This window comes from Halomonas sp. BLK-85 (assembly GCF_044792155.1).
Lineage (GTDB): Bacteria > Pseudomonadota > Gammaproteobacteria > Pseudomonadales > Halomonadaceae > Vreelandella.
Genome location: NZ_CP087731.1, coordinates 1384118 through 1441788 on the forward strand (window position 1 = coordinate 1384118; position 57671 = coordinate 1441788).

The following is a 57671-nucleotide window of genomic DNA, read 5'->3' on the forward strand; positions in this document are numbered from 1 at the left end:
GGCTGGCCTTGTAGCGCACAATATGCAGGATGGGGCCAAACTGCTCCCGCTCCAGGCGGTCAATGCTGTCAATATTGAAGGCAACCGGGGCAATATAGGTGCCATTCTCAGTGTGCTCAGCAGCCATGGGCGTTTCGGCCACCAGACGACCTTCACTCTTGAGGGTATCAATATGTGCCTGCAGGGCCTTGCGGGCATCTTCATCAATGACCGGGCCAACATCTGTCCCCAGCTGGCGTGGATCACCGACGTGCAGCTCCTGCATGGCCCCTTCGAGGATTCCGCTCACTCGATCAGCCACGTCCTCCTGCACATAGAGCACGCGCAGAGCCGAGCAGCGCTGCCCGGCACTCTGGAAAGCGGACTGGATGACATCGACCACCACCTGCTCGGGCAGGGCAGTAGAGTCGACAATCATGGCATTCATACCCCCGGTTTCGGCGATCAAGGCAGGCAAGGGTGCATTTTCACGCGCCGCCAGGGCACGGTTGATGATCTGCGCGGTATCGGTCCCTCCGGTAAAGACGACGCCTGTCACACGCGGATCGGATGTCAACACACTCCCCACGGTCGGGCCATCACCCGGAAGCAGCTGAACAACATCACGGGGCATGCCCGCCTCGTAGAGCAACTCGATGACACGATGAGCCACGATGGATGTCTGTTCGGCGGGTTTGGCCAGCACGGTATTACCTGCCACGGCCGCTGCCGCGACCTGACCGCAGAAAATGGCGACCGGGAAATTCCAGGGGCTGATAGCGGCGAAGACCCCACGTCCGCCCATGACCAGGTGATTGGATTCACCCGTAGGCCCTGGTAGCTCCGTCGGCTGGGTAAAACCTTCTTCAGCGCGCATGGCGTAGTAATAGCAGAAGTCGACGGCTTCACGAATTTCATCCACACCGTCAGTCAGCAGCTTGCCCCCTTCACGTGAACACAGTGTCATCAATTCGGCCATGTTGTCTTCCATCAGTTCGCCCAGGCGAATCAGGATGGCCGCGCGTTCTGCCACTGGCGTTGCATCCCAGCGCGGGAAAGCCGACCAGGCGGCATCCAGTGCCTGGGTCGCCTGTTGGCTGGTTGTCCACTGTACGCTGCCAACCACTTTGCGGCGATCATAGGGGCTGGTCACGCTATGGGTGCTGGCACTGTCGTCGGTGACCTCAAACGCCAATAGTGGTCTGGCCTGGTAGGTCTTGTCCATGAACGTCTCCATCTTCTCCATCAGCGGGTAGAAGTGGCTACGGATATTCAGGTTGACACCCCGCGAGTTGCGGCGCTTATTACCGAAGATGTCCTTAGGTAGGGGAATCCGTGTGTTAGCCAGGGAGTCATATTGACGCAAGGTTTCTACCGGATGCTGGCACAGCGATTCCACCGGTACGTCCGGGTCGACCAGTTGATGGACGAAGGAAGAGTTGGCACCGTTTTCCAGCAATCGACGCACCAGGTAAGGAAGCAGATCCTTATGCGCGCCGACAGGTGCGTAGATGCGACAGTAAGTGCCTTCAGGGGCTCTGGTCAGGGCTGCATCATACAGAGCTTCCCCCATGCCATGCAGACGCTGGAATTCAAAGGCGCGGGCGTCAGCATTGGCGAGTTCAAGAATGGTGGTGACCGTGTGGGCATTATGAGTGGCAAATTGTGGGAAGATGCGCCCCTGGGTGTCGTTGGACAACAAGAACTGCGCACACGCCAGATAGGCCACATCAGTGGCGGCTTTACGGGTGAATACCGGATAGCCCTCGACGCCGAGCTGCTGGGATTCCTTGATTTCAGTATCCCAATAGGCGCCTTTTACCAGTCGCAGCGGGATCTCGTCGCCCTGTTGCTCGGCTAGTCGATTAATGTAATGCAGTACCGGTAGAGCACGTTTGGCATAGGCCTGCACGACCAGGCCGAAATGTCCCCAGCCCTTGGCAGCATCGCTGGTATAGACAGCGCGGAAGACTTCCAGTGACAGTTCCAGGCGATCGACCTCCTCGGCATCAATGGTCAAAGCGACGTTCAGACTGCGGGCCTTGGTCACCAGCTTGATGACGGTGTCGACCAGCTCGGTCAGTACCTGGTCACGACGGCCAAATTCATAGCGAGGATGCAGGGCAGAAAGCTTGATGGACACAGATGGCGCCGGCGTCCCGTTACCCAGTGTCTTGCAGGTTTTACCGACTTGCTCAATGGCCTTGGCGTAGTCGTCAAAATAGCGCCTGGCATCGTCACGGGTGCGCGCCGCTTCGCCCAGCATGTCGTATGAGTAGGTGTATCCCTTGTTGAACAGCGGCCTGGAGCGCTTGAGTGCTTCGTCGATATCGCGGCCAAGCACAAACTGCTTACCCATCACCTTCATGGCTTCCACCATGGCACGACGAATGACTGGCTCACCAAGACGGTTAACCATGCGGTTGATAAAGTGAGCAGGGCGGCCTTCCTTGGGATGATCCAGATTGAGTACCCGGCCGGTCATCAATAATCCCCAGGTTGACGCGTTTACCATCCAGGATTCACTTTTGCCCAGATGTGCCTGCCAGTCGGCCGGGCCAAGGCGGTCTTCAATCAGGGCGTCGGCAGTCTCTTTGTCAGGAATTCGTAGCATGGCTTCTGCCAGGCACATCAGCATCAGGCCTTCATGCGTATCCAGGCTGTACTGCTGGAGCAACTCATCAATGGTATCCACCGCCGTGTCCATCTTGCGCACGTCGCGCACCAGCGCTGCAGTGTTTGCTTCAATGCGAGCAAAGTCATCACGGTCCGCATTGAGCAGTTTGATCAGTTCATTGACGAAATTTTCTTCATCAACAGCATAATGATCGCTTATACGGGTCATCAGCGTATCAAGATCTGTTTGCCAAATGGCAGGGTCGCGCAGTTTCTTAGCATTGAGCATTGAAGCCCCCAGAAGTCAGAGCAGGAACGAAAGGGACGAAAGGGCATTGAGCGCCCAAAGTTAACAATCGAATGTAGAGGGCAATGCCTTTGCCTGTGTGTCTAATCCATGGCAAAACATGTCAGTTTCAAGGTAAAAAGGTCTGTTTTGCTACTTTAGTAGGGGGTGCTGTGACCGGCAAGAGTTCTGCGTGGATGGGAGGAAACAGCTGGCGAGGGTACCGAAAAGTCCCGGCGCAACTGACGGGGTGACATACCAAAACTGCGCTTGAACGCATGGGAGAGTGTGCTTTGATTGGCAAAACCGGTTTGTACAGCAATATCGGCCAAGGGGAGTCGGCTTTGCATGATCAGTTGTCGCGCAGCGCTGAGGCGTTGTCTACGCACGTATTGCCAGGGAGAGAGGCCGGTTTGCAGACGAAAACGCTCTGAGAAGTGTGTCTCACTCAGGCAGGCCAGTCTTGCCAGGTCGGCAACGCGCAATTCATCAGCAAGGTGATGCTGGATATAACGATTGATCTGGCGCATGTCCAAGCGTTCGTGATGGGTCTGGCTGTTCTCCCCCAGACGCGCCTTCAAGGAGCCCAGTAAAGTGCTTGCCAGGCGATCATGCTGAAAGACGTTGGCATCATTGACGGTGTGGTTAATCTCGCTTTCAACAAAAGCAAGATAGTGGCGTAGCGGGTCATCAAGCGAGAAAAAACGCGGTGCGTCAAACAGGGCAACCAGTTCGCGCTGCTCGCCAGAAAGGGCTGGGGCATCTTCTGGCAAGTCCAGAATCAACTGGCGATTTCTGGCATTTCCCGAGTAATAATGTTCATGGTTGGCAGGCACAATACATCCCGAAAAGGGGTTGATCAGCCCGCCCAGGCCCTCAATTTCAAATTCGGCGGTCCCACACATGGTAATCACGATCTGATGAAAATCGTGAGAATGATGATGTGTCACGGCGTCCAGGGGTAACTGGCGAATCTTGCTAGGCATGATGAGGTCCTCATGCAGGCGAATTATCGACGATGCAGCGAGGTGTGAGCGGCAAGGTGGTCACGTAAGGCCTGGAGTTCAGCTTTGCCTTCCTTGTCCAGCAAGGATTTACCCTGAGCAAGCTGCCAGCGTCTGCCATGTTGATCCATCAAACGTCCAGCACGGCGACGTACACCGTCCAAATATTCATTGTGGCGAATAGGGTAGCCAATAATGGCATTCCATTCTGTCTCGTTGATCTCACTTTCCAGTGCCTTATCAAACAGATTCAGCAGGTCTTCAGGCTCGGTTCTGTAACGTGGTGTACCAGATGTCAGCAAGATGGCCAGAACGCCACCGATAACCAGTACGCAAACACCTAAAATAAGCAAATAGAGCGCCATATTGATGCTCCTGAATGAAAAGCATAAATCCTGTCTGATACTTCAGTATACCCTCGTGACGGCAAAGGAGAAAAATTGCAACAAGTGCGAACTTTCCTGCCACACAGTGTCAGAGATTATGCAAGCCAACACGGCGACGGCAGTTGCCAGCAGTGTTGACGGGTAACCTTAATTGGTTTCATGTTTTCGATCCCTTGCTTATGCTGCTCTTTGAGCAGCTTTTTTTTGTTTAAAAAATAATGGGTTAGTGACTATGGAGGGGGGTTGTTCAATGCTGCAAGACCACCCTTCAGGCTGTGCCGCTGGCTCTTTATTGCTTATCATGGTTGTTTTATCCAGGCGTTTGGCAAGCGTTGAACAGCGTTGGATACTGTTGAATAGCCTGTCCGCAGCAAGGCCTGTCGACATCAGCCAGTTTCCCGCCAGGATGCCCATTTTACGAGAGCTCTCATGCTGGATAATGATGCCAACAGACTACCTGTTGACGAGCACCTTGACGATATAACAAGAGCCTTGTCTTCTGCCTCACGTCTTATTTTGATGGCCCAGCCCGGGGCGGGGAAAACCACTCGGGTGCCATTGGCACTGCTTCAACAGCCCTGGGTCAACGGCCAGAAAATACTGTTGTTGGAACCACGTCGAGTCGCTGCCCGCCTGGCAGCCACCTTCATGGCGGAGCAGCTGGAAGAAAGCGTGGGAGCTAGCGTTGGCTACCGCATGCGGGGCGAAACCCGCTGTGGCCCGTCTACGCGTCTTGAAGTGGTCACGCAGGGAGTGCTGACGCGAATGCTTCAGGAAGACCCTTTTCTGGAAGGGGTGGCGTGTATTATTTTCGATGAGTTTCACGAACGTAGCCTGGAAGCTGATCTGGGGCTGACGCTGGCGCTGGATATCCAGCAGAGCGTTCGGGAGGATCTGCGTCTTCTGGTGATGTCGGCGACCCTGGATACTATCGCGCTGCGCCAGCTACTGGGCCAAAATACCCCACTGATCGAGTGTCCAGGACGGCAATATCCGGTCACGACCGCTTACCGTCCCTGCATTGATAAGGCCGCTATTGATGTTCACTGCGGGAAGGTCGTGGACGAAGCGCTGGCCGATAACACGCTCGGCGATATTCTGGTTATCCTGCCGGGGGTAAAAGAGATTGAGCAAACGGCCAGGAGGCTGAGGGCTCAGAACCTTGATGTCCGCGTTACCTGTTTGCACGGTCGTATGCCACTCAGCGACCAGCGTGAGGCGTTAACCAGGGAACATGGACATCGCAAAGTGATTCTGGCTACAGCCATTGTTGAATCGAGCGTGACAATACAAGGTGTGAATTGTGTAATTGATGCGGGACTTGAGCGCGTGCCTGTTTGCCAGCAGCGCAGCGGTGCAGGGCGACTTGAAACCCGGCGTGTCAACCGTGCCAGCGCCGATCAACGGCGTGGCCGGGCGGGGCGGCAAGGGCCAGGAACCTGCTATCGGCTATGGGCCAAGGAGCAGCCTTTGCCTGCCCATCGCGAGCCAGAAATACAGCAGGCTGATCTGGCAGGCCTGGTGTTTGAGCTGGCTCGTTGGGGGGTGAGTGACCCTTGGCTGCTGACCTGGATGACACCGCCACCGCAGGGCGCCTGGCGAAGCGGCCAGCAGCTATTGCTTAAGTTAGGAGTGCTGGATCATCGCTACCGATTGACGACGCTTGGCCAGCGATGTGGTCGCTGGCCGTTGCCGCCTCGCCTGGCCGTCATGCTTGAAGGCGCTTCACGCTTTAATGCCACGCCGCTGGCGTGTCTGTTGGCAGCGTTATTGCAAAGTGGCGAGCGATTGGGGCCACACCCTGAGCACATGCTGGCGCAAGCGCTGACAGCGCCAATCAAACAACGGACTGCCTGGCATCTCGAGGCACAACGTTTGGCACGTATCGCCGGCGTCGAACTTACCATTCAACATGCAGAGTCACTGGCGCCTCTGGGGGCTTTATTGACATTGGCCTATCCGGAGCGCATCGCGCACCAACTCGCCCCTGGGCGGTTCCAGCTTGCCAACGGCATCATTGCTGACATGCCTCTGGATAGCCCCGAGGCCCATCAAGACTGGCTGTTGGTCATCGAGTGGTATGCGCACCAGGGTCGCCAGCTTATCGGCTCTGCAGTGAGGGTAGAGAAGGCTGTGATGACGTCCCTGTTCCCTGAGATGACGCAATGGCAGCCACAGGTTTACTGGTCTGAACAGGAGGGTAAGCTGATCGCTCGTGAGGTTCAGGCCCTGGGAGCCATTGAGTTGGTCAGTCGTTCCTCACGCAACCGCTTGTCAAAAGCGCTGGTAGATGAAGCTCTGGTTGCAGCAATTCAGCGGCGTGGCTACCTCTCAAGATGTGAGACGTTTCGGCAGTTGCAGGGGCGTATGCATTTGCTCAGGGAGTATGATCCTGAGTTCGATTGGCCAGACTGGTCAGATGATAGCCTGCTGGAGACACTGGAAGATTGGCTGGTGCCATACTTCAATGATCTGCAGCGTCTGAGCGCAGTGGATCAACTGCCGATTGGGAATATATTGCTTGAAACCCTGAGCTTCCAGGCGCGCAAGCGGCTGGATGGCCAAGCGCCGGTGGATTTGAAGGTGCCGGCAGGCCGATGTCTGACGTTGGACTATCGGCCCTGTCGGGATGGGCAGCCACCCGTGATGGCGGCCAAGCTGCAGGCGCTGTTTGGTTGGCAGACAACGCCCCGGCTGGTAAACAACAGAGTCAAGGTGCTGGTGCATCTGCTTTCACCCGCAGGTCGTCCGCTACAGGTCACACAGGATCTTGCGCACTTTTGGCAAAACGGCTATGCCGAGGTGCGCAAGGAGATGAGAGGGCGCTACCCCAAGCATCCCTGGCCCGAAAATCCGCTGACGGCTGCCCCCACTTCATTCACCAAGCGCCGTCAGGATTAAGGCCTGTTGGCGTTTCATCACGGCCGCGACAGAGGCCCTAGCCTTTACGATGGCGCCAGATGCGTTTCTCCATTTCCACGGCCAGGTAAATCAGTCCGCTGACGGCCACAATGGCCAGCCAATGGCTTAACGCCAGACTATCGCTGCCAAAAATAAGCTGCATGAAGGGCAGGTAGGTAAACGCCATCTGCAAAATCATGATCAAGGCGATAGCAATCCATACCGGGCGGCTACCGAAAATACCGTTTATGGACAGAGTGCTGTTGAGCAGGAAGCGGCTGTTAATCAGATAGGCGGCACTGCCGGTCACCAGCATATTGACGGCCCCGGCACGGGCAAGCTCATCACTGCCTCCTTGTTGCTGGATCCAGGCAAAGATACCAAAGACGCCAATCAACAATAGCAGTGAGACAAAGACCACCCGCCACAGCAGGAAGAAATCCAGCAAGGGCGCCTTAGGATCACGTGGTTTGCGCAACATGAGGTCCTGTTCACCTTTTTCAAAGGCCAGCGCCAGGCCGAGGGTAACGGCAACCACCATATTCACCCAGAGTGCCTGTAATGGGGTTACCGGCAACATTGAGCCGAACAGCACCGCCAACATGATGGCCAGGCCCTGAGCACCATTGGTAGGTAGAATAAACGTAATGGTTTTACGGATGTTGTCGTAAACTTTTCGGCCTTCTTCAACAGCGCTGACAATGGTGGCGAAGTTGTCGTCCGCCAATACCATTTCTGCCGCGTCCTTGGCGGCTTCCGTGCCTTGAATACCCATGGCAACCCCGACATCCGCACGCTTCAGGGCGGGGCCGTCGTTAACGCCGTCACCGGTCATTGAGCACACGCCCCCACGCGACTGCATGGCTTGGACCAGGCGCAGTTTGTGTTCCGGTGAAGCCCGGGCATAGACGTCAATATCCAGAATAGTGTTTTCGAGTTGACTGTCTGACATGGTCTCAATGTCACGTCCGCTCAGTGCTCGCCGGGTGTTGTTGAAACCCAGCTGTTTGGCAATAGCCAGGGCCGTTGTTGCATGGTCGCCGGTAATCATGACCGGCCGGATGCCAGCTTTCTGGCAACGCTTGACAGCCTCAATCGCTTCCTGACGCGGCGGGTCGAGCAGGCCGATAATCCCCAGTAAGCGTAAATCGCCCTGAACGTGGTGATGGTCCAGACCCTCAACCGAAGAGGTCCGCTTATCCGCGATAGCCAATACCCGCAGGCCGCGTGAGGAAAGCTCGTGGATGCGATCCTCCCAATGCTGTTGGTCAATGTCGACATCTCCTTCCTTTGAACACGCACAGGTACACATTTCAAGCAAGCGATCAGGCGCACCTTTGACAAAAATCCGCTGTTTTCCTTCATCGTAATGATGCAGGGTGGCCATGTACTTGTGTTCCGATTCGAACGGAATGGCGTCCACGCGTTTGACGCTCTCTCGCTGGGTGCGCGCCTGAATGCCCGCCTTGGCGGCAGCCACTACCAGCGCACCTTCAGTCGGATCACCATAAACCTGATGACGACCGTCCTTGTCGGCAAGCTCGCTGTCATTGCAGAGTACTGCTGCATTCAGGAAATCAGTCAGCATACGATCATTGTCGATCCTGACAGCTTCTTCTGATGTTTGCCCATCTGTCTGCACATAATGGAATTCGCCTTCTGGGGCAAAACCAATACCATCAATGGCATATTGCTGGTCATGCATCCAGATAGCCTGAGCGGTCATTTCATTACGTGTCAGAGTGCCCGTTTTGTCCGAAAAAATGGTGGAGATGGAGCCAAGTGTTTCTACGGCAGGTAAGCGACGAACGATGGCATTGCGTTTTGCCATGCTCTGGACCCCCAGAGCAAGACCGATGGTAACAATCGCAGGAAGCCCTTCAGGTATGGCGGCCACAGCAAGGCCGACGGCCGCCATAAACATCTCGCTGGCTGGCTGCTGGTGGATCACAACCCCCAGCACCGCTGTGATGGCGGCGGCTGTCAGGATAAATATGGCCAGTACTCGCCCGGCCCGATCAAGCTGTTGCAGAAGAGGGGTCTTGAGTTTTTCAACACCTCGTAATAGCTCGGATATCTTGCCAATTTCTGTATGGCTACCGGTTTCCACTACCAGTCCGCGGGCGCTACCCTGAACAACGATAGTGCTTGCATAAGCCATGCCACGGCGTTCTGCGAGATCAGCATCCTCAGCGACTGTTTCGGTGTGTTTCTCAACGGGAACAGACTCACCGGTCAGCGCTGCCTCTTCAGTTCTCAAGCGGCGTGCTTCCAGCAAGCGTAAATCGGCAGGTACACGGTCGCCGCTTTCAATCAGTACAATATCACCCGGGACCAGGTCTTCAGCTGGCACGGTAGTGCGATGGCCGTCTCTTAGTACATTGGCCTGTGGAGAAAGCATGTTGCGAATGCTGTCCAGCGCCTGCTCTGCCTTGCCCTCCTGGATGAAGCCGATAAGCGCGATGATGACGACGACCCCGACAATAGCGGCGGCATCGATGCTATGCCCGAGCAGAAAGCTGGCCACGGCCGCTACCAGCAAAATCAGCATAAGCACATTATTAAACTGCTCCAGCAAACGCCTGGTCCAGTGTCGACCCTGCTGTTGCTGAAGCTGATTAGGGCCTATATCAGTAAGACGCTGCTGTGCTTCCTCTTTGGTCAAGCCATTGGACGACACTTTCAGTCTGGAGAGAGCATCTTCGCTGTTGATACTGTGCCAGGCGGTTCTGGCCGATATGTCCTTAACCTCAGCGGAAGCGCCCTTGGATTGAGTGGCCATCTGAACTCCCCGCGATCATGAATGTAGGTTAAGTATAACCCTCATCATGTTGCACTGCAGTGATCCAGCGCAAGGAGTCAGCGGGTTTCAAGGCTGACCCGGGTGCCGCATGCCAGCATCTCTTCAGCGGAGGGAACACTTGCGCTGACGCCGACCATTTCGTCGGCCACAGATGACCAGGTGAGGGTCGCGTGAGTAAATCCTAGAGGGCGCAGAGCACGGCTAACCCATTGGGTACCAGTAAAGCGGCGTGTGTCTCCCGTGTCGTCTATCAAAGTGAAAACGTTCTGATGGCTGTCATGCAGTCTGACAAAATACCAGCCCAGATCCAGCGCCTGGATTTCGATCTGGTAGTGGTCAGTGCGGTCTTTGTGACGAGCGAGTTGATCAAGCGTTATCGTATCAGGCATGGCAATCTTTCTACTCCCTAACGTCTTGTACAGGCGGAATTTCTCCCGGAAGTCTATATTGAGTACCGAGTGGGTTCTCTTCTTCATAGCGGCTATTGTCTTCCTCGGCAGGTACCCCGAAGACCGTTTCTTTTGACCCATCCTGCCAGGTGTAAGTAGTACATCCTGTCAGAAGAATACCAAGGCTGATGATACCGCAAAAACAGGCAGGACCTGTTAATCCTCTCGGAGTGCAGGAAGATAGGAAGTGGCTGGCTTTGCGGCAGCTGGGTTGAAACCCAAGGTTGTCAAATGGCAAAAACGCCTCCCTTTAATAAAAAAATCGTCTGGCCAATGAATGATCAGACGACCCGTACTGTGATGAGATTAATTCAGAACACAGAACCTGGCGTGCCGTTAGTCATCGTGCCAGGCGTCTGAATGTCAATCAAACCTTTAAAAGCCTATAGTTCTTCCCATAGTGAGCGGCGAAACTCATGGCTGAGCTCTGATGCCTTATGCAATCTGGTCATTTGAGCATCTGCAAGCGTTTGTACCACCTCCTGATAGCAGTCAGCCATATCACGATTGCTTTCCGGTGATCCTGAGGCATTCATCATACACTTCGCCATCTTTTCATGGCTTTCCGTAATGGCCTGGAAAAACTGCATTTCAGCTTGCATTGCCTGAGACATGCTTTCCATCCACGCCTGTTGGACTTTGGCAAAAGGTTGTATGGCCTGGGTACCTTGCTCAGCCCACCAGTTCAATAAAGGCTGGCTTGCATCAAACCAGGGGTTCATGGCGGTTAGTGGTGCCCAAGGGTTGTTGGGGGTATTGGAAGTCGACATGATAGCCTCCTGAATTTCGATCGGTTTGGAGAAATGTTTACTGTCTTCCTTATGAGTATAGACAATCAGAGCTTTTCTGGTGACATTGATTCGGTGTGTAAACAGGGTCTGCCAGGGGATCTTCATGTTCAACAAGGCTAGTGTGCCGTTTCGATCAGAGGGGCAAACCGGGTTTGGGGTTGCAGGATAAAAGCAGTACAATTCTGGTAGAGGATTTTTCAACTCACCGCTGAGGAGCTTATGAGCACTACTTTAGCAGTAGTATTATTGATAATAGGGTTAATAGTGGTGATCGGGTTAGGAGCCTACGCCCTGAAGCTGCGCAAGGAGATCAAACGTCGCGAAGCGCTTGTTGAAGAAGAACAACGTCGCGCAATCAGCAACAGTCTCGAAAATCTGGATTATGTTGTTGGTGCTATGGTGCAAGAGCAAGTGGACATCACTGAAGGTTGTTGGCGTTGCAAGGTGCTGCTTGAAATTATTGACACCGATCTGACAGAGCGCCCAGAGTTCCAGGCGTTCGCAGAGGTCTATCAGCGCACCCGTCATCTAAAAACCCATTCAGCTCGCGGCCAACTGACACCTAAGGCGCGCTTTCAGGAAGATAAGGAACGTCTTGCCGTCGAGGACGAAATGCGCGACGAGGTTCTTGCAGCAGCCAAGGCAGTGATTGCATGGCGCCAAAAGAGTAAGCAGGCACTACAGTAGGCCATGTTACTTCAGTTCATATTTGTTGATTTTTATTTTTATATGCAATGATCGCATAATGCGGTTGGCAAGGTTTTGGGATCACCAATCGTATTTTATTTATGAAGACAGACGCACCGCTGTGTCTTAAGCTGCTATATTGACTAATGCGACTTATCAAATTCGCGCGAGTTTTTGCAGCATTGAGCTGCGGGTGTTGGGTTAAGGTGTAAGTTGCCGAGCTGAAATCTGGAGTGGTAGCCTCATCATTGGCCAAGCTGCCTGTTTTATTATTTTAAGGAGTGTTTAGATGAAAAAATCAACAACTGGCTTGCTCATTGGATCGGCACTGGTAGTAGGTCTTTCCGGCTGTGCAAGCTCCGCTTCACAACAGTCCGGTACACAGTCTGCAAGTTCAGATCGCGGTTGGTATCAGCACCCCTTTGTCTGTGGTCTTGCGGGAAGTGTTATCGGTGGTTCCATTGGTTATGCAACCAGTGGTAATTCTAATGAAGAAGAAAGCGGTCTGGTCGGCGCCACAGCCGGTGCGGCTATTGGTGGTCTTCTTTGTGCAGATCGCACTGTTGAAGCTGAACCGCAGTGTCCAAGCTACGGTGAAGTACCTGCGGGTGCAGCCGTTGATGCAGAAGGCTGTCCGCTGGATTCCGATGGCGATGGCGTTCCTGATTACCGTGATCAGTGCCCAGGAACGCCAGCGGGTGTTTCGGTCAACGCGGAAGGTTGCCCGGTAGATTCTGATAATGACGGCGTGCCCGATTATCGTGATCAGTGCCCGGATACGCCTGCCGGTGTAGAAGTCAACTCACTAGGTTGCCCGGAAGCGCTGGTGCTGGAAGGTGTCAATTTCGAGTTTGATTCTGCACAACTGACCCCTGAAGCTCAGCAGGAACTTCAAGTGGTTGCTGAGCGCCTGGCAAACAACACCAACGTCCGTATCGAAATTTCTGGACACACTGACTCACGTGGCAGCGCTGAATACAATAAGCGTCTTTCCCAGAGTCGCGCTGAATCTGTTGCTGATTATCTTAATCAGCTGGGTATCAGCTCCGATCGTATGATGGCTACCGGCTATGGTGAAGAGCGCCCTGTCGCTTCTAATGATACCGCCGAAGGCCGCGCGGCAAATCGTCGTGTTGAACTTGATGAGTGGAACTGATCCACTGCGGGTTGTTCTTATCTGTCCTGTTTAGGCGATAGCTGATCTAAACGCGGAAGGCTTGTAGCCTTCCGCGTTTTTATTGCTGGTCAATAGACTACTTTGCTTTATCGGGATGGGGGCCTTTGCTAACATGCCGCTCTTGAACAAGTGACTGCTCCATCTATTATTCTGACGACTTTTTTACTGATACCCATTGATAGCGATATGTGACCCTTGGTGTGGGTCACCACTGCGCTCAAGGAATGACCTGAATGCCTATTGTGACTCTGCCTGATGGCAGCCAACGTGAATTTTCCGAGCCGCTTTCGGTCATGCAGCTGGCAGCCTCCATTGGCTCTGGTTTGGCCAAGGCCTGCATCGCTGGCAAGATTGATGGCGAGCTCGTGGATGCTGCAGACCTGATTGAGCATGATGCCGAGGTGGCTATTATCACGGCGCGTGACCAGGAAGGGGTAGAAATCATTCGCCATTCTTGCGCTCACCTGGTGGGGCATGCAGTGAAGCAACTATACCCTGATGCAAAAATGGCGATTGGCCCGGTCATTGATGACGGCTTCTATTATGATATTGAGTTTACCGACGCCATTTCACCTGATGATCTGACGACGATTGAAGCGCGAATGAAAGCGCTGATTGATCACGAATACGACGTTGTTCGTGAATATGTCGATCGTGACAAGGCCATGTTGACCTTTTTGCATCGCGATGAACCCTATAAACAGGAAATAGTGCGCGACATCCCCGAAGGGGCCGCTATTCGCCTCTATCATCACGAAGAATATACGGACATGTGTCGTGGTCCTCATGTGCCCAATACGCGTCATCTGAAAGCGTTCAAACTGACCAAGTTGGCGGGTGCCTACTGGCGGGGTGATGCTGAAAATACAATGTTGACTCGTATCTATGGCACAGCCTGGCCTGATAAAAAGCAGCTTAAAGCCTATTTGTTACGCCTTGAAGAAGCAGAAAAGCGTGATCATCGCAAGCTGGCGCGCAAAATGGACCTCTTCCACTTGCAGGAAGAAGCGCCGGGTATGGTGTTCTGGCATCCCAATGGATGGACCATGTACCAGGCACTGGAAGAGTACATGCGGCGTATCCAGCGCGAACATGGCTATCAGGAGATCAAGACACCGCAGGTCGTTGACCTGTCTCTGTGGAAGAAGTCGGGTCATTGGGGACATTACAGTGAACTGATGTTCACCACAGAATCTGAAAAGCGTGAATATGCCGTCAAACCCATGAACTGCCCGTGCCACGTTCAGGTATTCAATCAGGGCCTCAAGAGCTACCGGGATCTGCCCCTGCGCCTGGCCGAGTTTGGTAGTTGCCACCGTAATGAACCCTCGGGTTCTTTGCATGGCCTGATGCGCGTACGCGGCTTCACACAGGATGACGCGCATATCTTCTGTACCGAAAGCCAGATCCAGAAAGAGGCAGAAGCCTTCATTGCTTTGACGCTGGAAGTCTACAGGACACTGGGCTTTGAAGACGTTGAGCTTAAACTATCAACCCGGCCAGACGACTTCCTGGGCGAGGCTGCACTGTGGGATCGGGCAGAGCAGGGGTTGGAAGCAGCTTTGCAAGCCACCGGCCTTGACTGGGAGCTGCAACCCGGTGAAGGCGCGTTTTACGGACCAAAAATCGAGTTCGCATTAAGAGATTGCCTGAATCGTGTCTGGCAGTGTGGTACCTTACAGCTGGATTTTAATTTGCCAGGACGTCTGGGCGCACAGTTTGTCGATGAAGATGGCGTACGTAAGACGCCAGTTATGCTTCATCGCGCCATTCTGGGGTCCTTTGAGCGTTTTCTGGGTATACTGATTGAGCATTATGCGGGCGCCATGCCCCTATGGCTTGCGCCACAGCAAGCTGTCATCATGACAATTACTGATGCTCAACGTGAATATGCGTTAAACTTGGAAAAACGTTTGCAAAAAAGTGGTCTTCGAGCCATTGCGGACTTGAGGAACGAGAAAATCGGCTTTAAAATCCGTGAGCATACGTTACAGAAAGTTCCCTATCTCCTTGTGGTAGGAGATAAGGAAGTTGAAGCTGACTCAGTTGCCGTTCGTACACGTAGCGGTGAAAACCTCGGCACCATGACGATTGATGAACTTATCAAACGCCTTGAGGTTGAAAGAGCAGCCCTGGCGACATCGTCAATTGCCTAAGGAGACGGAACGATCAAGCGAAGCAACCAGCGTGGGCGTCCACAAGAAAAACGCCCCCCAATGAACGAGAGAATTACCGAAACTGAAGTGCGTCTTATCGCCAGCGATGGCGAACAGTTGGGGGTTGTTCCCACAACTGAAGCCTTAGAGCGCGCCGAAGCTGAAGGTATGGATCTTGTGCAAATTTCAAATGCCGATCCGATTGTTTGTAAGATTATGGATTACGGCAAATTTGTTTTTGAGCAGAAGAAGCAGAAAGCTGCTCAGAAAAAGAAGCAGAAACAGATTCAGGTCAAGGAAGTCAAATTCCGGCCTGGTACTGACGAGGGCGACTATCAGGTGAAGTTAAAAAATCTGATACGTTTCCTTGAAGGTGGTGACAAGGGTAAGGTCACTCTGCGCTTTCGTGGTCGTGAGATGGCACACCAGGACATTGGCCGCAAGCTGATGGAAAGGATTGCCTCTGACCTCGAAGAGATCGGAACGGTCGAAGCCTTCCCGAAAATGGAAGGTCGCCAGATGATCATGATCCTGGCCCCAAAGAAGAAGTGATCCGACGGCTCTTTAAACGCGCCACGATCAGGTTTGTGGCTGGCCCCGGGTTTTCTAAAAAATATCGAGCGGAGTTTTCTCATGCCGAAAATCAAAAGCAACAGTGGCGCTGCCAAGCGCTTCAAAAAGACAGCGAATGGCTTCAAGCACAAGCAGTCATTCCGTAGCCACATCCTGACCAAGAAATCGACCAAGCGTAAGCGTCAACTGCGTGGTATGAAGCAGATCCATGACGCAGACAAGGCGCTGATTCAGCGTATGCTGCCGAATCTTTAATTTATTCGGGATTTCTTTTTTGAGCAGCTTTACAAGTGTGCTCACCGTTAATGTCAGGAGTGTGTTATGACCCGTGTCAAACGTGGCGTTGTTGCCCGTCGTCGTCACAAGAAAGTACTTAAGCAGGCTAAAGGTTATTATGGAGCACGTTCACGTGTTTTTCGTGTAGCCAAGCAGGCGGTCATCAAGGCCGGCCAATATGCCTACCGTGACCGTCGTAATCGTAAACGTCAGTTCCGTGCGCTGTGGATTCAGCGTATTAATGCTGGTGCACGTCAACACGGCATGTCTTACAGCCGTTTTGTGGGTGCCCTTAAGAAAGCCGGTATCGAAATTGATCGTAAAGTGCTTGCCGATCTGGCCGTTCATGAAAAAGCTGCTTTTGCGGCTATCGTGGAAAAAGCCAAGGCTGCCCAGTAAGGTTTTCATGCATGGCATCTACGTACGCAATTCCTGCGTAACGTAGGTCTGCCACAGCATCTAGACCCGGTCATTATTGTGGCCCATCCAGGGGAAGAGCAGCCGCTCTTCCCCTGTTTTTTTGCTGCTGACAATGCATTACAAGCAACTTGCTGCCCTATCCGCCTAGGAGGTAGCTTACTTCGGAGTCAATTGGATGGATCACCTTCCCACTCTGGTATCTCAAGCGCATGAAGCGATTAAATCGGCGCAAAGTGTCGCTGCATTAGAGGAAATTCGTGTACGTTACCTGGGCAAAAAAGGTGAGCTGACCGCCTTGCTGAAAGGTCTGGGTAAGCTGACACCGGAAGAGCGCCCCAAGGCAGGCGAGCAAATCAACCAGGCCAAACAGCGTTTGGCTGACGACATTGATCAAAGACGCCATACCCTGGAGCAAGAAGCGTTAAATGCGCGTCTTGCCGCGGAACGTATAGATGTCACCCTGCCAGGTAGAGGGCAGCCAAGCGGTGGCCTGCATCCGGTAACGCGCACGCTGGAGCGTATTGAAGGGCTGTTTACGCGTATTGGTTATGATGTGGCGGTCGGTCCAGAAATTGAAGATGATTACCATAATTTCGAGGCACTGAATATTCCGGCTCATCACCCGGCCCGCGGTATGGCCGATACCTTCTATTTCGACGCCACACGTCTTTTACGGACGCACACGTCACCGGTGCAGGTTCGCACCATGAAAAACAGTGAACCACCGATTCGGATTGTCTGCCCAGGGCGAGTCTATCGTAGCGATTCGGACCTGACTCACACGCCCATGTTTCATCAGGTAGAGGGTCTGTTGGTTGATGAAGGCGTTAGTTTTGCCGATCTGAAAGGCACGATAGAAGACTTTCTGCACGCGTTTTTCGAACGTGATGATCTCTCCGTGCGCTTTCGTCCATCCTACTTTCCGTTTACTGAGCCATCGGCAGAAGTGGATATCCAGTGCGTGATGTGCAGTGGTCAAGGCTGCCGCGTGTGCTCTCACAGCGGATGGCTCGAAGTGATGGGATGTGGAATGGTGCATCCTGAAGTCTTCCGCCATTCAGGTATTGATGCCGAGCGCTTTACCGGTTTTGCGTTTGGTATGGGGGCGGAGCGACTTGCCATGTTGCGCTACGGCGTGAATGATCTGCGTCTGTTTTTTGAAAATGATCTGCGTTTTTTACGTCAGTTTGCTTAATTCCGCTGCCGATAACAGGAAGCTCTATGAAATTTTCTGAACAATGGCTGCGTGAGTGGGTGTCACCGCAGCTTGATACACAAGCTATTGCTGACCAGATTACCATGGCGGGTCTGGAAGTTGACGCTGTTGAGCCTGTGGCTGCTGCCTTTACTGGCGTTGTGGTAGCGGAGGTTGTTGCCAAGGACGCGCATCCCGATGCGGATAAACTGAATGTCTGCCTGGTCAACGATGGCAGTGGTGAGCCCGTTCAGGTTGTGTGTGGCGCGCCGAACGTTGCGGTCGGCCAGAAGGTCCCTTTTGCCCGGGTAGGGGGCGTCCTGCCGGGCAACTTCAAGATCAAGAAAGCCAAGTTACGGGGGGTCGAATCACGCGGCATGATCTGCTCGGAGTCTGAGCTTGAGCTGGTTGAAGATACCTCATCGGGTATTTTCGTGCTGTCTGAGGATGCTCCGATAGGTGAAGCGTTACGCACTTATATGGCGCTTGATGACCATACCATCGAGGTTGATCTGACGCCTAACCGTGGTGACTGCCTGAGCCTCAAAGGGCTCGCCCGTGAGGTGGGTGTCCTGAATCAGCTGGATATTACTGGCCCGGAAATATTGCCGATAGCGCCAGGTTTCGATGAGACCTTTCCGGTCAGGGTTGAGGCGCCTGAACTATGTCCGCGCTACATTGGGCGCCTTATTCGTGGCGTTGATGTCAGTGCCCAGACACCCTTATGGATGGTTGAACGGCTGCGTCGCAGTGGTATTCGTTCGATAGATCCAATCGTCGACATTACCAACTATGTGATGCTGGAACTTGGCCAACCAATGCATGCCTTCGACCGTGACAATCTCAATGGTGAAATCATTGTGCGTCAGGCCCGGGAGGGTGAGCGTCTGGTATTGCTCGATGGCCAGGAAGTTAACCTGCGCCCCGAAACCCTGTTGATTGCCGATCGTAACGGCCCGCTGGCGCTGGCTGGCGTGATGGGTGGCGAGAATTCGGGAATTAACCCGAATACCCAGACGATTTTTCTTGAGTCAGCGTTTTTTACACCATTGGCGGTGGCTGGCCAGGCGCGCTCCTATGGGCTGCATACTGATGCGTCGCATCGATTTGAACGAGGGGTTGATCCGGCATTGACGGAGTTGGCGGTTGAACGTGCGACCCAGCTACTACTGGATATCTGTGGTGGTGAAGCAGGGCCAGTCAAGGGCGTCAGTGATGTTTCTGCGCTACCAGCCAAGCGAGAAATTACCTTCCGTGAGGCGCGATTGCATGAAGCCTTGAGCAAGCCCTTACCCCGTGAAGAAGTGAGCGGTATTCTGACGCGCCTGGGCATGCAGATCAGCGATCTTGCTGAGGGCTGGCAAGTAAGTGTGCCCAGTTGGCGGTTTGATATTGCCATTGAGGAAGATCTGATTGAAGAAGTGGCGCGTATCCATGGTTATAACAATCTTCCGGTACGACGTCCGGCGGCGCGGTTGGCATTAAAGCCCCAGGGAGAAGCGCGTATTACCCAGGCCCGCCTGCGTCATCAGATGGTTGCTCGCGGCTATCAGGAAGCGGTTACCTATAGTTTTGTCGCGCCTGATTTACAGGCGACCCTTTTGCCAGAAGCGGTTTCTCCTCAGCTTGCCAATCCGATTTCCACGGATTTGTCAGTGATGCGTGCCAGCCTTTTCCCCGGCCTGGTGCGCGCCCTAATGCATAACCTTAACCGCCAGCAGACCCGTGTGCGGTTATTTGAAACCGGGCTGGTATTCAATGGCCCATTGGATGACCTTAATCAGACCCCCATGCTCGGCGCTATCGTTTGCGGCTCACGTTACCCTGAGGGATGGAGCGGCGATAAACAGAACGCTGACTTTTACGATCTGAAAGGTGATCTGGAAAGTCTGATTGCCCTGGGTGGACACCCGGACACCTGGCGCTTTGAAGCAGCTGAACATCCCTCGCTGCATCCCGGCCAATGTGCACGAGTGATGCATAATGAACAAACGGTGGGCTGGATGGGAAGGCTTCACCCGGAAGTGCGTGGGAAACTGGGGCTGAAAGTGGACGCACTCCTGTTTGAAGTGCGCCTGGATGCCTTGAGCGAAGGGGCTATACCGGCCTTTGAGCCGCTTTCCCGGCAGCCGGAAGTGCGTCGCGACCTCGCGTTTACGGTAGCAGAAGACGTGCCGGTTCAGGCCTTGTTGGATATGGCGCGTGCCTACGCCGGTGAGCATCTCAGGCAGGTCAGGCTTTTTGATGTTTATGCAGGAAAAGGAGTGGCTGACGGGCATAAGAGTATCGCCTTGGGCTTGACCTGGCAGCATCCTTCGCGCACCCTTAATGATGATGAAATCAATCAGTTGGTCGATGTCATCGTCACGCAGGCGCGTGAGCAGCACAGCGCAGAGTTGCGCAGCTGATCAGAGTGCGCCATCCTGCTGAACCGAGATCAGACACTGGGCCGAGCGCTGGTGATAAGGAGATACCCATGGGGGCGTTGACAAAAGCAGAACTTGCAGAACATCTACACTCCGAGTTGTCGCTTTCCAAACGTGAAGCAAAGGCAATGGTGGAAGCGTTCTTCGAAGAAATCCGTGCCTGTTTGCGTGAGAATGAGCAGGTAAAGCTTTCCGGCTTTGGCAACTTCGATCTGCGCGACAAGCGTGAACGTCCCGGTAGAAATCCTAAAACTGGCGAAGAAATACCGATCTCGGCCCGCCGGGTGGTAACATTCCGCCCCGGACAGAAACTGAAACAGCAGGTCGAGACATTCGACGGCGGATGAACTAGGGCCTGTTGACGTTTCATCGCGTTCTTTGGCGCGCAACCCGAAGGGACAGGGCCTTTTTGGCACAGCCCTGCGTTGTTCGTCACTGATTGGGAGCCACCCAACCACGCTCCTCACGACTTGTTCTGCATCAAAAGGATCTATGTCGCGGCCGTGATAAAACATCAACAGGCCCAAGTCATGATCATTTCCACGCCAGGCTATACACCTGTTGCCAACTGACTAAAGGGCGCCAATTTATGGCGCCCTTTTTGGGTCTCGTCGGCAACCCTGCGATGTTTTGAAGATCAAAAAACACCTTAAGAATCACCTGAGGGAATCAACCCTGGGCCTTTGCAGGTACTGTCAACGGGGCAGAGTTAATCATTTATGAACGCTTTCAGGAGATAACGCATGCAGAAAACGGGTACAGTCATCGTAGGAGCTGGCCTGGCAGGTCTATACGCAGCTTACTTACTCGAAAAAAGAGGTATAAAGGATATTGTCCTCCTGGAAGCGCGCGAAACATTGGGTGGTCGAATTGCTTCAACATCACCTGATCGTCCTGCTTTCCCCGAGGCGGAAATGGCCGGTGTAGATTTGGGGCCTTCCTGGTTCTGGCCTGGTTTTCAACATCAGATGGCGGAACTTGTGCACGTCTTGGGGTTGCAAGCATTTGCCCAGTTTGAGCAGGGCGACATGCTGATTGAGCGGTCACCAGCAATGGCTGCCCAGCGCGCGCAGGGCTTTGTGAATACGCCACCCTCAATGCGTCTGAAAGGCGGTATGCAGGCGTTGACGCAAACCCTCTCGCAGTCACTAGAAACTACACGTGTGCTGTTAAGCCATCCAGTCGACGCGTTGCATCTGGAAGCATCTCATGTGGACGTTTATAGCCAGGATGCTCAGGGTGAACGACTGATCCTTCAGGCTGAGCAGGTACTGTTGGCTCTTCCGCCACGATTGGCGGCCAAACTGTCATTTTCACCGGCCTTGCCGGCTGTGCTTTCCAGCCAATGGAAAAACACGCCGACCTGGATGGCGCCGCATGCCAAATACGTCGCCTTATTTGATACGCCTTTCTGGCGAGATCAAGGCCTTTCGGGAGAAGCCCGCAGCCTGAGTGGCCCCCTGGGCGAGATACATGATGCCTCCATGCCGGATGGAAAAGCGGCCCTGTTCGGTTTTTTCAATACGCCGGCAGCCACTCGTGAACGCATGGGGAACGATGCGCTCATCCAGGCGTGCCGTGACCAGCTAGTCCGGCTGTTTGGTTCACAGGCCGCTGATCCTGATCATGACATTATCAAGGATTGGGCATATGAGCCTTACACCACTACGCAAGATGATAGGCAGGCATCGGCTGGGCAACATCCAACGGCACCGGCTAACAAGGTAGATAATGGTGACTGGAGCGGGTACCTGATAGGTATCGGTAGCGAGTGGGGCCAGCAGTTTCCGGGCTACCTGGCAGGGGCCGTCGAGGCAGCGGAGGCAGGCGTGTCAGCGCTTTTCGAAAAAATGTCGTGATGATATTCGTTCATAAAACATGTCAGACTGATATATCCAGAGGCTAAAACAAGAACCGTCTACTGCCGGTCTCTATAGCTATATTGTCAGTTTGCCTATAGGGTGATGATCAGAGCGTTAAACTTAAACAGTCAAATTCCTGATGATGACCACCCAAGCGGATAAGATCATGCATTTATTCCACAAGAATCTGAACGCAATAATTCTCACGGCATTGGTTGCTGTAGCCCCTCAGGCCTCAGCGATGGCTTCAGAAGATCAGACCAGGATTGCACAAGACATTATAAGAACGCTGGACGCTTATGCGGTTTACAAGATGGGCCAATATGATCGGGCTTTTGAACAGTATCTTGACCTCGCTGAGGATGGGAATGTTCAGGGTATGCTAAACGTCGCCAACATGTATTCAACCGGTAAGGGAATAGAGCAGAGTGATGGTAAGGCATTGAACTGGTATCAAAAAGCTGCGGAAGCCGGGAATCGACTCGCCATGCAGCAGGTTGCTAATGCGTATCGCCAGGGCAATGGCGTTAAAAAAGACATGAAGCGCGCAGAAGATTGGGAGAGGCGTGCACAAGCGGTTGACTGAAGGTCAGGCTGGAACTCGATTGCCGTTCAGAATAACAGCGTGGATACTGCTATACACCACTGGGGAAATGTCGACCGGGGAAAACCAGCAACAAAATAGAAACTAGGGTATAAGCCTAGTCTAGATGGTGCGGATGGGGAGACTCGAACTCCCACACCTTACGGCACCAGAACCTAAATCTGGCGTGTCTACCAATTCCACCACATCCGCACAACTGGCGCGTATACTAGCAACTACGTCCTTAATGTCAAGAATCAATGTGGCGGTTGAATGAAGAAAGGAGAGAAGGGCAGACTGGTCAAGGCCCAAGCAGGGAAGTGCAGCGTATGACACCGGTTTGGTATGCCTCCTTATTCAGGCTTGAAAAGCGCCTGCGCAGCGCCTTGCCAGGGCATTGTGCCTTCTGCCTCGGACAAACCCTGAAGGAAAAAGCCTGGTGCCAGGAGTGTTTTGACCGCTTGCCCTGGAACAAGCGGTGTTGTACCCGCTGTGCAGAACCGCTGACATCAGTTCGGCAAGTGCTTTGCACGCATTGTCGAAGTGAACTACCGGCGTTCTCGGGTGCGCACGTGCCATTTATCTTCGAGGGGCCGATTCGCCAACTGGTACATAACTTCAAGTTTGAGGCGTCGCCCCGCGCCGGTCATTTGATGGTTGATCTGTATCTGGAAACGCTCACTGGTGATAGAGAGTCGCGTTCGGAGAATGAAGTATTGCTGCCAGTGCCACTGTTTGCGGGCCGATCGCAAGAACGCGGCTTTAATCAGGCCGACTGGTTTGCTCGACAGCTAGGCCGTCATCTTGACTTGCCTGTGATAAACGCTACCCGGCTTGTTGATACGCCCAGCCAGCGTATGTTGGGGCGGCAGGGGCGGCGGGACAACCTCAATGATGTTTTCCAGCTACACCTGCCGTCAGCGTCCAGGGTAGTGATTGTCGATGATGTTGTGACAACGGGAGCCACTGCGCAGTCCCTGGCCAGAACGGCGCTCGCGGCAGGCGCCATGAATGTTGCCGTGCTGGCATTTGCTCGCACACCTTTGGGGGCTTGAGTGATACCCTAGAGGATTTTCATGGAGAGAATGATGAGCCATCCCTATAGTGCTCTTTCACCGGATGTCATCATGACGGCCATTGAGCGTCTGGGTATTCAGCCAGGCAACGAGCCCTTTGCGTTAAACAGCTACGAAAATCGCGTATTGATGTTTCGCGATGAAGAGGGGCACCGCAGGATAGTCAAATTCTACCGGCCTCAGCGCTGGTCGAAAGAGGCGATTCAGGAAGAGCATGACTACCTTGATGAGCTGGATGCTGGCGGTGTGCCGGTGGGTAAGGCATGGCGAAACGCGGACGGTGTATCGTTACACGAACATGCTGGCTTCAGCTTCGCACTGTTTGATTACTGTGCTGGCCAAGCGCCGGAGCTGGATAATCCTGAGCACCTGTTTGCCATGGGGCAGCTGATTGGCAGAATGCATGCAGTTGCCAGGCGAGGGAGCTTCCAGCATCGGCCAAGCCTATCGGTGATTGATGGAATGCTGGCGGCTCAGCAGCAAGTACTGAGCAGTGGTCATTTGACCCGGCATCAACAGCGTGCCTATGAGCGCATCAGCAAGCAGTTGATGGACAGTGTGGCAAAAGCATTGCCCGCATCGCTTGAACTGATTCGCTGTCATGGCGATTGTCATCTGGGTAACGTACTGGGTCGGGAGACGCATTTTAGCCTGGTAGACTTTGATGATTGTCTGATGGCGCCTGCGGTTCAGGATATCTGGATGCTGTTGGCAGTTGATGAGCCTCAGGCTCAGCGCGCGCAGCTAAGCGAACTCAGTGAAGGTTATGAGGAATCATTGACGTTTCCAGACCATCAATTGGCGCTGGTAGAGCTTTTGCGTAGCTATCGGCTGATGCGTCATAGCGCCTGGCTGGTGGAGCGCTGGGACGACCCGGCATTTCCGCTGGCTTTTCCCTGGTTTGCTAATAGCGGCTATTGGGATCAGCAGATACGTCAGCTTGAACAGCAACACCAGCAAGTGGGAACGCCCAAATGGCTGGCTTAAAAAGCCACTGTGCAATCTGAATATCGGAGGGGGCAGTCTACAACGATAGGGCCCTGGCAAAGGCGACTTTAACAGGGCCATCTTGGTGCCAGTCTGGCGGTTACTTGCCTTGAAACAGCATGACGCGGGTCGGTTGTGCGTGTTGCAAGCCGCTGTCACTCTTCATCTGGTTGCCCTGCTTCGCTTTCTTCCTGACCTTCCTGACGGCGCTGCGCATTGATTTCAGCAGAAGGATTGTCCTGGGCGTCAATTTCCAGGGTCTCGTTGAGAGTCAGCATGAACCCTTCATTGGGCAGGAAAGTGCAGGTGCTATCTTCGCACGCCAGACCATACTGGCCGTCGGTGTCGTAAACACCACCATCCATTTCATCCGAGAAAATGGCGCTGTCTGCGTCTTCCGCCTCGATGCAGGTGACGTCATGGGCAGTGATTCGCACACGATCACCTGAACGCATGGCATCGCCAATAATCACGCAGTATTCGGGTAACTGATGAGAGGCTTCAACATCATGGTTGGGGCGTAGCAGAATATTGTCCTTTCTATTCTCGCCCTCAGCAATGATGACATTTTCAGTAAATTCCACGCCAACGGTGGCACGATCGGGCAATACGAGGGTGGCATCGGCGGCAAACAATGGGGATGCCATTAGAGGTGCCATCAACACACTGAACCAGGTGGCAGACGATTTAAGGGTTGGTTGCAATGTCGACGGTCTCATTAACATGGCGGAATCTCGCTTTTGATCATGTGTTCTGTAGAAGACGTTAATAATTGGTTATGGATAATAACATAATCATTATAAGTGAGCAGATGCGCGTGTCACTCTGCCACAGCGCCAACGGATTAAAAAAATCGCATTTCAGTGCCCTCATGCAGCCACTGAACGTTGCTTGCCAGTGACATTGGCCAAGCAAATTAGGCTAAAATGTCCAGTTGCCAATCTATAGTTGTACAAAAATTGTTTTAAGTATATTTTTCGTACTATATTTTTTCGCTTTGCTTATGTAAGCTCTTATTAATCATCCAAATGATATTCTTAAAGTTTGCCGTGCAAGCGTCCCTGGACTGACGAGGCCAAATATGACCGATGAGATAGCTTACCATTACCGCCAGATTATCCAGCTGTTAGGCGAAGACTCTGAGCGGGAGGGACTTCAGGACACGCCACAGCGAGCGTCCAAGGCAATGCAGTTCCTGAATGCTGGTTACCAGCAGTCGTTGGAAGAAGTCGTCAACAATGCTGTGTTCGAGTCCCAAACCGACGAAATGGTATTGATCAAGGATATCGAGCTGTATTCGATGTGTGAACACCATCTGCTGCCTTTTATTGGTAAGTGTCACATAGCCTATTTGCCGAGTGGCAAGGTGTTGGGACTTTCAAAGTTCGCACGAATTGTCGATATGTTTGCTCGCCGGATGCAGATTCAGGAAAATCTCACACGTGAAATTGCTGAGGCGGTTCAGGAAGTTACCCAGGCTCGCGGCGTAGCGGTGGTGATCGAGGCTCGCCATTTATGCATGATGATGCGTGGTGTCGAAAAGCAGAATTCAAGCATGAGCTCCTCAGTCATGCTGGGAGACTTCCGGGACAATCAGGCCACTCGTCAGGAGTTCCTGATGCTGGTCAGCTAGATGGCGGAATGTAAGGCTGGCTGTTGTGCGTTTTTCCTTGCTTAAAACTGCCCGGCTCTTGGTCAAACGGGTGATTTCGTCTTAGCATGGGCGTAACAATGTGCCTATGGGTATACCCTCTTGATCAGGAGTCTGTAATGGATGCGCTTAAAGAAACTCAGCTTTATTGCCCGTTTGCCTACATTGATGGCAGCTGGGTTGCTGCCGACAGCGGCGAGCAGATTAATGTTATTAACCCGGCGTCCCAGGATATCGTGGGTGATATGCCGCGCCTGGGCAAGCAAGAGACACTGCGTGCCATAGACGCGGCTGATGCTGCGTTACCCGCATGGCGGGCAATGACTGCCATGGAGCGCGCTGATCTGTTGATGAAGTGGCATGATCTGATGCTGGAACACCAGCAGGATCTGGCCATGTTGATGACCCACGAGCAGGGCAAACCACTCAAGGAAGCTCAAGGTGAAATTGTTTATGCAGCCAGTTTTTTGCGCTGGTTCGCGGAAGAAGCCAGGCGTGTCTATGGGGAAACCGTCCCGCCGGCCAAAGCCAATCAGCGGATTGTCGTGACCAAACATCCTGTTGGCGTTGTCGGTGCCATCACGCCGTGGAATTTTCCGGCGGCCATGATTACCCGTAAAGCGGGCGCGGCGCTGGCTGCAGGCTGTACCATAGTGGTTAAACCGGCGAGCCAGACACCGTTTTCCGCAACGGCGCTTGCCATGCTGGCTGAACGTGCCGGGATCCCTCGCGGTGTCTTCAACGTGGTGCCAGGTAGTGCTGCTGATATCGCTGAGGCCATGACAACATCTCCAAAGGTGCGCAAGATCACGTTCACCGGCTCTACTGAAGTAGGCCGCCAGCTGATGTCCCAGGCCGCGAAACATATCCAGAAGATCTCGTTGGAACTGGGCGGCAATGCCCCCTTTATTGTCTTCGAGGATGCCGACCTGGATGCCGCTGTGGAAGGGGCCATGGCTGCAAAGTTCCGTAACGCTGGTCAGACGTGTGTGTGCACCAACCGTTTTCTGGTGCAATCCAGCGTGGTGAACGCTTTCTGTGAAAAGTTGGCTGTGGCGATGAACAGCGAGCTGACCGTCGGGGATGGCACCCAGTCAGGAGTGAATATCGGCCCCCTGATTGATGAGAAAGCTGTCAAGAAAGTCAGTGAACATGTTCAGGACGCCGTTGATCAAGGGGCGGAACTTATTCTGGGGGGGCATCCCCATCCACTTGGCGGCAATTACTTTACGCCGACCCTGATCAGTGCAGCGACTGATGAAATGAAAGTAGCCAGGGAAGAAACGTTTGGTCCCTTGGCAGCCATCTTTCCGTTCGATGATGAACAGACCGCCATCGATATGGCTAATAATACAGAGTATGGATTAGCCTCCTATTTCTACAGTCGAGACCTCGGCCGGGTCTGGCGCGTTTCGGATGCGCTGGAGTACGGCATGGTAGGGGTCAATACCGGGCTGATCTCCAATGCGGCTGCACCCTTCGGCGGCGTCAAGGCTTCTGGACTGGGCAGGGAGGGCGGTCATCAGGGGCTCGAGGAGTTTCTGGAAACCAAGTACCTGTGCATTGACCTGGGTTAATCAGCATCTGATCAAACAGCCCTTGATGTATCAGTCATCAGAAACCAGCCGCTTGCGGCTGGTTTCGTACGTTCAGAGAGGAAACTAGTGACGCTTTATTTGCAACAGGGCAATCAGGATATCGCGGCGGGTGACAATGCCAACAAGCCGGTTCTGCTCGACAACCGGGTAGATTTTGGGTTTGGCGCCCAGCATTTCCTGAGCAAGATCCGTGATGCTTTTGGTCGGTATCACACTGAGCACACTTTCCTTCATGAGCTCCTTGACCAGCGGGGCCTCTCCATCGTTATAGATACTGTCCAGCACTTTACCGATGACGTCCTGTTCAGAAATGAAGCCTATCAATCGATCGGCCTTGTCAACCACAGGTGCCCCCGGCAAACGGTGCAGTGCCAGCCCCTGAGCAAGGGTGGTAATGGAAGTGTCAGGGGAGACGCGATAGCAGTCACGTGACATGATATCCCTGACCGTATCGGGTACCTTATTGGTTGGCTTGTTGCCCATACTCATACTCCTTATTTACGCCAGTAGGCAGTCAATCAGTAAGCGCTGGATGAAACACAGACACATTTTTAATGTAGATCATTATTGAAGCGCGTCTAACCAGGTTTTCAACGTTTAACTTTGTACAGGAACAGATACCAGGAGCGACTCGATGGACGCACGTGAATATTTGAACCGCAAAGGGGTGGGGGTCGACAGGGAACCAGACAAACCCAATACCCTCGAAGAAAAGGCCTGGGAACGTGCCAGAGGTTCAGGCCATCAGCGCCCCAAGTCGGGAACTCCATTTGACTGGGAGGAATGGGAGCGCCACCACAGCGACCTGGCGGCTGATGCCGAGACGCTGGAGCAGAAAATTGACAAGGAAGCCCATCGCAAGGCGTTGGAAAAAGAACAGCAGGAGAAGGCTCTGCAAAAGGATCAAGACCGCACCCCCGAGGCACCGCCAAGCCGCCAGGCGAGCGTAGGTCACTTTGACCCATCATCATCTGCTCAGGCATCCAGTGAGCCGTCAAACACGCCCGGGCCGCAAGACCCATTGCCTGTTCAGGCAATGCCAGGCGCGGTAAAAACAGCCTATATGGCCTTGGCTGTGCTGATGCCACCATTGGCTGTTGGGCTGTCAGGTGGGCAGGCCAAACGGGTCGTGATCGCCGGTTTGCTGACACTGTTACTCTGGGTTCCCGGCGTGATATATGCCGCACGCTGGATTTTTTCCCGGTAGCGAGCCAGAAATAGCTATGTGTAAACCTAAAAATTTTTTTTGAGTTTACCGTGTGAATCGCCCGTGCCGGAGGTATAATTTGTAAACTTTTAATGTAATTGAGGTTTACCATGACGTATCTCCTGGGTGTTACAGCACTGTGGGCCTTTTCTTTCTCATTGATTGGTGTCTATCTGGCAGGGCAGGTGGACAGCTATTTTGCGGTCCTGCTCAGGATAGGCCTGGCGACACTGGTCTTTCTGCCTTTATTACGGCCCAAACTGCTGACCATGCGACAACGTCTGGTACTGATGGGCCTGGGCGCCATCCAGCTGGGCGTCATGTATATCTTTTTCTATCAGTCGTTCTTGCTGCTCTCTGTGCCCGAAGTGCTGCTGTTCACGATTTTCACGCCCTTGTATATCGCCATGCTGGATGATCTGCTTTTCGGCCGATTCACGCCTTTCTATCTGTTAACCGCCTTGCTGGCGGTACTGGGAGCGGCGGTGATTCGTTACGATGGCATTGACGCTGGTTTCTGGTGGGGCTTTCTGGTGGTACAGGGCGCAAACCTGTGCTTTGCACTGGGCCAGGTAGGCTACCGTCGCCTATCCGCCGAATTGCCTGACAATCTGGCCTGGCACAATGTGTTCGGCTGGTTCTTCCTGGGCGCTCTGGCGGTGGCAGTGCCTGCCTTTGCGCTGCTTGGCAGTGCGGCGGCACTTCCTAGTACCGCCACTCAATGGGCAGTATTGGGCTGGCTGGGCCTGGTGGCTTCAGGCCTGGGCTATTTTGTCTGGAACCGCGGCGCCACTCAGGTCGATGCGGGCACCTTGGCCATCATGAATAACGCTCTGGTACCGGCCGGTTTATTGGTGAACCTGGTGATCTGGAACCGGGATGCCGATATCAGTCGCCTGTTGCTGGGTGCCTTGATCATGGGCTTTTCCCTGTGGCTTAACCATTGGTGGCTTGAACGCCGGGTACAGCAAGCCGCCTGATGCGTGCAAATGAGTGCCCCAAAACAGTGGACTGGATTTGCGTGCGGGTGTCAGGCTCGACATAATGAAATGCTATGTTAATGAGCCTGATCCATGACACAAACGCCTTTATCAGCTGATCCTTCCCGGCATGACCAGGAATCTCGTCCTTTCTCCACCATCGGCCTGATCGGCCGTCTGGAAAGCGAAAAAGTAGCCGACTCATTGATACGCCTGGTGGGGTTCCTTGTGGCCCGTGACTATGCGGTGGTCGTAGAAGACCGAACCGCCACAGTTATTCCCCACCATGGCCAGCCAGAGGCAAGCCGACGGGCACTGGGAGAACTGTGTGACCTGGTTATCGTGATTGGCGGCGATGGGAGCCTGCTGGGAGCGGCCCGCACCTTGTGTAAAACCGGCACCTTGATGCTGGGCGTCAATCGTGGACGCCTGGGGTTTCTGACCGATATTTCTCCCGATGAGCTGGAACAGCGCGTAGGCGAAGTGTTGGCCGGCCAATTCGAGGTGGAAGAAAGGTTTCTGTTGGATACCGCGCTCTACCGCGACGGCGTGGCGGTCGGCAATGGCGAGGCGTTGAATGAAGTAGTGGTGCACCCGGGTAAGGCGGTGCGCATGATCGAGTTTGAACTCTTTATTGACGGCCAGTTTGTCTATAGCCAGCGCAGCGATGGCCTGATTGTGGCTACACCTACAGGCTCAACGGCTTATGCACTATCCGGCGGTGGGCCTATCATGCATCCCAAGCTGGATGTGGTGACCCTGGTGCCAATGTTCCCGCATACCCTGTCCAGTCGGCCGATCGTTATCGATGCCGCCAGTGAAATACGTATTCATATTGGAGAAACCAATCAAACCTATCCCCATATCAGCTGTGATGGTCAAACCCGGGCAGTGGCAAAACCGGATGATGTGCTGGTTATTACCCGCAAGCCCCAGCGGGTTCAACTGGTTCATCCAATCGGGCATAACTTTTACGAGGTCTTGCGCAGCAAGCTCGGTTGGAGCCACCGGCTGGGGGACTAGGCATGCAGGGATATGACCTGATCGGAGATGTACATGGCTGCGGCGCCACCCTGGTGGCCTTGCTTGAAAAGATGGGCTATCGCGAAGAGCAGGGCGTCTATCGCCACCCCCAGCGTAAGGTCATCTTTCTGGGCGACCTGATTGATCGTGGCCCGCGCATTCGTCTGGCCGTTCAGACGGCGCGGCGTATGGTGGATGCGGGAGAAGCCTACATTGTCATGGGTAATCATGAATATAACGCCCTGGCCTATTGCCATCCCGCGCCTGAAGGCAGTGGCAGGCGCTGGTTGCGAGAGCACTCGCCCCGCCATAACCGGATCATTCAGGATACTCTGGACCAGTATCGCGACCATACCAACGAGTGGGAAGACACGCTGGCCTGGTTCAAGCGGATTCCCTTGTACCTTGAGTTCGAGCATTTCCGCGTTGTGCATGCCTGTTGGGATGATGCTCTGATTGAGGCATTGGCTCAGCGTCTCCCTGATGCCTGTATGGATGATGATTTTCTGATCGAATCCACCCGCTCGAACACCCAGGCCTTCCACATTGTCGACCGCCTCACCCGCGGCACCCATATTCCTTTGCCAAAGGGAGTGGAAATTCACTCGGGCGACGGCTTTACCCGTAAAAGTTTTCGGGCGCACTTCTGGTGCGAGCAGCCCCTCGTCTGGGGGGATGTGGTATTTCAGCCCGATAACCTGCCAGGTGACCTCGAGGCCCGCCCGCTGGCCGACAACGAACGCCAACGGTTAAGCTACTATGCGCCTGATCAGCCGCCATTGTTTATCGGCCATTATTGGTGTGAAGGCATTCCTGCGCTGCCCGCCAGCAATATTGCCTGTCTTGACTACAGCGCCGTCAAGTACGGTCGCCTGGTGGCTTATCGGTGGAGTGGAGAAACCTGCTTGAATGCTGATAGCTTTACCTGGATCAAGGTGGCCAGAGAAGAGCTACCGCAAGTGTCCGGCTGGGATCTCGATCAGGATTGAGGCATACAAGATGACATTCACCGATTTTTTTATCATATCAAGGGAACCTGAGAGCGGTCAGGCAATCATAGTAAGTGTTCCCTTGAATGATCCCTTGCTTTTGCCCGGCGGTTTCCCCGCCGGGTTTTTTAGCGCGCTGATAAAATCAGGGTTAATGAATCCGGATCCTGAAAGACAAAGGAAGACACCATGCAGCCAGTGATGCGACTTCCCCGCGATGCAGACACAGCCGCGCTTCGCCAGGCCCTCTGGCAGCAGCGCATCGGGCATCAGATCAGCGAAGATGGGGACGGCCTGCTGCTCTGGCTGGCTGACCCGGCTCAGCGCCATGAACTGGAAACACTGGTCAGGCGCTGGGAACAGGGGGAACCCTTGAATATCCCCAAACCTGCTGCCAGGCAGACGTTTCCAGGCCAGCTTTCACAGTGGGCGCCAGCACTCAAGCAGGTGCCGGTTACTGCACTGATGATCGGCTTGAGCCTTTTGGTGTTTGCCTTGCTGGGTGTATTTGGTGACTTGCTGATTGTCACCCTGACCATAGTACCCATTGGCCTGTCCGGCAACGAGTTGATCTACGGCAGCCTGATGGACAGCGTGACCAGTGGGCAGGTCTGGCGGCTGCTGTCTCCTGCCTTTCTGCATTTTGGCTGGATGCATCTGATCTTCAACCTCATGTGGGTGTGGTACTTCGGCAAGCAGATTGAAATGCTGCAGGGCAGCCGGAGGATGCTGCTGCTTCTGGTGGTGGCAGGCATCGGCGCTAACCTCGCGCAATATATGACAGGCACCGTCCTGTTTGGCGGTATGTCGGGAGTCGTCTATGCCTTGCTGGGGCATGTTTGGCTGATGTCCCGGCGAGTACCCGGAAGCGGTTTTTTTGTGCCACAGATGCTGGTGGTGTTCATGCTGGGGTGGATGGTCTTCACGATGACTGACATGGCAGGCAGCGTTGGTTTTGGCAATGTCGCCAATGAAGCCCATTTAGGCGGGCTACTCGTCGGTTTGCTATCAGGCTGGTATTATTCCTCACAGCAGTTACGGTCCTGACAGGAGCATGCAAAATGAGCGATATGACTTTCGAAAAAATGATCAACCAGATGACGCCAGCCATTTATCAAAGCCTCAAGCAGGCGGTTGAACTGCGTAAATGGCCAGATGGGCGCTACCTGAGCGCTGAACAGACAGAGCTTTGCATGGAAGCCGTGATGCGCTATGAAGTTGAGAACAACGTGCCTGAAGAGAACAGGGTAGGTTACCTTGAGCAACGCACCTGCGGCGCAGAGTCCAGCGGGCAAGGCGTGTCACCTGAGCTTGCCGGCCTGGGTAAGGATGCAACGCGTGGTTGATGCACCTTTGCAGGGTTGCCTGCGCAAGATGGCGATCGAGCCCGGCACAGGTGCTCAGGATCCTGCACGTTACCACCTGCGTCTGGGAGCACATACTGTGCCTCTCAACGAGCGGCTGGGTCAGCCGCTTTCCCTGACCTGGACCGGAGCCATTGCCTGTACCCATTGCGGCCGGGCAACCAGGAAAAGCTTTGCCCAGGGGTACTGCTACCCCTGTTTCAAGCGTCTGGCGCAATGCGATACCTGCATCATGAAGCCGGAAACCTGCCACTACTATCAGGGAACCTGCCGAGAACCAGAGTGGGGCGAGCAGCACTGCTTTCAGCCACACATTGTCTATCTGGCCAATTCTTCCGGGTTGAAAGTCGGCATTACCCGCAAGACCCAGATGCCGACCCGCTGGCTGGATCAGGGGGCCATTCAGGCACTGCCCATTGTGGAAGTGGATACCCGCCAACAGTCCGGTTTTGTCGAGGTGCTGTTCAAGGAAGCGGTCAGCGACCGCACCAATTGGCGGGCCATGCTCAAAGGTGAAGTCGCACCGCTGGATCTTCGCGCCGAGCGTGATCGTCTGTTCAGCGAGCTGAGTGATGGGCTGCGGCAGCTGGCAGACATTCACGGTGACAGCGCCATTCGCCAACTGGACGCCACCCCGCTGCAGTTTGACTACCCGGTCGAGGCCTTTCCGGGCAAGATCACCTCCCACAACTTTGATAAACAGCCGCAGGTCGAAGGTGTGCTGCAAGGTATCAAGGGCCAGTACCTGATGCTGGATACCGGTGTGATTAACCTGCGCAAATTTACCGGTTATGAAGTCGCCGTTGACTGACGCTGCCTATGTATCTTGAGGTGTCAGCCAGCATCGTAGCCTAGCGCCGTGCGCAAACGGGCAGCCTGCTGGCTGACCCACTGGGGGTCAATTGGGCCCCAGCTGACAATCTGGTAACGGCCGCTATTATGCCGCTCGCCGGCATTGTTCTGAAAGACGCATTCAATATCCAGCTCGGCCAGTGAGCTAATCGTATCCTGAGCGGTTCGCCTTGGCATGCCGGTGGTTTCCATCAGTGCCGGCACACTGGTCACGCCCTGATCAATCAGATACGCCACATAAAGGCGCCGGTAAAAGCTTGATTGGGTTTTGCTTAAGCTAGCAGACATGGGCACGTCCTTTGACAGCAGTGTCAAACGTTATAATGCCGCCACCGTCATCAATAACAACGGTGGCGGCTCTGGGTGAGAGATCAGAGATCGTATTGCTCGCGCGCATAGTGGCCCAGGCCCACAGCGTCCAGGCGTGAAAGCGGCGCCAGGAAGGTGACCTGAATCACCCCGGGGGCACGGCCAATCTCAATGGCACCGTTGACCGTAGCGCGGTTGCGGATTTCGGCAACGCTCACATCAAGCAGTTTTGCGGCTCGCTCGAGACCGTTATCGATGGCATCGTTAAGGTTAGCGGCGGTGCCCACCACGGAAATCGGTGCCAAGGCTTCAACTTCTGCCACCCCCCATTTTTCTGCCAGGCGCATGCCTTTAGCCATTTCCGCAGGGGTGAAAGGCTTGGCCAGTGGCGGAAGGTCTTCCAGCAAGGGGAAAAGCACAGGCCCATCAATAGGGTAATGCTTCACGACTTCGACCTGTAGGGTAACGCTTCCGGCCACGTCCATGGTATGGCCCGCAATTTCACCGTCCCCTTGGCCCGCATGCATATCGCCCATGTAGATGCCCGCACCGGGAACCTTGACCGGGGCAACCAGAATTGATCCTGCCCGCACCGCATCAATATCCATATGCCCGTCGGTCTTGTGTTCAGCCAGCTGCTCAGGGGTAATCGCGTATTCGTGCGGGGCGCCGACCAGAAAGGCGCCGAAATCGCCGGCATTGTGGCTATCGGGCATGGGCATGGAAGGGCAGGTGCCCAGCTGACCCATGAAGGGTCGGGTGCGAATGAGTGTCCCTGGCATGTCAGAAGGCGCATAGTTGAGGATGGAATGCTGGCGGCTCTGATCCGGCAGGGCAGAATAGTGAGCGGCATTTTGCGCGAAGGTTTTCGCCACTTCGCTGGGAACCGTCAAACCAACAGTGCGCGTATCATCAAAGGTAACCGTATAGCCATGCACAATTTCAAAAGGCTTGACCGCGTTATTGCAGACATTGCATTTCACCGAATCCTGGCCAACGCCTTCAATGTGCGTCTCAGGTGCCACGGTGTCACAGACAGGGCAGCGGGCCGCCACATAGGGGTCGCCAAGACAAAAACCTTCAGGCGAGCTGTCATGCCCGGATGCCGTAGCAATGGAGGTCACGGTAATATCACGTATGCGAATGGCCACACCATCACCCACTTCAGCGCCTTCGACAAACACAGGCTGCGTGACCTCGTGCCCGCCCCGCAGGCTGGGCGTGATCATCGGCCCCCAGCAGCCTGGCGCCGTATTGGCGATGATGGTACCGCCATTTTCTACAGGCCCTAACATGGGCGCACCAGGATCAAGGACACTGTTAGTAAATTCCTGAACGACAACGCTTGTGCATGCAAGATCTGATCTATCAGCTAGTTTTGACATTGTACGGTCGTCTCTTTTGCGAATAATTGTATGGGGACCTGTTTAATCACAATCTCAACCGAGGTTTTCTTGAGCAGCAAGGCTTTGTGCGACAAAACATTAACAGGCCTTAAATAAACTATGCTGCTTGTCAAAGATCTGCAATATGTCCAAGGCAGAAATATTCGTTAGAACGCTTGATGGCGATGTGTTTTATCGCCATAAGCCTGGAAACTCGCCATCACCCACGAGTCCTCTGCTACGCTTGGTTTCAGGCTTTGCGTAGATAAAAAAATATCCGAGCTGGTAATCAGCTCGGATATCGTAGTTCAGCGGAAATCTATTTTCTGCTAGGTGGGGCACTTGCCTATCGTGAGCAAGTGCCTCACTGGGGTCATGATTCAGCTGGCAAGGCTAGCTGAGCGACGTTTGTCGCATCACATCATGCCGCCCATGCCACCCATTCCGCCCATGCCACTCATGTCCGGAGCGGCTTCTTTCTCTTCCGGGTCATCGGCGATCATGCACTCGGTCGTGATCATCAGACCGGCAACGGAACCAGCGGACTGCAGGGCAGAACGGGTTACCTTGGCCGGGTCAAGAACCCCCATGTCGAACAGGTCGCCAAACTCGCCGGTCTGGGCGTTATAGCCGAAGTTGCCTTCGCTGTCCTTGACGCGGTTGATAATCACAGCCGCTTCTTCGCCCGCATTGGTCACGATCTGACGCAGCGGTGACTGCAGGGCACGCAGCGCCATGTTGATACCATGGTTCTGGTCTTCGTTGTCGCCGGTAAGACCATCCACCTTGGCCATGACGCGGACCAGAGCCGTACCACCACCCGGTACGACGCCTTCTTCAACGGCAGCGCGGGTGGAGTGCAGCGCATCTTCCACGCGCGCTTTCTTCTCTTTCATTTCGACTTCGGTGGCAGCACCGACGCGGATAACGGCAACACCGCCGGCCAGTTTGGCCACGCGTTCCTGCAGCTTTTCCTTGTCGTAATCGGAAGAGGTTTCCTCAATCTGCGCACGGATCTGGTTAACGCGCGCCTCGATATCACCTTCAGCGCCAGCACCATCGATAATGGTAGTGTTTTCCTTGGACATGGTGACGCGCTTGGCAGTACCCAGATGGTCCAGGGTTGCTTGCTCAAGGGTCAGGCCAACTTCCTCGGAGATGACGGTGCCGTTGGTCAGGATGGCGATATCCTGCAGCATGGACTTGCGACGGTCGCCGAAGCCCGGTGCCTTGGCGGCAGAAACCTTGACGATACCACGCATGTTATTGACAACCAGCGTGGCCAGCGCTTCGCCTTCGATGTCTTCAGCGATGATGACCAGCGGCTTGCCCGCTTTGGCAACCGCTTCCAGCGTCGGCAGCAGTTCGCGGATGTTGGAGATTTTCTTGTCGACCAGCAGGATGAACGGGTCTTCAACCTCTACCGTCATGGTGTCCTGGTTGGTGACAAAATAGGGCGAGAGGTAGCCACGATCGAACTGCATACCTTCGACAACTTCCAGCTCGTCTTCGAAGCCACGGCCTTCATCAACAGTGATGACGCCTTCCTTGCCGACTTTTTCCATCGCTTCAGCGATGATCTCACCGATACGCTTGTCGCCGTTGGCAGAAATGGTACCTACCTGGGCAATGGCTTTGGGATCGGTGCAAGGCACAGACATGGCATGAATTTCCTTGACCGCAGCGTTAACGGCCTGATCAATGCCGCGCTTGAGATCCATCGGATTCATACCAGCGGTCACGCCTTTCAGGCCTTCCGCAATGATGGCCTGGGCGAGGACAGTCGCGGTGGTGGTACCGTCACCCGCCACATCAGACGTCTGTGAAGCCACTTCCTTGACCATCTGGGCGCCCATGTTCTCGAACTTGTCTTTCAGTTCGATTTCCTTGGCGACAGAAACACCGTCTTTAGTAACGGTCGGAGAACCGAAAGACTTTTCGAGAACAACGTTACGACCTTTCGGGCCGAGGGTTGCTTTTACCGCATTGGCAAGAACATCAACACCACGCGCCATGCGCTTACGAGCATCATCGGAAAACTTAACTTGCTTAGCTGCCATGTTCGTTACTTCCTGACTGTTAGTTCGGTTTAAGGGAAATCGTTAAACGTGAACGGACTATGCCGTTGAGTCAGCGGTGTGCTGATTAACCTTCAACGACGGCCAGAATGTCTGACTCACTCATGATGAGAACTTCTTCGCCATCGATTTTCTGTTTTTCGACGCCAAAGCCATCCTTGAAAATCACGGTGTCACCCACTTTAACGTCCAGGGGGCGAACATCTCCGTTATCCAGAATGCGACCTTTACCAGCGGCCAGCACCTCTCCACGCGTCGGCTTTTCCTGGGCGTTGCCCGGCAGCACAATGCCTCCCGCTGTGGTTTGCTCTTCTTCAACGCGGCGTACAACGACGCGATCGTGCAGAGGACGGATATTCATGCTTGCGCTCTCCTGAGTATCATTCAATGCCCATCAGGGCGGTTTCAGTTCAAGCATCCTGAGGTATTCCACCGACAGGATGTGAAGGCACATGCCTTCTTTGTTAATGGTGGCAACATGCGTTGCCACCGATTCTGTGTGCTGCATCAAAAGTGGGGGCTAGGTAATTGCTTTCAAGGGGGCAACACAAAAAAAATGCAAATTTTTCATGGGCTGAGGGTTTATCGGGGCACTATCAGCGGCGCGATTCGTCGCGGGAAATAAAATCTCCTTCCAGCGGTTCTTTACTCTCAGCCCTGCGCCCTTGCTCTTCCGCCTGATCTGAACCGTAGGGCTTCTGCGAACGCCACTTTTTGCCGTGGTGTCTGTTGGTCTCAGGGTCGTTAGCGGCACTCTGCGCGTTCAGGCGGGTAACACCGAACCAGGCAAGCAGCTTGAGCATCAAGCGCCGGGCATTGGGAACCAGGCAGGCCAGCCCAAGTGCATCGGACAGAAACCCCGGTGCCATGAGTAGGGCACCGCCAAAAATCAGTGCTGCGCCAGTCAGTAATTCACTGGATGGCAGTTCACCGGCGTTGAGCTTTTCGCGCGCGCGCGCAAGATTATAGGCACCTTCACGGCGTATCAGATGCAGCCCGCCTACCCCGGTGACGAAAATCAATATCAGCGTGTATAACAGCCCGATCTCGCTGCCGACAGAAAACAGCACAACGAAATCAAGTAAAGTGAACAGTGAAACAACCAGCAAGAGGGGCATAGGGCGCTCCAGATTAGCAATGGCCTTAATATGGTGATGGAAATGCTGTTACTCAAGTTTATTGGATAATGAAACATGGATAGTTTCGCATTTTTCTCTAATATGTTTTATGCTGCGATGCACCATCATTAGATCAAAAGGTGATTCAAGCATGGAGTTAACCAATAAGATTATTGCAGTGACGGGCGGCGCCCGTGGCCTGGGATTTGCCATGGCGCAGCGCCTGGGCAAGGCGGGCGCCCGTCTGGCGTTGCTGGATCTGGATGCCGATAATCTGGACAGCGCGGTTGGCAAACTCTCCAGCAGTGGCATTGATGCACGGCCCTTTGTTGTCAATGTTACCGACGAGGCTTCTGTTACGCAGGCGTTTGCGGATATTCGTGACCAGATGGGCGCAGTGAGTGGCCTGGTAAATAATGCGGGTATCACCAAAGACGCCTTGTTGATCAAGGCCAAGGACGGTGAAGTACAAAAGCGCATGACACTGGATGCATGGAAGAGCGTGATTGATGTCAACCTGACCGGTGCCTTTATCTGCGGTCGGGAAGCAGCCACCCAGATGATCGAGGCTGATCAGGAAGGGGTGATCATCAACATCTCGAGTATTTCCTGTGCGGGTAACATGGGGCAGTCAAACTATTCGGCGGCCAAGGCGGCACTCAATGCCCTGACGGTGACCTGGGCTAAAGAACTGGCCCGCTATGGTATTCGTACCGGCAGCGTGGCTCCGGGCTTTATCAATACCGAGATGACAGCCGCTATGCGTCCTGAAATACTCGAAAACATCGCTTCAGGTGTGCCACTCAAGCGTTTGGGTGAGGCGGATAATATTGCCCAGAGCGTCGAGTTCATTCTGACCAATGACTACTTCTCCGGGCGCGTCATTGAATGTGACGGTGGCTTGCGCCTTTAAGGCATTCTTGCTCAGAAAACCCCCGCTGATACCAACAGCACAGCGGGGGGGTCTAGAAATAGTTTTTCTGGATTTCGCGCTGAAAGTACATTTCCAGTCGCAGAGTGACCGCCCACCTGGGATCATAGCTGTATTCACGAGGGAAGTGCAGTTCGGGGATAACATCGGCAAACAGCACGCCTTTATGCAGGTCGCGGCGATAGCGGGTCTGTAGATAATAATTGGTGATGCGCGGGTTCGAGGCACTTTCACCCAATGCAATGGCCGAATAACGCAGGGCACTGCGACTATTGATACGGTGATTCAGCTCGGCCGTTTCGCTGAACTCGAGGGTATCCTCCTCTTCACGCCACTGGATATTGGTAATGAAGCGCAGATGCTTCGAGGCATCAACAGGGCGGCCAAGATCCCAGCGTGTGCGGGCCGAATAGCCACTGTTATTGAACCAGGAGAGACGGTTGTTGGATTCAAGTTGCCAGGGCCCTTCATCTAATTGCCACAGCCGCTCGCTGGTAAAGCGGACGTAAGGGTCCAGCGGAATACGCAACCGTATACCCGCACCCACCCGATTACTCCAGTTCTCGCGTTTATCACGGCTTTCCAGCCAGTTAAGTCCCAGCGTAGAGGTGCGCCGGTCACGCTGATCATTGTTCAGTCGCCCTGAGCCCTGTTCCTGAAGCGTGCCTTGAGACTCTTCCGGATCGCTTTCGATGACCAGGCGCAGCCGTTCTTCCGATGTAGGAAGATCAATACGATAGCGCAGGCTGATGTCGCCGCTGGTGCTATCGCCTTCCATCCAGTCTATTTCCTGGCCAAAGCGCAAGTAGGATTCGTTTTCAACCCTGAGGCTTTCGTCCGTACCAAAAAAACTGTCGATATTGCGCGACGTATTATCTACCCAGTTGCCAATGCTTTTTCTGGCAGGATCCAGACGCTGCGCTGCCCAGGAAGGCAGGTCGCTATCAGTGTTGTCTTCGGATGTCTTTTCATCAGCCAGCGCGCCATGGCTCAACAATAAGCTGACGACGCTCACTATGAGTTGTTTTTTCACCGCTTCTTATCCTTACAAGAGCCAGTTGACGGTTACGACTCTATAAGCTCCGTAGGCGTGTAGCCATCGATTTATGGAAAAATGGCAGTAATAACGGCAGTTGGAAGTAAGGAAACCCCGATAAAACGGACGACCGTGTGGCCGTCCGTCAGGGGGGGAAAGGTTACTTATTCGTAGGCATCTGCCTGATCCTTGGTCTCATGCTCGGTGCCTGGAGCATGTTCTGGAGGGCAATAGGTGGTGTAAAGCTTGAGCATGATGGGGCCAGTATTTCGGAAATTGTGATAAACCCCGGAAGGAACAATGCTGACATATCCTGCCTGGACATCGACCTGGGTGTCACCTATAGAGGCTTCTCCCTCACCCTCTACAAAGTAGAGTAACTGATCGTGACCCTCGTGAACCTCTCCACCGATTTCGCCACCCGGAGGAATCGCCATCAGCACCAGCTGGGTATTGTCGCCGGTCCAGATCACCTGACGGAATTCTTCGTTATCCTTTGCCATCTTGATGATCGGAAGGGTCGTTTTGCGAACTTCCTGCATCGCTTTACCTCCAAGTGATTAACTATATGTAACTATTAGCCTAGCAATCACCTTGGGTTTTTGCAAAACGGCATATTCATATTCTTTTAAAGCATATTGGTTTGTCCAGGCCTATCGCAGAAAGGGAAACGCTGCGGCAACGCCTCTATCGATCCCTGATAGCGGCGTCATTTAGTGGCTATGGAAGCTTCAATACCATCAAGCGCGCTGGATATACCTGTATATAATTGGACTTTTTCGACGTTTTGCAGTATCAATAACCACTGTTAAAGTTCACGCGCTTGCGGGAGAGACTGCTTTCGCTGATGCCAACAGGCAGCAAAGCAGCGCCAAAGGAGCAACCGCCCCGGAAACTCTCAGGCCCCCGGACCGTTTGCGCGAATACTTTCCGGAGAGCGACTGATGCCTGCGTCATTCAGTCCACCGAAGGAGCAAACAGGCCCATGGCTTGTGAATCTCTCAGGTTTAGGACGGAAGGGGCACACACTTGACCCGTGTGTTTTTCCTGACGCCTGAACTTTGGAGAGAAAGCATGTTACCTGCTTCCCCCCGTCATATCGCAGTCATCGGCGGTGGCATCACGGGTATTACTACTGCCTACAGTCTGCTCAAGCGCGGATTCGATGTCACTGTGTTCGAAAAAAACAACTATGCGGCCATGGAGACTTCCTTTGCCAATGGTGGTCAGCTTTCGGCATCAAACGCCGAGGTCTGGAACCACTGGCCAACGGTGCTCAAAGGGTTACGCTGGATGCTGCGCAGTGACGCGCCGCTGCTGGTCAACCCGCGCCCGAGCTGGCACAAGCTGAGCTGGTTCGCTGAGTTCATGCGTGCCATTCCGCAGTATGAAAACAACACCAGTGAAACAGCTCGGCTGGCGATTGCGGCCCGCGAGCACCTGTTTCAATGGGCAGCCGATGAATCCATCGATTTTGACGTCAAGCACGAAGGCATATTGCATATCTACCGTGATAAGAAAGGCTTTGATCATGCTGCCAATGTGTCAAAACTGCTGGCAAAAGGTGGGCTCGAGCGCCGCTCAGTGACCCCAGAGGAAATGCGTGCCATCGAGCCCACACTGGCCGGCAGTTACTACGGAGGCTTTTATACCGAAAGCGATGCCACCGGTGATATCCATAAATTTACGCACAGCCTTGCCCAGGCGGCCGAACGTCGCGGGGCAACCTTTAACTACGGCCATAGTGTCCAGGATCTGGGGGCTGATGACAGCAGCGCCTGGATTGACGCTGAAGTTGACGGCCAGTCTGTACGCCACACCTTTGACGGCATGGTCATTTGCGCAGGTGTTGGCAGCCGCTACCTGGCGGCCAGATTGGGCGACCGTGTGAATATCTATCCCGTCAAGGGCTATTCGATTACCGTGGGCCTGAATGACGCGGCTTCTCAACAGGGCGCGCCGACGGTCAGCTTACTCGATGATGAAACCAAACTCGTCACCAGCCGTCTGGGTAACGACCGTTTTCGCGTGGCTGGCACGGCCGAGTTCAACGGTATCAACCGCGATATCCGCGACGACCGGATTCGCCCGCTTATCCGTTGGGTGGAGCAATGTTTCCCAGGCGTAAGCACGCGCCAGGTAGTGCCCTGGGCGGGGCTGCGCCCCATGCTTCCCAACATGATGCCGCGCGTTGGCAATGGAAAACGGCCAACCGTTTTCTACAATACGGGTCATGGGCATCTTGGCTGGACCTTGTCTGCCATCACGGCGGAACTGCTCGCCGATGCGGTGGAAAGCAGCGCAGTGCCAGCGCGCTCGGTATTGGCCCGTTAATCAATATGCCTGCCATCGGGCGCATTGACATGCGATATGTCTCAGGCGGCGTCCGATGGCACCTCATACCTGCTGGTGAGGGTGCGGTCTGCGCACCCCACAGCCCTTGAGAACAATCCGGGACAGAAAGCGGGTGATGTCCTCGATATCCTCCTCACTGATCGTTTCCTTACCGGTAATCCCCAGTACCTGGGCTTCAAAGTCAGCGTAATGCTGAGTGGATGACCAGATCAAAAATATCAGCCAGACCGGGTTCACCGGGTCCATCAGGCCGCGTTCGGCCCATTGCTCGAAAACCCGGGCACGACTCTCGACCCAGTCACGCAGCTCGCCGTTCAGATACTCCTGAAGAAAGGGCGCGCCGCCGAGAATCTCGGCTGCAAATAGCCGGGACCCCTCAGGATGACGCAGCGAGAGCTGCATCTTGCGGCGTATGAAGGCGGTGAGTACTTCTGCCGGGTCATCCTCCACCGATATATCGTCCAGCAGCGCATTCCAGCGCTGCATCATCCTTGCCAGCAGGCGAACATAGAGCGCCTGTTTGCTGCCCATATAATAAAGCACATTGGATTTCGGCAGCCCGGCGGCTTCCGCGATGGCCTGAACGCTGGCGCCACGATAGCCATGGCGGGCAAAGATGCGCTCGGCGGCGGCCAGAATCAACTGCTCGTTGTGGGCCCGCGTGGCCTCTTTTGATATGGCCGATGACTTGGCGGTGCAAGGGGGTGAGGTCATTTTAGCTCCTGAAAAGATGGCCCGTGACTTGCATTGTTATCAGGACTGAACCATTCTTGGAATTATTCCTGACCAATTGGTCAACATGTGAGTCAATGCCATGATCCACTTCCAGCTAAATGGCCAGCCACGCAGCGTGGCGGCTTCGCCCGATACCAGCGTACTCGAACTGCTGCGTGAGACACTGGGCCAGGTAGGCACCAAGGAAGGCTGTGCGTCCGGTGACTGCGGCGCCTGTACTGTCGCCATCGGTGAGGTCAATGCAGCGGGAAAGATGCACTATCATAGTGCAAATTCCTGCATCATGCCCGCCCATCAACTCCAGGGCCGCAGCCTGGTCACCGTTGAAGGGCTTGCCGACGGTAATCACCTACATCCGGCCCAATCGGCAATGGTCGCCTGCCATGCCAGCCAGTGCGGTTTCTGCACACCCGGCATCGTCATGTCGCTGTTCACCTTGCATGAGGCCCAGCCTGATGAGCCGGCACCCTTGACGCCTGAACGCCTGGAAGCGGCGCTCGGCGGTAACCTTTGCCGCTGCACCGGCTACCGGCCGATCCGCGATGCGGCGCTGAGCATGGCCGATCACCCGGCGCCGCGCAATGCCTGGTGGCACGACGCCTCGGCACTTCCTGCAGGAGACAGCAAGGTTAAGGCCGATGGTACATCAACCGAGGATTCTTTTGTGCAGCCGGCAACCCTGGCAACACTGCTTGCCGCACGTAAGCGTTATCCTGAGGCGCCGCTGGTGGCGGGAGGCACCGATCTCTGGCTGAACGTTACCCAAAGCCTTAAGCGTTACGAGCGGGTAATTGACGTGACCCGGGTGGATGAGCTGTTGCGTTGCGACACCGTCACTCTGGACGATGGGCGGACAGGCTGTTGGATCGGCGCCGCTGTGACCTATACGCAGCTGATGCCATTGCTGGATGAGCATTTTCCCGGCTTTGCCCATCTGCTTCATCGCCTGGGGTCGGCGCAGATCCGCAACCGTGGCACCCTGGGGGGCAATATCGCCAATGCCTCGCCCATTGGCGATACCCCGCCGGTATTGCTGGCGCTTGAGGCACGGCTATGGTTGGCAGGCCCGGAGGGCGAGCGGGAGCTGGCACTGGATGAGTTCTTTATTGATTACAAAAAGACCGCCCTGGGCGAGGGCGAAGTGATTCGAGCGGTCTTCTTGCCTGCGCCACGACCCGACCATACGCTCAAGGTGTGGAAAATATCCAAACGCCGCGAGGACGACATCTCGGCGCTGCTGGGCGCTTTTCACTGGCGTATGGAGCAGGGAGTGCTGCGTGAAGTGCGCCTGGCCTTTGGCGGCATGGCGGCAACCCCCAAGCGCGCGTATAGCGTCGAGGCTGCTCTGGAAGGACAGCCACCCACTGACACGGCGTTTGCCGCTGCCCGCGCGGCACTGCTTGAGACCTTCACGCCCCTCAGCGATGTGCGCAGCAGCGCAGAGTATCGTCAGCTGGCCGCTGCCAATCTGCTGGAACGCCTGCACCTTGTGATGAATGCTCCCGAATCCGCCAAGGAGACCATGCTTCATGCGTACGCTCACTAGTCTGCCCCTGGCGGCGCCCGCTGACGTCAAGCGTCCTGCTGACAAGCATGCCCGCATGCACGAGAGTGCTATCAAGCATGTGACCGGGCGCGCCGCCTACATTGATGACCTCAAGGCGCCAGCCGATACGCTGCACATCGCCCTGGGGCTCTCAACGGTTGCCCATGGCCGGCTGAGCCACCTGGACCTGCCACGTATCCGCCTGTTACCCGGGGTGGTTGACGCTGTCGGTGTAGCGGATGTGCCCGGACATACCGATATCGGCCCGGTGTTCCCCGGCGACCCGGTACTGGTTGATTCAGCAATCAGCTACGCCGGCCAGGTACTCTTTGCCGTGGCTGCCGAGACCTATCGTGGCGCGCGGGAGGCCGTCAAGGCAGCGTTTGATGCCGGCATGATACGCGTCGACGCCGACACCCCGAGCCTTGACCCGGTCGCCGCCATTGCGCGTGATGAAGTGGTACGCCCCACCCATGTGCAGGAGCGCGGCGAGTGGCAGCAGGCCCTCAAGGAGGCCGCGCATGTCATTGAGGGCGAACAGTTTGTCGGCGGCCAGGAGCACTTTTACCTGGAAGGTCAGGCCTGCCTGGTCACGCCCACCGAGGATGATGGCGTCGTGGTGCACACATCCAACCAGCATCCCAGTGAAACCCAGAAACTGGTGGCCGAGGTGCTGGGCATTCCGCTGCACGCCGTGACTGTGGAAGTACGTCGTATGGGTGGCGGCTTCGGCGGCAAGGAAACCCAGGCCTCGCCCTGGGCCTGTATCGCCGCACTGATCAGCCGTCGTACCGGACGCGCCGCCCGGGTGCGCCTGCCGCGCAGCGAGGACATGCGCGCGACCGGCAAGCGCCACCCTTTCCATAACCGCTACCGGCTGGGCGTGGATGGTAACGGCGTGATCCAGGGCGGTGAGATCACCCTGATTGGCGATTGCGGCTACTCGCCGGATCTTTCCGATGCCATTGTCGACCGCGCCATGTTCCATAGCGATAACGCCTACTCGCTGGGTGCTGCCCGGGTGACGGGCCATCGAGCGCGCACCCACACCGCCTCGAACACGGCGTTTCGCGGGTTTGGCGGCCCCCAGGGCATGATGGCGATTGAAGCAGCAATCGATGATATTGCCCGCCACCTGGGAGAAGACCCGCTGACGGTGCGCAAGCGCAATCTGTATCGCCACGACGACCCGTCTTCGCTTCGCAATGTGACCCACTACGGTCAGCAGGTCGACCAGACCGCGTTATTGCATACGCTGATGGCGCAATTGGAAACAAGTAGCGACTACTGGGTACGCCGTGAGGCAATCACAGCCTTCAATGCGCAAAACAGCGTGATCAAGAAGGGCCTGGCGTTGACGCCGGTGAAGTTCGGTATTTCCTTCACCGCCAAACATCTTAATCAGGCCGGCGCGCTCTTGCATGTGTATACCGATGGCAGTGTGCTGATCAATCACGGGGGCACCGAAATGGGCCAGGGCCTGCACACCAAGATCATCCAGGTGGTGGCCCGCGAACTGGGGCTGGACCTCAACACAGTGCGCATCAGTGCCACACGTACCGACAAGGTGCCCAACACCTCGCCGACCGCGGCCTCCAGCGGGGCCGACCTCAACGGCCAGGCTGCCCGCGATGCCTGTGTGAAGCTCAAGGCGCGCCTGTTTGACTTCGCCGCCGAGCACTTTTTTGCCGAGCAGGGCGTGGATACCGACAGCATGCGCCTGGAAGAAGGGCAGCTGGTGGTGGCAACAGACAGCGGCGAGCGGCGCATTGGTTGGGGGGAGTTGATCCAGGCCGCCTATTTTGGTCGCGTATCGCTGTCGGATAAGGGCTTCTACGCCACGCCCCTGATCCACTACGATCGCAGCCTTGGCCAGGGCAATCCCTTTTACTACTTCGCCTTTGGCGCGGCCGTGTCCGAGGTCAGTGTGGATACCCTGAGCGGTGAATATCAGGTCACCCGCGTCGATATCCTTCACGATGTGGGCGATTCCTTGAATCCGGCCATTGATATTGGCCAGGTAGAGGGAGGTTTTATTCAGGGGATGGGATGGCTGACCAGCGAGGAGCTTGACTGGAATGCTGACGGCCAGCTGATGACGACGGGCCCCGCTACCTACAAGATCCCCACCTTTGGCGACCTGCCACCGGTGTTTAACGTCGCCCTGATGGAAGGCCACCCTAATTCAATGGCCAGTATCTATCGTTCCAAGGCAGTGGGTGAGCCACCTTTCATGCTGGCTATCTCGGTTTGGTCGGCGCTGCGCGACGCGCTGGCAAGCCTTGCGGATTACCGCCGGTCACCGCGTCTGGATACGCCGGCCACCCCGGAACGGGTGCTGCTGGCCGCCGACGCGCTGCGTCGCGCCAAGGTGTCGGCGTGAACGTCACCGAGACCTGGCATGCGGCCCTCCATCGCCTGCAGCGTGAGGGTCTGCCTCATGTACTGGCTACCCAGGTAACCAGTGCCGGCTCGACTCCCCGGGAGCCGGGCGCGCGCATGGTAATAACCGCGGAGGCCGTGTTCGATACCCTGGGTGGCGGCACCTTTGAGTGGCAGACCATTGCCGCTGCCCGGCACAAGCTCAAGGCAGGCGAGGCGGGCATGTCGCTGGAGTCGTTCTCGCTTGGCGGGCGCAGTGGCCAGTGCTGCGGTGGTTTCGTCAATGTCCTGCTGGAGGTGTTTCCTGGCAGCGGGACAACGCTGGCGCTGTTTGGCGCGGGCCATGTCGGGCGTGAAATCGTCCAGCTGGCCCAGCCGCTGGGCTGGCGCATCATGTGGTTTGACAGCCGCGAGGCCGCCTTTCCGAGCTGGGCCCAAGGGCAGCCACGTCTTGACTGTTACCCCGTCAATGAGGCACATAACGCCGTTGCCTCGCTGCCCAGCGCCGCCCATGCGCTGGTAATGACCCACGACCACGGTGAGGACCGCGCCCTGATCAGCGCGCTGCTGGCCCGCGGCGACTGCGCCTCCATCGGCCTGATTGGTTCACACAGCAAGTGGGCAAGCTTTCGCAGCCGACTTTTACGCGATGGTCACCCTGCGGCGGTGCTCGAGGCAGTGCGCTGCCCGCTGGGCATGGCCAAGGGGCCAGACGGCGAGACCACCAAGGTCAATGATAAAACCCCCTACGCCATTGCGCTGCTTACCCTGGCCGAGCTGCTGCCGCTGGCAGCCGGTCCTGCGCCCAGCGAGCAGCGCGGCCTGACGCCTCAGGCACTCAAGCCGTTATTTTCCACCCCTTCTGTTCATACTGACGACAGCTGAGACCATGACCGCGATAGATACGTTCACCTCTTTCCAACGCCACGGCCTTGTGCTGCGCGCCGAACTGCTCAGCTTTGATGCCGACCCGGGTGACGGCGACACCCCCTTGCCGGGCTCTGTCCGACACCTGCCCGATGGCGCCCTGTGGCTGGAAAACGGCCGCATACGCGCAGTGGACGATTACGCACAGCTGGCGCCACAGCTGCCCGAGGGCATCGAGATGGTGGACCATAGCGGCAAGCTGATCATGCCCGGGTTTATCGATAGCCACGTGCACTATGTACAGCTGGAGATCATGGCCTCCTATGGGCGCCAGCTGCTTGACTGGCTCAATGACTATACCTTCCCGGAAGAGTGCCGCTTTGCCGAGCGCGAGCACGCCGAGACCATCGCCGACGCCTTTCTGGAGGAACTGTTGCGCGTCGGCACCACCACGGCCCAGGTGTTTGGTTCCAGTCATCCGCAGTCAATGCAGGCATTCTTCGCGGCCAGTCAGCGTCGCGAGCTGCGCATGCTGGCGGGCAAGGTACTTATGGATCGTCATGCCCCCGAGGCGCTTACCGATGATACCTTCGGCGGCATTCATGATAGCGAACGGCTGATCGCCGACTGGCACGGCAAAGGGCGGCTAGGGTACAGCGTCACCCCGCGCTTTGCGCCCACCTCGACCCGGGCGCAGCTTGACGCCGCCGGTGGGCTCTTGCGCAGCGATCCGAGCCTGTGGCTGCAGACCCACCTGGCCGAGAACACCGGCGAGATCGCCTGGGTAGCCGAGCTGTTCCCGGAAAGCCGCGACTACCTCAACGTCTACGAGCAGTCCGGCCTGGTCGGGCCGCGCAGCACCTTTGCCCACGGCATTCACCTGGATGACGGCATGCGCGCGCGCCTGGCCGGGCAGGGCGCCAATATCGCTTTCTGCCCGAGCTCCAACATGTTTCTGGGCAGCGGCCTGTTTGATCGCCGGTCTGCCCGTGATGCCGGACTGGCGGTCAGCGTGGCCAGTGATATTGGCGCGGGCACCGATCTTTCCGGGCTGGCCACCCTCAAGGCGGCCTACCAGGTCGGCCAGCTGCGCGGTGAGGCGCTGACCGCCTGGCAGGGCTTCTATGCCCTGACGCTGGGCAACGCCCGGGCACTGTCGCTGGATGGGCATATCGGCCGATTGGCCGAGGGAATGGAAGCGGATTTCGTCGTGTTGGATACCTGCGCCACACCGTTACTTGCCCGGCGCACAGGGCGCTGCCAGACCCTTGCCGAGCGGCTGTTTGCGTTGATGATGCTGGGTGACGACCGCGCCATTCTGGAAACCTGGGCGAATGGGCGCTGCCAGCATCAACGCTAGCCGCTGGCCCGCGCCTGCAGGCGGAGCCTGGCGATACGCATGACCTGCTCGATGGCCGTGCGCCGCTCGGTGGCCAGGTCGTTATCGAGGCGCTCGGCAAAAGCCTCCAGAATGGCGTAGCGATCCAGGCCCCGAACGGCAATCACAAAAGGAAAATCAAATTTTTGTTTATAGGTGGTGTTCAGGTGTTCAAAGCGCGCGAGCTCTTCGGGTGAGCACTGATCCAGCCCGGCACCGGCCTGCTCCTGGGTCGAGTCGCCGGTAAGTTCGCCGGCCAGAGCCGCCTTGCCGGCCAGGTCCGGATGGGCGCGGATCACCTGGATCTGTTCGTCGCTGCTGGCCTGTTGAAGCATTTGCCCCATCAAGCTGGCAAGGCCATCCGGATGGTCATGTTGAGTCGTAAGACCCTGTTGCCAGGCGGCCTCGGCCACCCAGGGGGAGTGCTCGAAGATATCGCCGTAACGGGCCACGAAGGTGTCCCGATCAAGCGTGCTGGGGCGCGGCTCAAGTATCGCGTGAGGAGGTGAGAGCGACATGCTGTTTCCTGTAATGTGTCAATTATGATGTCAATATTGTATACAATAAACCAGTGAATGATAATTTGAATGAAGCCACACATGATTGCGCAGCGTTATGGAGCGTCACTTCGCCTATTGCGCTGCACTAACACCAGATTCAGGACCAAGGAGTCAGGATGGGACGTTTAACCACCCACGTATTGGATACCGCCCGGGGCTGCCCGGGTCAAGGCATCATGATTGATGTGTATCGCCTGTCAGCCACCCAGCGAGAACATCTCGGCAGTGTGACCACCAACGACGATGGTCGCTGCGATGCCCCCTTGCTTGAGGGCGCCGCGTTCACAGCAGGGGAGTATGAGCTGGTCTTTCACGCCGGTGATTACCTGGGTCGCCAGCACAAGGATACTTCTGAGCCGCGTTTTCTGAATGTGATTCCACTACGCTTCGGCGTTGCCGATGCCAGCCAGCATTACCATGTGCCGCTTCTGCTCTCGCCTTACGGCTACACCACCTATCGCGGCAGTTAACGCGTAAAGAAGGGGAGTGCCATGTACAGCTATATTGTTGATGTCGTCAACTTGCTGCTGCGCTGGCTGCATGTCATCGCAGCCATTGCCTGGATTGGTGAATCAATCTACTTCGTGATGCTGGATAACAGCCTGCGAACGCCCAAGGCGGATGAGGACCGTGAAAAGGGCGTGTCCGGTGAAATGTGGGCCGTTCATGGCGGTGGCTTCTACCACAACCAGAAATACACCACGGCCCCTGCCAAACTGCCTAACAGCCTGCACTGGTCATTCTGGAAAGCCTATACCACCTGGCTGAGCGGGTTTGCCCTGTTTGTGGTGCTGTATATGGCCAGCCCCGATTTTTACCTGGTCAACACCAATAGCCCCTGGGCATGGGCGGCTGATCTGAGTGGCTGGCAGGCCAATGTGCTGGCGCTGGCATTTCTGCTGGCTGGCTGGGTGGTCTACAACGAGCTTTGCAAGCGCATCAGCCCGAACATGGAGCGCGATGGCCTGCTGAGTCTGGCCGTGGCGGTCATGGTGGTGGTGGTGGCTTACCTCAGCACCCAGATGTTTACCGGGCGGGCGGCGTTTCTGTTGACCGGGGCGGTCATGGCCACGGCCATGTCGGCCAATGTCTTCTTCTGGATCATTCCCGGCCAGCGGCGCATGGTCAAGGCCATGCAGGCCGGCGAGGCGCCCAATCCGCTGGATGGCAAACGTGGCAAGCAGCGCTCGGTGCATAACACCTATTTTACCCTGCCGGTGGTGCTGTTGATGATCAGTAATCACTACTCGTTTTTGTATTCCCATGAGCTTGCCTGGGTGCTCATGGCATTGCTGATTTTTGCGGGCGCCGTGATTCGCCAGTTCTTCGTGCTGATGCATGCGGGCCACAACAGGCCGCTTTATCTGGTGGCCGGCGGGGGGCTTGTCATCCTGGCGTTCTGGATCGGTGCCCCCGGTGTTTCGGGCTCATCGTCGGAAACCGCTGCACCCGGGCGCGAGCAGGTAAGCACCATTATCGAGCAGCACTGCGTGCAGTGTCACGCCCGTGACCCCGAGCATGCCGGCTTCAATGCGCCCCCGGCGGGATACGTGTTCGAGAGCTGGGAAGAGACCCTTGGTCAGCGGGAGACAATCCAGCAAGTGGTTGGCAATCATTATATGCCGCTGGGCAATATCACTAACATGACCGACGAAGAGCGAGAGATTATTGAAGCCTGGGAGGAGTAACCGGCGTTGATTGGTCAACAGGCCCTGGTGTCGTATTTCCGTTTTGGTGCAACGTTCAATTTGGCATGCGTGCTTGTAGTGCACATGGCCTTGATGACAACGGTGCCACTTAGCTTTAAAAAAACAAGTCATTGATAAGTAATTAATTTTTCAGAACTGGCCGCTTTTTTGCAATATTTCATAGCGTGATTATTGTATACAAAGTGAGCAAGTTATGAAGATGACAACGATGACGCACCGCGGTCTTGGTGGCACGGCACTGGCCTTGGCTCTCTGGTCCACGGCGGGCCAGGCCCAGGAAACCGATATTCGCTTTCAGCTGGACTGGCGTTTTGAAGGGCCCTCCGCGCCGTTTCTGATGGCAGTGGACCGTGGCTACTTTGCCGAAGAAGGCCTGGATGTCCAGATCGATTCCGGAAGCGGCTCGGCAGGCGCCATCAACCGCGTGGCCTCCGGCGCCTATGAAATGGGCTTTGGTGACCTGAACGCCCTGGTGGAATTCCTGGCTGAAAACCCTGATGGCCCTGGCATCACCGGCGTGTATAGCGTCTACGATGGCACGCCTGCAGCGGTCTTCGCCCGCAAGGACAGTGGCATTGAAACCCCCGCGGATCTGGCCGGTAAAACCATTGCTGCCCCCACCTTTGATACCGGCTATCGCGCCTGGGGCATTTTTGCTGCTGCCAACGATCTGGACCCCGAGGCGGTAGAGTGGCAGAACGTTGATCCGACACTGCGTGAAACCCTGCTGACCCGCGGCGATGTGGATGCCATCACCGGCTTCTACTTCACCAGCCTTCTGAATCTTGAAGAGCGTGGCATGAGCCAGGAGGACCTGACCATCATGCCGTTCCCCGAGTACGGCGTCCCCCTTTATGGCAACGCCATTATTGCCAGTGAATCCTTTGCCGAAGAAAATCCTGAAGCGGTGCGCGGATTTTTACGTGCGTTCAATCGCGCCCTGGGCGAAACCCTGGACGACCCCGACGCGGCGATTGACTACGTGCGCAAGCGCGATGAGCTGATCGACCTGGAAATGGAAACCCGCCGACTGAAACTTGCCCTGGATAGCGTGGTGGATACGCCGGATGCCCGTGAAAACGGCGTAGGCGATATCGATACACAGCGCCTGGCCGAGGCCATCCAGCTGGTGGGGGATGCCTACTCCCTGCCGACACTGCCTGACGCCGAGGACGTTTTCGACAGCGCCTACCTACCGGCGCAGGATGACCGCATGCTGCTGCCGGCAGGGAGCGAATAATGTCGGCGTTTGTTGCTTTTGACCATGTCAGCCTGGCCTACGACGACTCGGGTAATGCCATTGAAGACATTGACCTGAATATCCACGAAGGCGAGTTTGTCGCCTTCGTCGGGCCATCGGGCTGCGGCAAGTCGACGTTCATGAAACTCTGCACGGGTCTTCATGCGCCCACGGCAGGGGCGATCAAGGTGGATGGGGTAGCGGTCACCGAGCCGCTGAAAATCTCCGGAATGGCCTTTCAGAACGCCAATCTGCTGCCATGGCGCACAACCCTGGATAACGTCCTGTTGCCCCTGGAAATCGTCAAGCCCTACCGGCATCAGTTTCGCAAACGCCGCGAGGAGTTTGTGGGCTGGGCGCGGGATCTGCTCAAAACAGTGGGGTTGGCCGACTACGAAGACCAGTATCCGTGGCAGCTATCCGGCGGTATGCAGCAGCGCGCTTCGATCTGTCGTGCGCTGATCCATCAGCCCCGGCTCTTGATGCTGGACGAGCCGTTTGGCGCCCTGGATGCGTTTACCCGCGAGGAACTCTGGTGCGTGTTGCGCGACCTCTGGGAGGCGCAGCGCTTTACCGTGGTGCTGGTCACCCACGATCTGCGCGAAGCGGCCTTTCTTGCCGACACTGTCTACGTGATGAGCAGCCGACCCGGGCGCATCGTCGAGCGGCGCCAGATTGATCTGCCACGCCCCCGCCCGCTGGAAATCACCTACGACAAGCCGTTTATCGACCTGGTGCATGAACTGCGCGCACAGATTGGTGAAATCCGCAGTCGCTGAATGTCATCAGGACAGAGCGTCACTATTAAAAGAGCTTCACTATGAATGTTAATCGTCAAACGGTCGAGCGGCTGGCGCCTTGGATCGCGGTAGGGGTATTGACGCTGATCTGGGAACTGACGGTACGCCTATTCGATGTCCCAAGCTTCATTTTTCCCAGCGCCCTGGATACCGCCATTGCCCTGGTCACCTACGCAGGCCCTATCGGCATGCATTCCTGGCAAACCCTCTGGACCACCCTGGTCGGGTTTGCGCTAGGGGTGGTGGTAGGCCTGGGGCTGGGCTTTATAATCGGGTCTTCACGCTTTCTGTATAACGCCTGTTACCCACTGCTTGTGGGGTTCAATGCGATCCCCAAGGTCGCCTTTGTGCCCATCCTGGTGGTGTGGTTCGGGATTGGTTCGGTGCCGGCGATTCTCACCGCCTTCCTGATCTGTTTTTTCCCGATTGTCGTCAACGTGGCAACCGGGCTTGCCACCCTCGAACCCGAGATGGAAGACGTGCTGCGCGTACTCGGCGCCCGGCGCCTGGACGTGCTGTTAAAGATCGGCCTGCCGCGCTCGCTGCCTTATTTCTTTGCTTCATTAAAAGTGGCCATCACCTTGGCGTTTGTAGGCACGGTGGTATCGGAAACTGTCGCCTCCAACCAGGGCATTGGCTACCTGATGATGAGTGCCGGCTCGCAGATGCGTATGGGGCTGGTGTTTGCCGGGCTTATCGTCATCAGCGCCATGGCCATGGTGATGTACGAACTCTTCTCGCTGCTGGAAAAGCGCATGACGGCCTGGGCGCATCGCGGACAGAATCGTTAGTAAAGCGTCTTTCAATACGTCGTCTGATGCGGCGTATTGAAGTCACTCCTTGCAAAACAACCCTCAAAACCGCCTTTAAGGCAACCGACCGGCGCTTGCGCCAATAATAATGTCAATGGGAGAGTTACATGAAAGACCGTGGTAACACAGACACTCGCGCAACCAGCACTGTCATGAAAAGCGGGCTATTGGCCCTCGCCGCTATCAGCATGGCACCTACAGCACATGCCGAGAAATTTTTCTCGGATTCGAGCGTTTCGTTACTTTACAGCGATCAGTACGAGACCTTCGGCAATCAAACCCGCACGGATACCTATGTCACGTTTGAAAACGTAACGGCACATGACTGGGGAGGTACTTTTTTATTCGTCGACCGCAATCAAGGTCGCGGCACCGCTGACGACGATGATGACCTGTACGGCGAATTTTCTCCCACGCTGAGCTTGAGCTGGCTGAGCGATGTGGAGCTAGGCCGTGGCATTCTAAAAGATGTCTCGCTTGCCGGGACCTACGAATTTGGTGGTGGTACGGACGCCACCAACGTATTGACAGGGCTGAGTTTTGCCTGGGATGTACCGGGAACCGTTTACTTCAATAGCGCTTTCTACTACGTTAACAACAGCGAAATCAGCGACGACTGGCAGGTAACCCTCACCTGGGGTGCCCCGTTTGAGCTGGGCGCTTCGCGTTTTCTGTTTGATGGCTATATCGACTACTCCTCGGCTGCCTCGGATCATAAAGCCGATTTTCACTTCAATCCGCAGCTCAAGTGGGATTTAGGCCACTACTCGGGCAATCCAGGCGTACTCTATGCCGGTATTGAATACTCCTACTGGCACAACAAGTACGGTATTGGCGAAGAGTTGATTGATACCGAAAGTGCGGTCAGTGCCTTGGTGAAGTTCCATTTCTAAGCGCTTGAAGCACCCAACCCGTTAGATATCGACTGCCGCCTCCTCAGGGAGGCGGTTTTTGTAGGTATGGCATTCGGCCAGGATGTGGATGGGCTGACAAAAGCCCACTTCGGCGGCTAGAGCCTTCAAGCAGAGCTCATTCTGGCTTGTTTGGCAGACGTTTCTCATCATCGATCACGCATACGCGTGTCGGCACCTGGGGTGTCCATTTCCAGAACACGATATTGATGTCTCGCGGTGTGGCACCTTTTGCCTGAGAGGGAACGCGGATGCCGGTGAAGCCTTCGGCTTTCAACTGCGTCGCTATTTCCCAGGCCACCACAGGCGCCTTGCGTAGCTTTCTGTCGAGCCAGGCCTCATGCATCCAGCTTTCAGGGGCAGGATGAACCCTTGCCTGAACCGCCGGATCGCAAAGATCCAGCAGGGGCCCACAGTCGACTTCATAGGCACACAGGGTCAGTGGCTGGGTTTTGAACGGAAAACCTTGCTGCGCCTCAAGCCAGGCGGTCTCGAAACGTTCACTTGTGTATAAAGCAGGAAAGCCAACAGGGTTCCAACGCCCACCATGGCGAGCCGTACCTTCTCCGGATTCAGGTGCATGCTGCCATCTGGGATTATGGCCACGATAGACAATGCCTCTGTACCGAAAGCCCAGCTCCAGCAGGCTCACGCATAGCCTCCCTCAGCAATCAGGGCAAGATAGGCGCGAACATCATCAGCACGGCCCTGGCTGACCAGATCCTCTGCAGTAAGGTCGCCCAGAGGTGCAATGGGATAGGTGCGGTACCAGGACCAGGCTGCACTGGTTGACCCCGCCCAGGGTTCGATGCGCTTGAGGATCTCATAGGTCTGACGCAGGCGCTGCTGTGTTGAGACGGCATGCAGTCGATCCTTACGGATAATGGCGTTATGACTCAGGCCAATTGCATGCGCGAACTCACGCTTGGTGATATGCAGCTCATTCAGGAGAGCATCCGCCATGATAAAGCCCTCACGGTCAACGACGTCTTTGATCTCAATCGTCATAATGTCACCTATATAGGCGTATTTATATGTCAATTTATGTGACTTTTACGCCTTCGTCAACTCCTTGCCACTGAACCAGCCCCGAGCCTGAGGCATGACAAAGCCGTGACTAAAGGGGGTAGGATATCCATATATTATGTACGATGACGGATGAGACAGTGGTTAGCGAACTGTGAGAGCCCTATAACCAGCTGTAAAAGTGACCAAAAATAAA

54 protein-coding genes, 1 tRNA gene, 1 pseudogene and 1 riboswitch (1 of these 57 cut by a window edge) are annotated in these 57671 nt (G+C 55.5%); of the genes and pseudogenes, 36 read left to right on the forward strand and 20 right to left on the reverse strand.

What is annotated here, in order from left to right; translation table 11 throughout:
* The 3 genes from putA to LL947_RS06195 all read right to left on the reverse strand — a co-directional run.
* Positions 1 to 2884, reverse strand: partial view of a bifunctional proline dehydrogenase/L-glutamate gamma-semialdehyde dehydrogenase PutA gene (gene putA / locus LL947_RS06185; RefSeq protein ID WP_499834245.1) — the 5' portion only. 308 nt of this gene lie to the left of the window's left edge; 2884 of the gene's 3192 nt are visible here — the first part of the coding sequence; it begins with the start codon at positions 2882 to 2884; its stop codon lies off the left edge, out of view.
* 155 nt (positions 2885 to 3039) lie between these two features.
* Entirely contained in the window at positions 3040 to 3867 is an 828-nt protein-coding gene (locus LL947_RS06190; protein ID WP_499834246.1) for an AraC family transcriptional regulator, read from the reverse strand.
* A gap of 23 nt (positions 3868 to 3890) precedes the next feature.
* Complete coding sequence (locus tag LL947_RS06195) at positions 3891 to 4250, reverse strand: hypothetical protein (protein WP_499834247.1); 360 nt, start codon at positions 4248 to 4250, stop codon at positions 3891 to 3893.
* A gap of 450 nt (positions 4251 to 4700) precedes the next feature.
* Here LL947_RS06195 and hrpB point away from each other — a divergent pair, with 450 nt between their 5' ends.
* Positions 4701 to 7172 (forward strand): ATP-dependent helicase HrpB, encoded by a 2472-nt coding sequence (gene hrpB / locus LL947_RS06200; protein ID WP_499834248.1) that lies wholly within the window; start codon positions 4701 to 4703, stop codon positions 7170 to 7172.
* Between the two features lie 37 nt (positions 7173 to 7209).
* Here the strand turns inward: hrpB and LL947_RS06205 are convergent, their stop codons facing one another.
* The 3 genes from LL947_RS06205 to LL947_RS06215 all read right to left on the reverse strand — a co-directional run bounded on the left by LL947_RS06205 (position 7210) and on the right by LL947_RS06215 (position 11194).
* On the reverse strand, positions 7210 to 9954 hold the full coding sequence (locus LL947_RS06205) for a cation-translocating P-type ATPase (protein WP_499834249.1): 2745 nt from the start codon (positions 9952 to 9954) through the stop codon (positions 7210 to 7212).
* Positions 9955 to 10031: 77 nt separating this feature from the next.
* The gene (locus LL947_RS06210) at positions 10032 to 10451 is read right to left on the reverse strand and encodes a DUF6482 family protein (RefSeq protein WP_499834250.1); all 420 of its coding nucleotides are present in this window, start codon (positions 10449 to 10451) and stop codon (positions 10032 to 10034) included.
* 356 nt (positions 10452 to 10807) lie between these two features.
* Positions 10808 to 11194 (reverse strand): hypothetical protein, encoded by a 387-nt coding sequence (locus LL947_RS06215; protein ID WP_404417482.1) that lies wholly within the window; start codon positions 11192 to 11194, stop codon positions 10808 to 10810.
* A 240-nt stretch (positions 11195 to 11434) separates the two neighbouring features.
* Here LL947_RS06215 and LL947_RS06220 point away from each other — a divergent pair, with 240 nt between their 5' ends.
* From LL947_RS06220 to LL947_RS06270, 11 genes are all read left to right on the forward strand, one after another.
* Entirely contained in the window at positions 11435 to 11902 is a 468-nt protein-coding gene (locus LL947_RS06220; protein WP_290821184.1) for a DUF2489 domain-containing protein, read from the forward strand.
* A 289-nt stretch (positions 11903 to 12191) separates the two neighbouring features.
* Positions 12192 to 13058 (forward strand): OmpA family protein, encoded by an 867-nt coding sequence (locus LL947_RS06225; RefSeq protein WP_499834251.1) that lies wholly within the window; start codon positions 12192 to 12194, stop codon positions 13056 to 13058.
* Between the two features lie 254 nt (positions 13059 to 13312).
* Positions 13313 to 15235 (forward strand): threonine--tRNA ligase, encoded by a 1923-nt coding sequence (gene thrS, locus LL947_RS06230; protein WP_404417488.1) that lies wholly within the window; start codon positions 13313 to 13315, stop codon positions 15233 to 15235.
* Between the two features lie 12 nt (positions 15236 to 15247).
* Positions 15248 to 15787, forward strand: coding sequence for a translation initiation factor IF-3 (infC, locus tag LL947_RS06235; protein ID WP_290821236.1), 540 nt, complete (start codon positions 15248 to 15250; stop codon positions 15785 to 15787).
* 81 nt (positions 15788 to 15868) lie between these two features.
* Positions 15869 to 16063 (forward strand): 50S ribosomal protein L35, encoded by a 195-nt coding sequence (gene rpmI, locus LL947_RS06240; RefSeq protein ID WP_089725334.1) that lies wholly within the window; start codon positions 15869 to 15871, stop codon positions 16061 to 16063.
* Positions 16064 to 16129: 66 nt separating this feature from the next.
* Entirely contained in the window at positions 16130 to 16483 is a 354-nt protein-coding gene (gene rplT, locus LL947_RS06245) for a 50S ribosomal protein L20 (RefSeq protein ID WP_100820269.1), read from the forward strand.
* Between the two features lie 196 nt (positions 16484 to 16679).
* Positions 16680 to 17699 carry a phenylalanine--tRNA ligase subunit alpha gene (gene pheS / locus LL947_RS06250; RefSeq protein WP_499834252.1) on the forward strand — a complete coding sequence of 340 codons (1020 nt, stop codon included), beginning with the start codon at positions 16680 to 16682 and terminating at the stop codon, positions 17697 to 17699.
* A 26-nt stretch (positions 17700 to 17725) separates the two neighbouring features.
* Positions 17726 to 20107 carry a phenylalanine--tRNA ligase subunit beta gene (gene pheT / locus LL947_RS06255; RefSeq protein ID WP_499834253.1) on the forward strand — a complete coding sequence of 794 codons (2382 nt, stop codon included), beginning with the start codon at positions 17726 to 17728 and terminating at the stop codon, positions 20105 to 20107.
* Between the two features lie 68 nt (positions 20108 to 20175).
* Positions 20176 to 20472: an integration host factor subunit alpha gene (locus LL947_RS06260; protein WP_290821189.1), complete on the forward strand. Its 297-nt coding sequence runs from the start codon at positions 20176 to 20178 to the stop codon at positions 20470 to 20472.
* A 396-nt stretch (positions 20473 to 20868) separates the two neighbouring features.
* Entirely contained in the window at positions 20869 to 21984 is a 1116-nt protein-coding gene (locus LL947_RS06265; RefSeq protein WP_499834254.1) for a flavin monoamine oxidase family protein, read from the forward strand.
* A gap of 142 nt (positions 21985 to 22126) precedes the next feature.
* On the forward strand, positions 22127 to 22573 hold the full coding sequence (locus tag LL947_RS06270) for a tetratricopeptide repeat protein (RefSeq protein ID WP_499834255.1): 447 nt from the start codon (positions 22127 to 22129) through the stop codon (positions 22571 to 22573).
* 125 nt (positions 22574 to 22698) lie between these two features.
* Here the strand turns inward: LL947_RS06270 and LL947_RS06275 are convergent.
* Positions 22699 to 22783: transfer RNA gene (locus LL947_RS06275), tRNA-Leu, on the reverse strand.
* Between the two features lie 116 nt (positions 22784 to 22899).
* Here LL947_RS06275 and LL947_RS06280 point away from each other — a divergent pair.
* The 3 genes and pseudogenes from LL947_RS06280 to LL947_RS06290 form a co-directional block, all read left to right on the forward strand.
* Positions 22900 to 23100, forward strand: a pseudogene (locus LL947_RS06280) (double zinc ribbon domain-containing protein); the annotation flags it as partial.
* A 42-nt stretch (positions 23101 to 23142) separates the two neighbouring features.
* Positions 23143 to 23625, forward strand: coding sequence for a ComF family protein (locus LL947_RS06285; RefSeq protein WP_290821242.1), 483 nt, complete (start codon positions 23143 to 23145; stop codon positions 23623 to 23625).
* Positions 23626 to 23658: 33 nt separating this feature from the next.
* Positions 23659 to 24633, forward strand: a complete 975-nt coding sequence (locus tag LL947_RS06290; protein WP_499834256.1) for a serine/threonine protein kinase — start codon at positions 23659 to 23661, stop codon at positions 24631 to 24633.
* A 155-nt stretch (positions 24634 to 24788) separates the two neighbouring features.
* On the opposite strand, the gene LL947_RS06295 is transcribed toward LL947_RS06290, so the two are convergent.
* Complete coding sequence (locus tag LL947_RS06295; protein ID WP_499834257.1) at positions 24789 to 25280, reverse strand: hypothetical protein; 492 nt, start codon at positions 25278 to 25280, stop codon at positions 24789 to 24791.
* Positions 25281 to 25714: 434 nt separating this feature from the next.
* On the opposite strand from LL947_RS06295, the gene folE reads away from it, so the two are divergent.
* Both folE and LL947_RS06305 read left to right on the forward strand, forming a co-directional pair.
* On the forward strand, positions 25715 to 26266 hold the full coding sequence (gene folE, locus LL947_RS06300) for a GTP cyclohydrolase I FolE (RefSeq protein WP_404417508.1): 552 nt from the start codon (positions 25715 to 25717) through the stop codon (positions 26264 to 26266).
* Between the two features lie 137 nt (positions 26267 to 26403).
* Entirely contained in the window at positions 26404 to 27861 is a 1458-nt protein-coding gene (locus tag LL947_RS06305; RefSeq protein WP_499834258.1) for an NAD-dependent succinate-semialdehyde dehydrogenase, read from the forward strand.
* 84 nt (positions 27862 to 27945) lie between these two features.
* Here LL947_RS06305 and LL947_RS06310 read toward each other — a convergent pair whose 3' ends face one another.
* A complete protein-coding gene (locus LL947_RS06310; protein WP_290821196.1) occupies positions 27946 to 28365 on the reverse strand; it encodes a CBS domain-containing protein in 420 nt (139 codons plus the stop codon).
* A 151-nt stretch (positions 28366 to 28516) separates the two neighbouring features.
* Here LL947_RS06310 and LL947_RS06315 point away from each other — a divergent pair, with 151 nt between their 5' ends.
* The 7 genes from LL947_RS06315 (at position 28517) to LL947_RS06345 (ending at position 34256) form a co-directional block, all read left to right on the forward strand.
* Positions 28517 to 29089, forward strand: coding sequence for a YqaE/Pmp3 family membrane protein (locus tag LL947_RS06315; protein ID WP_290821197.1), 573 nt, complete (start codon positions 28517 to 28519; stop codon positions 29087 to 29089).
* A gap of 110 nt (positions 29090 to 29199) precedes the next feature.
* Positions 29200 to 30069 (forward strand): carboxylate/amino acid/amine transporter, encoded by an 870-nt coding sequence (locus tag LL947_RS06320; protein ID WP_499834259.1) that lies wholly within the window; start codon positions 29200 to 29202, stop codon positions 30067 to 30069.
* 93 nt (positions 30070 to 30162) lie between these two features.
* On the forward strand, positions 30163 to 31092 hold the full coding sequence (locus LL947_RS06325; protein WP_404417518.1) for an NAD(+) kinase: 930 nt from the start codon (positions 30163 to 30165) through the stop codon (positions 31090 to 31092).
* A gap of 2 nt (positions 31093 to 31094) precedes the next feature.
* Positions 31095 to 32081: a metallophosphoesterase gene (locus LL947_RS06330; RefSeq protein ID WP_404417521.1), complete on the forward strand. Its 987-nt coding sequence runs from the start codon at positions 31095 to 31097 to the stop codon at positions 32079 to 32081.
* A 189-nt stretch (positions 32082 to 32270) separates the two neighbouring features.
* The gene (locus LL947_RS06335) at positions 32271 to 33128 is read left to right on the forward strand and encodes a rhomboid family intramembrane serine protease (RefSeq protein ID WP_499834260.1); all 858 of its coding nucleotides are present in this window, start codon (positions 32271 to 32273) and stop codon (positions 33126 to 33128) included.
* A 14-nt stretch (positions 33129 to 33142) separates the two neighbouring features.
* Positions 33143 to 33427, forward strand: coding sequence for a YeaC family protein (locus LL947_RS06340; protein ID WP_290821202.1), 285 nt, complete (start codon positions 33143 to 33145; stop codon positions 33425 to 33427).
* Positions 33411 to 34256 (forward strand): DUF2797 domain-containing protein, encoded by an 846-nt coding sequence (locus LL947_RS06345; RefSeq protein ID WP_404417527.1) that lies wholly within the window; start codon positions 33411 to 33413, stop codon positions 34254 to 34256. The genes LL947_RS06340 and LL947_RS06345 overlap by 17 nt, the downstream gene beginning before the upstream one ends.
* A 23-nt stretch (positions 34257 to 34279) precedes the next feature.
* On the opposite strand, the gene LL947_RS06350 is transcribed toward LL947_RS06345, so the two are convergent.
* The 5 genes from LL947_RS06350 to LL947_RS06370 all read right to left on the reverse strand — a co-directional run bounded on the left by LL947_RS06350 (position 34280) and on the right by LL947_RS06370 (position 39187).
* A complete protein-coding gene (locus LL947_RS06350; protein ID WP_499834261.1) occupies positions 34280 to 34585 on the reverse strand; it encodes a winged helix-turn-helix domain-containing protein in 306 nt (101 codons plus the stop codon).
* Positions 34586 to 34668: 83 nt separating this feature from the next.
* A complete protein-coding gene (locus tag LL947_RS06355) occupies positions 34669 to 35901 on the reverse strand; it encodes an acetamidase/formamidase family protein (RefSeq protein WP_499834262.1) in 1233 nt (410 codons plus the stop codon).
* Positions 35902 to 36407: 506 nt separating this feature from the next.
* Entirely contained in the window at positions 36408 to 38051 is a 1644-nt protein-coding gene (gene groL, locus LL947_RS06360) for a chaperonin GroEL (protein WP_404417536.1), read from the reverse strand.
* Between the two features lie 85 nt (positions 38052 to 38136).
* A complete protein-coding gene (locus LL947_RS06365; RefSeq protein WP_100820035.1) occupies positions 38137 to 38430 on the reverse strand; it encodes a co-chaperone GroES in 294 nt (97 codons plus the stop codon).
* A gap of 235 nt (positions 38431 to 38665) precedes the next feature.
* Positions 38666 to 39187: an FxsA family protein gene (locus LL947_RS06370; RefSeq protein WP_499834263.1), complete on the reverse strand. Its 522-nt coding sequence runs from the start codon at positions 39185 to 39187 to the stop codon at positions 38666 to 38668.
* 151 nt (positions 39188 to 39338) lie between these two features.
* Here LL947_RS06370 and LL947_RS06375 point away from each other — a divergent pair, with 151 nt between their 5' ends.
* Positions 39339 to 40100: an SDR family NAD(P)-dependent oxidoreductase gene (locus tag LL947_RS06375; protein WP_290821208.1), complete on the forward strand. Its 762-nt coding sequence runs from the start codon at positions 39339 to 39341 to the stop codon at positions 40098 to 40100.
* 52 nt (positions 40101 to 40152) lie between these two features.
* On the opposite strand, the gene LL947_RS06380 is transcribed toward LL947_RS06375, so the two are convergent.
* Complete coding sequence (locus tag LL947_RS06380) at positions 40153 to 41115, reverse strand: hypothetical protein (RefSeq protein WP_290821240.1); 963 nt, start codon at positions 41113 to 41115, stop codon at positions 40153 to 40155.
* 203 nt (positions 41116 to 41318) lie between these two features.
* Positions 41319 to 41696 carry a cupin domain-containing protein gene (locus LL947_RS06385; protein ID WP_404417543.1) on the reverse strand — a complete coding sequence of 126 codons (378 nt, stop codon included), beginning with the start codon at positions 41694 to 41696 and terminating at the stop codon, positions 41319 to 41321.
* Positions 41697 to 42074: 378 nt separating this feature from the next.
* Positions 42075 to 42180: riboswitch (glycine riboswitch) on the forward strand.
* A 48-nt stretch (positions 42181 to 42228) separates the two neighbouring features.
* On the opposite strand from LL947_RS06385, the gene LL947_RS06390 reads away from it, so the two are divergent.
* Entirely contained in the window at positions 42229 to 43488 is a 1260-nt protein-coding gene (locus LL947_RS06390; RefSeq protein WP_499834264.1) for a D-amino acid dehydrogenase, read from the forward strand.
* Between the two features lie 63 nt (positions 43489 to 43551).
* Here LL947_RS06390 and LL947_RS06395 read toward each other — a convergent pair whose 3' ends face one another.
* Entirely contained in the window at positions 43552 to 44223 is a 672-nt protein-coding gene (locus tag LL947_RS06395; protein ID WP_499834265.1) for a TetR/AcrR family transcriptional regulator, read from the reverse strand.
* 100 nt (positions 44224 to 44323) lie between these two features.
* On the opposite strand from LL947_RS06395, the gene xdhA reads away from it, so the two are divergent.
* From xdhA to guaD, 4 genes are read left to right on the forward strand one after another with little or no spacing between them, the layout of a single operon-like run.
* Positions 44324 to 45790, forward strand: coding sequence for a xanthine dehydrogenase small subunit (gene xdhA / locus LL947_RS06400; RefSeq protein WP_499834266.1), 1467 nt, complete (start codon positions 44324 to 44326; stop codon positions 45788 to 45790).
* Positions 45774 to 48173, forward strand: coding sequence for a xanthine dehydrogenase molybdopterin binding subunit (gene xdhB, locus LL947_RS06405; protein ID WP_499834267.1), 2400 nt, complete (start codon positions 45774 to 45776; stop codon positions 48171 to 48173). The genes xdhA and xdhB overlap by 17 nt, the downstream gene beginning before the upstream one ends.
* Positions 48170 to 49057 carry a xanthine dehydrogenase accessory protein XdhC gene (xdhC, locus tag LL947_RS06410; RefSeq protein WP_499834268.1) on the forward strand — a complete coding sequence of 296 codons (888 nt, stop codon included), beginning with the start codon at positions 48170 to 48172 and terminating at the stop codon, positions 49055 to 49057. Before xdhB ends, xdhC begins: the two co-directional genes overlap by 4 nt.
* A gap of 4 nt (positions 49058 to 49061) precedes the next feature.
* On the forward strand, positions 49062 to 50399 hold the full coding sequence (gene guaD / locus LL947_RS06415; protein ID WP_499834269.1) for a guanine deaminase: 1338 nt from the start codon (positions 49062 to 49064) through the stop codon (positions 50397 to 50399).
* Here guaD and uraD read toward each other — a convergent pair.
* Complete coding sequence (gene uraD, locus LL947_RS06420; RefSeq protein WP_499834270.1) at positions 50396 to 50935, reverse strand: 2-oxo-4-hydroxy-4-carboxy-5-ureidoimidazoline decarboxylase; 540 nt, start codon at positions 50933 to 50935, stop codon at positions 50396 to 50398. The two genes, guaD and uraD, sit on opposite strands and share 4 nt — an antisense overlap.
* Positions 50936 to 51093: 158 nt before the next feature.
* On the opposite strand from uraD, the gene uraH reads away from it, so the two are divergent.
* The 6 genes from uraH (at position 51094) to LL947_RS06450 (ending at position 56431) form a co-directional block, all read left to right on the forward strand.
* Positions 51094 to 51447 (forward strand): hydroxyisourate hydrolase, encoded by a 354-nt coding sequence (gene uraH / locus LL947_RS06425; RefSeq protein WP_404417566.1) that lies wholly within the window; start codon positions 51094 to 51096, stop codon positions 51445 to 51447.
* 21 nt (positions 51448 to 51468) lie between these two features.
* Complete coding sequence (locus LL947_RS06430) at positions 51469 to 52665, forward strand: urate hydroxylase PuuD (protein WP_499834271.1); 1197 nt, start codon at positions 51469 to 51471, stop codon at positions 52663 to 52665.
* A 214-nt stretch (positions 52666 to 52879) separates the two neighbouring features.
* Positions 52880 to 53926, forward strand: a complete 1047-nt coding sequence (locus LL947_RS06435; RefSeq protein WP_499834272.1) for an ABC transporter substrate-binding protein — start codon at positions 52880 to 52882, stop codon at positions 53924 to 53926.
* Positions 53926 to 54705: an ABC transporter ATP-binding protein gene (locus LL947_RS06440; RefSeq protein WP_290821231.1), complete on the forward strand. Its 780-nt coding sequence runs from the start codon at positions 53926 to 53928 to the stop codon at positions 54703 to 54705. The genes LL947_RS06435 and LL947_RS06440 overlap by 1 nt, the downstream gene beginning before the upstream one ends.
* 41 nt (positions 54706 to 54746) lie before the next feature.
* A complete protein-coding gene (locus LL947_RS06445) occupies positions 54747 to 55517 on the forward strand; it encodes an ABC transporter permease (protein WP_290821233.1) in 771 nt (256 codons plus the stop codon).
* Positions 55518 to 55645: 128 nt separating this feature from the next.
* Positions 55646 to 56431, forward strand: a complete 786-nt coding sequence (locus LL947_RS06450) for an outer membrane protein OmpK (protein ID WP_499834273.1) — start codon at positions 55646 to 55648, stop codon at positions 56429 to 56431.
* A gap of 136 nt (positions 56432 to 56567) precedes the next feature.
* Here the strand turns inward: LL947_RS06450 and LL947_RS06455 are convergent, their stop codons facing one another.
* Together LL947_RS06455 and LL947_RS06460 are read right to left on the reverse strand one after the other, a co-directional pair.
* A complete protein-coding gene (locus LL947_RS06455) occupies positions 56568 to 57101 on the reverse strand; it encodes an RES family NAD+ phosphorylase (RefSeq protein WP_499834274.1) in 534 nt (177 codons plus the stop codon).
* Positions 57098 to 57457: an XRE family transcriptional regulator gene (locus LL947_RS06460; protein ID WP_404417582.1), complete on the reverse strand. Its 360-nt coding sequence runs from the start codon at positions 57455 to 57457 to the stop codon at positions 57098 to 57100. Before LL947_RS06460 ends, LL947_RS06455 begins: the two co-directional genes overlap by 4 nt.
* Between the last annotated feature and the right edge of the window lie 214 nt (positions 57458 to 57671).

Coding starts and splice junctions, on each gene's coding strand:
- rplT (WP_100820269.1), top strand. CDS start 16,130: ATGACCCGTGTCAAACGTGGCGTTGTTGCCCGTCGTCGTCACAAGAAA.
- LL947_RS06440 (WP_290821231.1), top strand. CDS start 53,926: ATGTCGGCGTTTGTTGCTTTTGACCATGTCAGCCTGGCCTACGACGAC.
- pheS (WP_499834252.1), top strand. CDS start 16,680: ATGGATCACCTTCCCACTCTGGTATCTCAAGCGCATGAAGCGATTAAA.
- LL947_RS06385 (WP_404417543.1), bottom strand. CDS start 41,696: ATGCAGGAAGTTCGCAAAACGACCCTTCCGATCATCAAGATGGCAAAG.
- LL947_RS06445 (WP_290821233.1), top strand. CDS start 54,747: ATGAATGTTAATCGTCAAACGGTCGAGCGGCTGGCGCCTTGGATCGCG.
- LL947_RS06270 (WP_499834255.1), top strand. CDS start 22,127: ATGATGACCACCCAAGCGGATAAGATCATGCATTTATTCCACAAGAAT.
- LL947_RS06390 (WP_499834264.1), top strand. CDS start 42,229: ATGTTACCTGCTTCCCCCCGTCATATCGCAGTCATCGGCGGTGGCATC.
- LL947_RS06310 (WP_290821196.1), bottom strand. CDS start 28,365: ATGGGCAACAAGCCAACCAATAAGGTACCCGATACGGTCAGGGATATC.
- groL (WP_404417536.1), bottom strand. CDS start 38,051: ATGGCAGCTAAGCAAGTTAAGTTTTCCGATGATGCTCGTAAGCGCATG.
- xdhB (WP_499834267.1), top strand. CDS start 45,774: ATGCGTACGCTCACTAGTCTGCCCCTGGCGGCGCCCGCTGACGTCAAG.
- LL947_RS06315 (WP_290821197.1), top strand. CDS start 28,517: ATGGACGCACGTGAATATTTGAACCGCAAAGGGGTGGGGGTCGACAGG.
- LL947_RS06350 (WP_499834261.1), bottom strand. CDS start 34,585: ATGTCTGCTAGCTTAAGCAAAACCCAATCAAGCTTTTACCGGCGCCTT.
- LL947_RS06340 (WP_290821202.1), top strand. CDS start 33,143: ATGAGCGATATGACTTTCGAAAAAATGATCAACCAGATGACGCCAGCC.
- LL947_RS06325 (WP_404417518.1), top strand. CDS start 30,163: ATGACACAAACGCCTTTATCAGCTGATCCTTCCCGGCATGACCAGGAA.
- LL947_RS06460 (WP_404417582.1), bottom strand. CDS start 57,457: ATGACGATTGAGATCAAAGACGTCGTTGACCGTGAGGGCTTTATCATG.
- LL947_RS06335 (WP_499834260.1), top strand. CDS start 32,271: ATGCAGCCAGTGATGCGACTTCCCCGCGATGCAGACACAGCCGCGCTT.
- uraD (WP_499834270.1), bottom strand. CDS start 50,935: ATGTCGCTCTCACCTCCTCACGCGATACTTGAGCCGCGCCCCAGCACG.
- LL947_RS06430 (WP_499834271.1), top strand. CDS start 51,469: ATGTACAGCTATATTGTTGATGTCGTCAACTTGCTGCTGCGCTGGCTG.
- LL947_RS06190 (WP_499834246.1), bottom strand. CDS start 3,867: ATGCCTAGCAAGATTCGCCAGTTACCCCTGGACGCCGTGACACATCAT.
- LL947_RS06225 (WP_499834251.1), top strand. CDS start 12,192: ATGAAAAAATCAACAACTGGCTTGCTCATTGGATCGGCACTGGTAGTA.
- LL947_RS06205 (WP_499834249.1), bottom strand. CDS start 9,954: ATGGCCACTCAATCCAAGGGCGCTTCCGCTGAGGTTAAGGACATATCG.
- LL947_RS06370 (WP_499834263.1), bottom strand. CDS start 39,187: ATGCCCCTCTTGCTGGTTGTTTCACTGTTCACTTTACTTGATTTCGTT.
- uraH (WP_404417566.1), top strand. CDS start 51,094: ATGGGACGTTTAACCACCCACGTATTGGATACCGCCCGGGGCTGCCCG.
- LL947_RS06215 (WP_404417482.1), bottom strand. CDS start 11,194: ATGTCGACTTCCAATACCCCCAACAACCCTTGGGCACCACTAACCGCC.
- LL947_RS06365 (WP_100820035.1), bottom strand. CDS start 38,430: ATGAATATCCGTCCTCTGCACGATCGCGTCGTTGTACGCCGCGTTGAA.
- LL947_RS06260 (WP_290821189.1), top strand. CDS start 20,176: ATGGGGGCGTTGACAAAAGCAGAACTTGCAGAACATCTACACTCCGAG.
- thrS (WP_404417488.1), top strand. CDS start 13,313: ATGCCTATTGTGACTCTGCCTGATGGCAGCCAACGTGAATTTTCCGAG.
- LL947_RS06395 (WP_499834265.1), bottom strand. CDS start 44,223: ATGACCTCACCCCCTTGCACCGCCAAGTCATCGGCCATATCAAAAGAG.
- LL947_RS06345 (WP_404417527.1), top strand. CDS start 33,411: ATGCAACGCGTGGTTGATGCACCTTTGCAGGGTTGCCTGCGCAAGATG.
- guaD (WP_499834269.1), top strand. CDS start 49,062: ATGACCGCGATAGATACGTTCACCTCTTTCCAACGCCACGGCCTTGTG.
- LL947_RS06375 (WP_290821208.1), top strand. CDS start 39,339: ATGGAGTTAACCAATAAGATTATTGCAGTGACGGGCGGCGCCCGTGGC.
- LL947_RS06450 (WP_499834273.1), top strand. CDS start 55,646: ATGAAAGACCGTGGTAACACAGACACTCGCGCAACCAGCACTGTCATG.
- LL947_RS06435 (WP_499834272.1), top strand. CDS start 52,880: ATGAAGATGACAACGATGACGCACCGCGGTCTTGGTGGCACGGCACTG.
- LL947_RS06330 (WP_404417521.1), top strand. CDS start 31,095: ATGCAGGGATATGACCTGATCGGAGATGTACATGGCTGCGGCGCCACC.
- LL947_RS06355 (WP_499834262.1), bottom strand. CDS start 35,901: ATGTTAGGGCCTGTAGAAAATGGCGGTACCATCATCGCCAATACGGCG.
- LL947_RS06195 (WP_499834247.1), bottom strand. CDS start 4,250: ATGGCGCTCTATTTGCTTATTTTAGGTGTTTGCGTACTGGTTATCGGT.
- LL947_RS06320 (WP_499834259.1), top strand. CDS start 29,200: ATGACGTATCTCCTGGGTGTTACAGCACTGTGGGCCTTTTCTTTCTCA.
- LL947_RS06210 (WP_499834250.1), bottom strand. CDS start 10,451: ATGAAGAAGAGAACCCACTCGGTACTCAATATAGACTTCCGGGAGAAA.
- LL947_RS06305 (WP_499834258.1), top strand. CDS start 26,404: ATGGATGCGCTTAAAGAAACTCAGCTTTATTGCCCGTTTGCCTACATT.
- LL947_RS06265 (WP_499834254.1), top strand. CDS start 20,869: ATGCAGAAAACGGGTACAGTCATCGTAGGAGCTGGCCTGGCAGGTCTA.
- rpmI (WP_089725334.1), top strand. CDS start 15,869: ATGCCGAAAATCAAAAGCAACAGTGGCGCTGCCAAGCGCTTCAAAAAG.
- folE (WP_404417508.1), top strand. CDS start 25,715: ATGACCGATGAGATAGCTTACCATTACCGCCAGATTATCCAGCTGTTA.
- xdhA (WP_499834266.1), top strand. CDS start 44,324: ATGATCCACTTCCAGCTAAATGGCCAGCCACGCAGCGTGGCGGCTTCG.
- LL947_RS06295 (WP_499834257.1), bottom strand. CDS start 25,280: ATGGCATCCCCATTGTTTGCCGCCGATGCCACCCTCGTATTGCCCGAT.
- LL947_RS06290 (WP_499834256.1), top strand. CDS start 23,659: ATGAGCCATCCCTATAGTGCTCTTTCACCGGATGTCATCATGACGGCC.
- hrpB (WP_499834248.1), top strand. CDS start 4,701: ATGCTGGATAATGATGCCAACAGACTACCTGTTGACGAGCACCTTGAC.
- LL947_RS06220 (WP_290821184.1), top strand. CDS start 11,435: ATGAGCACTACTTTAGCAGTAGTATTATTGATAATAGGGTTAATAGTG.
- pheT (WP_499834253.1), top strand. CDS start 17,726: ATGAAATTTTCTGAACAATGGCTGCGTGAGTGGGTGTCACCGCAGCTT.